Genomic DNA, 57,671 nt, shown 5'->3' on the forward strand with positions numbered 1-57,671 from the left:
GAAAGTATTCTAATATACTATCATTCCGCAGTAGCTCAGTGGTAGAGCATTCGGCTGTTAACCGAACGGTCGTAGGTTCGAATCCTACCTGCGGAGCCAATTATGGAGAGCTGTCCGAGTGGCCGAAGGAGCACGATTGGAAATCGTGTAGGCGGTTTATAGCTGTCTCAAGGGTTCAAATCCCTTGCTCTCCGCCATTTAAATTATATAATGGCCCCTTGGTCAAGCGGTTAAGACACCGCCCTTTCACGGCGGTAACACGGGTTCGAATCCCGTAGGGGTCACCATTTCGGAGGATTAGCTCAGCTGGGAGAGCATCTGCCTTACAAGCAGAGGGTCGGCGGTTCGATCCCGTCATCCTCCACCATTATAACTTTTTATTGTCGCGGGGTGGAGCAGTCCGGTAGCTCGTCGGGCTCATAACCCGAAGGTCGCAGGTTCAAATCCTGCCCCCGCAATCTGGTCCTGTGGTGTAGCGACGAGCGACACTGCAATGAATATGCTGCGAGTTGCCTCAACGGATTTGCTTCCTTGAGTCATCTGGAAGAGGAAGAGTCAGTCCTGCAGGCTTCTCGGGCATAATCAAGACCCAAATTTATAAAATGGTCCCGTGGTGTAGCGGTTAACATGCCTGCCTGTCACGCAGGAGATCGCGGGTTCGATTCCCGTCGGGACCGCCATTTAAATTTAATTAGGCTCAGTAGCTCAGTCGGTAGAGCAGATTGCTACCTTCATTGAACAGCTCCTGCGGCAATCTGTGAGGAAGTTCGTAAGAACTGACGAACAAAGGACTTAAAGTATAAAAGGTTTTGGATGAAAATTTTATTATGGCTCAGTAGCTCAGTCGGTAGAGCAAAGGACTGAAAATCCTTGTGTCGGCGGTTCGATTCCGTCCTGAGCCACCATTGTTTGTAAGCCGGTTTAGCTCAATTGGTAGAGCAACTGACTTGTAATCAGTAGGTTGGGGGTTCAAGTCCTCTAGCCGGCACCACCTTAACGTGGAGGGGTAGCGAAGTGGCTAAACGCGGCGGACTGTAAATCCGCTCCCTCAGGGTTCGGCGGTTCGAATCCGTCCCCCTCCACCATTCATACAGGGGTATAGTTTAAAGGTAGAACAGAGGTCTCCAAAACCTCCAGTGTGGGTTCGATTCCTACTACCCCTGCCAATTTTATTATGGCGATTGTGGCGAAGTGGTTAACGCATCGGATTGTGGTTCCGACATTCGTGGGTTCGATTCCCATCAGTCGCCCCATTTTTTAATCACAATATTGCATTCTATGCATATCATATTATTGGGCTATAGCCAAGCGGTAAGGCAACGGACTTTGACTCCGTCATGCGTTGGTTCGAATCCAGCTAGCCCAGCCATTTGCGGAAGTAGTTCAGTGGTAGAACATCACCTTGCCAAGGTGGGGGTCGCGGGTTCGAATCCCGTCTTCCGCTCCAAACGTTCTGGCGGCATAGCCAAGAGGTAAGGCAGAGGTCTGCAAAACCTTTATCACCGGTTCGATTCCGGTTGCCGCCTCCATTCCAATTACAGGAAATGGAGAATGAACGATAAATTAAATGATATGCCGGTGTGGCGGAATTGGCAGACGCGCACGACTCAAAATCGTGTTCCTTCTGGAGTGCCGGTTCGACCCCGGCCACCGGTATCATTTTCTTTTTATACAGGGTTTCCTGTTTTTATTTTTGAAAAGGCATCGACAAATTTCAGCAATTTTCGATGCGGGTGTAGTTTAATGGTAAAACCTCAGCCTTCCAAGCTGATGTCGTGGGTTCGATTCCCATCACCCGCTCCATACATAATTTCATCAACGCAGTGTTTCGTTTCCAGAAAACGAAGCATTGCGTTTTTTCTTTGTCTTGATCCCGATAAGGCATGACCCGTGGGTTACGGTAAGATGTCAGCCAGTCTTTCTTCTCTATGAAGAAGTCAAAATTTTCCCCCTCTTTTGGTCAATTATGTTGCCCCTTTTTATTTGATAGCCTCCTATAATAAAAGAAAGCGATTACAAAAGGCGGTGAGAGTAAAATTGGATGCAAAAACAGAGTTGGCTCCCATAAAGGCGGACGCTGTAACAAAGAGAACAAGCAAAAGAAAAGCACGTCTTCGAAGTATATTAATTTATGCGTCTTTTACCGGACCGGCCATTATATTCTTTGTCCTTATTCAGGTGATACCATTCCTTATGGGTTTATATTATTCCTTTACCTCATGGAATGGTGTAAGCTCAGCTGTCGAATGGGTCGGGCTGCAAAACTATATCAAAATTTTCAAGGATGATCCGAACTTTTTCCAATCTTTCTTGTTTACAACCAAGTTCATGCTGGCCTCAGTGGTTATCAGCAATTTAATTGGATTTGGACTTGCCCTGCTACTTAACGCGGCCTTGAAGACACGGAATATTCTCAGAACCGTCTTCTTTATACCGAATGTAATTGGAGGACTGCTGCTTGGGTTCATCTGGCAGTTTATCTTTGTCAAAGCGTTTGCTTCCATCGGAAATTTGACTGGCCTGGCGTTTTTCAAGCTTGCCTGGCTGGGGGATGAGACTACAGCATTTTGGGGAATTGTCATTGTGTTTGCATGGCAGGTGAGCGGCTATATGATGGTGATTTATATCGCAGCCCTGCAGGGAGTGGACCATTCCCTTCTTGAGGCGGCAAGGATTGACGGGGCTTCAAACTGGACGCTTCTTACCCGCATCATTATACCGCTGATCATTCCGGCTTTCACTATTTGTTTCTTTTTGACTATATCAATGGCCTTTAAGATCTTTGATTTAAATCTTTCTCTTACAAATGGGGGACCGTTTAATTCAACACAGTCTGTAGCCATCAACATTTATCAGGAGGCTTTCCAAAATAACCGCTATGGTCTCGGGACGGCCAAATCGATTCTTTTCTTTCTGATTGTCGCCGTGTTTACATCGGTTCAGGTAATTATGACGAAAAGGAAGGAGGTTGAAGCCTGATGAATCGCAAGTATACAGGAAGGACGTTTCTGCTGGAGATAATCGGCATCATTCTTGGGCTGATTTTTCTGATCCCCTTCTATTTTGTGGCGGTTAATTCAGTCAAAAGCTTTGCTGAAATCTTATTGGATGCAGCTGCTTTTCCAAAGGAAGTGTTATTTGCTAATTATTCGAAGGTTTGGGAAATCATTAATTTTCCGAGGGCATTCTGGAATTCACTGATCATTACTGTGCTCAGCAATATTGGCCTGGTAATCATCAGTTCAATGGCTGCATGGAAAATGGTGAGGACTCCCGGGCGCTTCAGCAAGATTCTGTTTATCCTTTTTGTCTCAGCAATGGTCATTCCCTTTCAGACGGTTATGATCCCGCTTATGAAGCTCGGAGGCGCCCTGAATATGACGAACAGCATTCCCGGACTGATTATGATGTATTTCGGGTTTGGCGTTCCTCTTTCCCTGTTCCTTTACCATGGATTTGTCAAAACGGTTCCAAGGGAGATAGAAGAGTCGGCGCTGATTGATGGGTGCAGCCAGTTCGGGGTTTTTTGGAGGATCGTTTTCCCGCTTTTAAAGCCGATTACAGTGACGGTTGTCATCCTTAATACCTTATGGATCTGGAACGATTTCCTTCTTCCGCTCCTGGTGCTGCAGGATGCCGAGCTGAGAACAATCCCGCTCGCCACCAGCTCCTTCTTTGCCCAATATACAAAACAGTGGGATATGGGCCTGGCAGCGCTTGTACTTGGCATTACGCCGGTCATCATCTTCTTCCTGTTCCTGCAGAAGCATATTATTAAAGGCATAGCATCAGGCTCCATCAAATAGATATCAAATTTTAGCGGCGGCTAGAATGTACCGCTAAAATGATATATAAATAGAATTCAAGGAGGTCAATGACAATGAAACGCTTATTGCTTATTTGCCTGTCCCTGCTTTTCACATTCGGGATTTTGGCCGGCTGTTCGTCAGGAAGCACTTCTGGAACTGATGATAAAGAGGGGACAAAGGATACCGGGGAAGAGACGGTTACTCTCAACCTGTTCCAATTTAAAGTTGAAATTGCCGACCAGCTTCAGGAGATGATCACTGAGTTCGAAGCCGAGCATCCCAATATCAAAGTAAAGCTGGAAACTGTTGGCGGCGGTGCCGATTACGGTGCTGCGCTGAAAGCGAAATTTGCTTCTGGCGAACAGCCGGATATTTTCAACAATGGCGGCTTTAAAGAACTGGAACTGTGGAAGGAGCATCTGGCCGACCTATCCAATGAGCCATGGGTTGAGCATCTTCTCCCGATCGGCAAAGTGCCGATGACAGATACAGACGGCAAGCTTTATGGCATGCCGGTCAACCTTGAAGGATACGGATTTGTCTATAATAAAGATTTGTTTGAGAAAGCAGGCATTAAGGAGCCTCCGGCCAATATTACAGAGCTCAAGGATGCTGCTGAGAAACTGAAGGACAGCGGCACTACACCTTTCTCAGCCGGATATGGGGAATGGTGGGTCATCGGGCAGCACTTGCTGAATATCCCTTTTGCCCAACAGGAAGATCCTATTGCCTTTATTGAAGGACTTTATGATGGTACAGAGAAGTTTACAGATAATGAGCAATTCAAGCAGTTTAAAGAAGTGCTTGATACAGAAATCAATTTTGGAAATGATAATCCATTGACCACTGACTATAACACGCAGGTCACCCAATTTGCCGCAGGCCAGACTGCCATGCTGCAGCAGGGGAACTGGACTGAAAATATGATCTATGAGGTTAATCCTGATATGAATATGGGCTTTTTGCCGATTCCGATCTCAGATGACAAAAATGCTGACCGCCTCCCTGTTGGGGTCCCGAATAACTGGGTTCTGAATAAGAATTCCGAGCACCTGGATGAAGCTAAATTGTTCCTGGAATGGATGGTATCTTCTGATACAGGTAAACGCTATTTAACCGAGGAATTTGCTTTCATCCCTGCTTTTGACAATATTGAGGCATCAGGTCTTGGCGATCTTGGCCAGTCAATCCTTGAGTACTCCAAAGAAGAGAAAACAATTCCGTGGACATGGTTCAGATGGCCGGATGGAGCGAACAAGGAATTCGCCGCTAGCATCCAGGAATATGCTGCAGGTAAAATTGATTATGATACTCTGCTAGAGAGGTTCCAGAAAACCTGGGATAACTTAAAGTAAAGCAGAGATCACTGCCAGGATAAAAAGCATGTCTGCAACAGGGCATGCTTTTTATTTTCCATAAATGAAAAAATCTTCAGCATGTCTCACCCTGTCCCATATATACTTACATTATCAGGGCCTGGGGAGGACTATTTATGATTAAGAACAGTATCCGCAATAAACTGATCGTCCTGCTGCTGCTGATCACAATCATTCCTTTCGGCACATCGATTATCATTACCTACTTCCATACGAAGGAGTTTTTGAAAAATCAGGCTGTAGAGGAAAACAGCAAGCTTCTCTATCAGGGCAAAATCAACCTGGAGAGCTATATGAATGAGCTGAATGGATTGACATTGTCTCTGTACAATAATCCCGGCTTCTTAAATTTCCTGAGGTCTTCTAAAGATGAGGACAATTATTTAACAATCGGGATCATGAAAAATGTGGTCCAAACCATCCTTTATGCCGGGGATACCATTAACAGGGTCCAAATAGCCTTTGCAGACGAAGACAGGGTCATCTCCGCTTCCAGGAGGTCTACAGTCGTCTTCATGAAAGGAAGGAGCGCCAAAAGCGCAGAGGCCTTCAATAGAGCCAGGGACAGCTCCTCGCATATGTATATTGAACCGCTGATGGAACAGACGAATTCCCGGAATATCATGGCAGTGCATCGTGCGTTTACAAATATTCCATCAGACAATGTGCTGGCCTACATTACTCTTGAGATCGCTCCGGATGACATCGTGAATCTCAGCAGGAATCTTTATACTCCGGGAAGCGAGGAATTTTATATTGTATCTCAGGATGGCCTTCTCATTTATAGCTCTGACAAGGATGCTGCAAGCGGACAGGTGCCCGAAAAATGGGTGGATGCCATTGTGAGTTCAGGAAATAAGGCGGGGACACTTGAATGGAAGAAAGATGATTTCAGCGGCATGATGATTTACGAGCAGATGGAAGAAAGTGCGGGCGGCTGGTTCCTCGTGAAGCGGGTCCCGGATACAACTTTGTATGAAAGCGCTTTTAGCGTTGCGAAAATCAACATCCTTTTCGGCATTATCGGGTTAACGCTGGTTATCCTTGCCACCTTATTCGTTTCTTTTAGAATCACCTCCCCGATCCGGGTGCTGCTGAGGAGCATCAGCCAGGTAGAGCGGGGGGACATGAATGTTGAATATGATTCATTCGGGAAGGATGAAATCGGCATCCTTGGAATGAGGTTCAATGAGATGATCGAGAAAATAAACCATCTCATCAACAGGGAATATAAGCTGGAGATTGAGAATAAAACCAATCAGCTGAAGGTGCTCCAGTCGCAGATCAACCCGCATTTCCTGTACAATGCCCTCCAGTCGATCGGAACGGTTGCCTTGAAAAACAAAGTTCCCCAGATTTATACCCTGATTACCCATCTTTCAAAAATCATGAGGTACGGGATGGACATGGAGGAGGACCGGGTGCCGCTGATAAAAGAGATTAATTATACAAAGGCCTTCCTGCTCCTGCAGAAAGAGCGGTTTGGCGAAAAGTTTATCTACAGGATTGATGCAGGTGAAGAGGTCTCATCTGTCAAAGTTCCTAAAATGCTGCTGCAGCCGGTCATTGAGAATTATTTTAAGCATGGATTTACTCCGGGTGAAGGGACAGGCGAGCTGAATATCGAATGTAATAAAGACAGCGGATTTCTATGCATAGATATAAGTGATAATGGCGGAGGCGCAGATGATGGCAGGCTGGGGGATATATGGCGCTGTATTAAAGGCGGGCCGCTTGAGGCCAAAGGGGACAGCACGAGCATCGGGCTTAGGAATGTGTATGGACGGCTGATGCTTTATTACGGAGAAGAAGCAATCCTGCAGCTTGGAAATCGTGGAGGCAAAGGCTTTATCGTTTCCATGAAGCTTCCGCTGCACCCGGGGGGCGAAGTGGATGAAGGCAATCATCATCGATGATGAAAAGCATGTCAGGGAAGGGCTTCTTATGCTTGCAGAATGGGAAAAGCATGGAATCAGCTCCATCTTTGAGGCAGAGGACGGGGAAGAGGCTATCAGACTGATCGGCGAAGTGCAGCCTGATATTATTTTTACCGATATGAATATGCCGAGGTGTGACGGCATCAGCCTTTTGAAGTGGATCCATGGTTCCCAATGCCAGGGGAAAACGATCGTTGTCAGCGGCTATGATGACTACGAGTATATGAGGAACGCCATCTATTATAAAAGCTTTGATTATATCTTAAAGCCGATTGATCCGGAACTGCTGAATGAAACGCTCGAAAGGGCAGTCAATGACCTTGCAGCTTCACGTTTGACAGGGGAGGCCTTTAGAGAGCCCAGGGAAAGCAAAGCAGCCCAGAAAGAGAACAATAACATCAAGCAAATCGAAGAGTTTCTGGTGCAGAATTATCATCTTGATATCACACTGCAGGATATCGCTGACCGTTTTTATTTGAGCAGAGAGTATATATCCAGGAAATTCAAACAGGATTTCCAGGCAACCATTACAGATTATTTGACCAATATCCGGATGGAAAAGGCAAAGGAGCTGCTTGGCAGCCCATCTTTGAAAATTTACGAGATTGCCTATCAGGTTGGATACCAGAATGAAAAATATTTCAGCAAGGTTTTTAAAAAGCTGACCGGCTATACACCGAATGAATATCGGAATCTGCCGCCGGGCAGCAGATAGGAGGAAGAACAATGGCAAAAGTGACGGTATGGAATGAAAATCAGCATGAGCAAAAAAATGCGGAAGTGAGGGCCGTTTATCCTGATGGGATACACGGAGCGATTGCCTCCTTTTTGGAAGGTGAGTCCTTTGAAGTAAGGACAGCGACGCTTGATGACGATGAATGCGGATTAACCCGGGAGGTTCTGGAAGATACAGATGTACTGATCTGGTGGGGGCATATCGCCCACGATGCGGTCCCGGATGAAATTGTTGACAGGGTGAAACAGCGGGTGCTGGACGGCATGGGGCTGATCGTCCTTCATTCAGGCCATTTTTCAAAAATATTTAAATCATTAATGGGAACTTCCTGTGATTTGAAATGGCGGGAAGCAGACGAAAAGGAACGGATCTGGGTCGTGGATCCGAGCCATCCGATTGCGGAAGGGCTGGGGGAGTATATCGAATTGGAGCGGGAGGAAATGTACGGTGAGCATTTTGATATCCCTGCTCCGGACCAGCTCGTGATGGTCAGCTGGTTCGAGGGCGGAGAAGTGTTCCGGAGCGGCTGCACCTATCAGCGCGGGAAAGGAAAAGTATTCTATTTCCGGCCTGGGCATGAAACCTATCCGACTTATTTTAACAAAGATGTTCAAAAGGTCATCATTAATGCTGTCAGGTGGGCAGAAGGATCCCGTCAGCCTGAGGTGAAGTATGGGAATGCTAAGCCGCTGGAGCATATAAAAGGGAAGAACGGGGAGGGGTAAGGATGGAACAGATTAAGATTGGGGTCATCGGGTGCGGCAGCATCGCCAAGCACAGGCATCTGCCGGAATATCACCTGAACGGCAGGGCTGAAATCATGGCTGTCTGTGATATTGTGGAGGAAAGGGCGATGGATATGGCTGCCCTGTATCATGCTGAAGCATATACCAGCTATGAGGATCTGCTGGAAAATCCGGAAATCGATGCAGTGAGCGTGTGCACACCGAATTATCTGCATGCCCCCATCTCCATAGCCGCCCTGAAGGCAGGTAAGCATGTTCTTTGTGAAAAGCCGATGGCTGTGTCGGTGGAGGAAGCGGAGAGCATGATAGAAGCGGCAAGGAAATATGGGAAAAAGCTTATGATCGGCCATAATCAGCGGTTTGTGCCTTCCCATCAGAAAGCCCGTGCGTTTATAGCGAGCGGGGAAGCGGGCAAGGTATACAGCTTCAGAACCGCTTTTGGGCATGGCGGACCAGAGGGCTGGAGTGCGGATGGGAAGGACAGCTGGTTTTTCCGGAAAAGCGAGGCGTTTATTGGGGCGATGGGAGACCTTGGAGTACATAAAGCCGACCTGATCCGCTATTTGCTGGGAGAGGAGATCACACAGGCCGGCGCTTTTGTGGAAGCAAGCTCAAAGGAAAACAGCGATGTGGACGATACAGCTGTCTGCATTTTAAAAACGGAAAGCGGTGTGATCGGAACCCTGGCAGCCAGCTGGTCCTACGTATCAAAAGAAGATAATTCAACTATCATCTATGCTGAGAATGCGATCCTCAGGCTTGAGGACGACCCTGTCAATTCTCTCGTCATCCAGTACAAGAACGGAGAAACACTGAAATATGAGCTTGGCGGCATTCAGACGAATGAAGAAGGAAAGCAGACGCAGTCCCATGTTATCAGTACATTCATTGACAGTATTGCGGAAGACAAAGAGCCTCCAGTGAGCGGGGAAGAGGGACTGAAATCCTTAAGGGTTGTCCTTGCTGCGCTGGAGTCGGGCCAGTCCGGGAAAATAGTGAGATTGCCTTAAGGGGGGATTGTATGGAAAAGCTGCGTGTTGGAATTATCGGAGCCGGCGGGATTGCGCAGAGCCGCCATATCCCCGCACTGCTGACATTATCAGAGCTGGCCTCTGTTGAAGCAATCTGTGATATCCATGAAGAGACTGCCAGGCTTACAGCAGAGAAATTCGGGGTGCCTCACGCCTTTGGGGATTATCAGGATATGCTGGAGATTGTGGACGCTGTTGTGATTTGCACACCCAACCGATATCATGCCGAAATCTCTGTGGCAGCATTGAAAGCAGGAAAGCATGTTCTCTGTGAAAAGCCCATGGCAATGACTGCAGAAGAATGCGAAGAAATGATTAAGGCCTCTAAGAAATCAGGCAAACAGCTGGCGATTGCCTATCATTATCGGTTTATGAAAGAAGCAAGGGCTGCTAAAAAGGTCATAGAGGAAAACGAAATCGGCCAGCCGATCGTTGCCCGGGCAAAGGCACTGAGAAGAAGGAAGGTTCCGGGCTGGGGCGTTTTTACCAATAAAGAGCTGCAGGGAGGAGGCGCCATGATTGACTATGGCTGCCATTTCCTTGATCTTGCTTTATGGCTGCTCGGCAGCCCGGAACCTGTTGAGGTAACGGGCACAGCCTACAATCAACTCAGCAGGATGGAAGACCAGGTGAATCTTTGGGGAGATTATGATCATCAAACCATTGAAGTCGAGGACCATGTGACAGCCTATATCCGCTTTGCGAATGGCGCCTCCCTCCTGTTCGAGACTTCCTGGATGGCCAATATCAAAAATGATGAAGAAAGCCTTGGCATTTCCGGGCTTACCGGAGGAATTGATGTATTTCCATTCCAGCTGAACCAGCTGAAAAATGGGATGCTCCTGAATAGTGAGGCAGAGTGGCTTCCCGGGGAGGAGGATCCCGGCATACCGCAGGCAAGGAATTTTCTCAATAGCTGTCTGGGAAAAGAACAGCTTATTGTTAAGCCGGAAGAGGCCCTGCGTGTATCGAAGATCATTGATGCCATCTATAAAAGCAGTGAAACAGGCAAAAGCATTGTCCTGGAATGAGGAGGATGCGGCATCATATTCTGGACATGACTGCCAGCTGATGGATGCCAAATGAGAAAAAAGCAGATGCATGTTAATGCCTCTGCTTTTTCTTATCCAACAATACAGAATTCCCCTTCTCCTCCATGAACCTGCAAAAACATCCCCATAAGGGATTCCGCCAATCTGGCACAGCTGTCTTTTTCAAGAGATGGCCTGAAATAGATGATCTGTACAGCTTCAGTTGTTTCCTCTGTAACAGGCGCACGATTGGAGTCGACAAACGGGCTGCCGAATGGACCGTTATGATCTTCGGTGATAATGAGGTTCTCAAGTGAATTCGGCCTGCCGTTCAAGCCCGTATATTCTTCTCCTTCATGCCCCAGACGAAAACGGACATTTCCTTCCAGCTTGCTTTTATCATAGATGCCGATAGGAGACTGATATTCCAGCGAGAAAAAATTATTCAGATCCGCGGCACTGTTCACGGTGGAAAGGTAATTCTGCTTCTTGATCCTCCTGAATAGGGCCTCTGCTGAGTGGCGGTAGCGGTTCGGATCTTTTCCCGCCTGCTTGAACACCTGCCTCCATTCCTGGATTCCTTCGAATTCTGTCACATTCTTATGCTCGAGCTCAAAGAAAATTGACTCCTGGAACAGCTGCAGCCGCCCTTTCAGCATCTGCGGGGAATCTCCGACGACAATATTCTCATACTGAATGATGCCGACCTTGAAACCCGGCACCTTCTGCCTTAAATCAGACGATATACTGATTTCCAAACCTTTCACCTCCAAAAATCCTTTAAAATAGTTTATCATAGAAAGGATGCGAATAAATATCTTGGCGATTTGCCTTTTTATATACAAAACACAATGGTGAAAGGAGCGGGAGGATATGAACTACTCAGAGCTTAAACAGGATATCATCGATTACAGCAAAACGATCGGCATTGATAAGATCGGATTCGCCTCTGCCAGCACTTTCGGGGAGATGAAGAGCAGGCTCATCAGACAGCAGGAGCTTGATTACCAATCAGGCTTTGAAGAGCCTGATATTGATAAAAGGACAGAACCGGCCCTATTGCTAGATGAGCCGATGTCCATCATTTCCATTGCCCTTGCTTATCCTTCAAAGATGAAGACCCGCGTTGTCAGCAAAAGGGGTGAGCGGCGCGGCATTTTCTGCCGGGCCTCCTGGGGGACGGACTATCATACTGTTTTGCGGGACCGGCTCGGGAAGCTTGAGGCATATATACGTGAAAGGCTGCCTGAGGCGAGGCTCAAATCAATGGTCGATACAGGCGAGCTTGTGGACCGGGCGGTCGCTGAAAGGGCCGGTATTGGGTGGAGCGGCAAAAATTGTTCCCTCATTACGCCAGAATTCGGCTCTTACGTATATTTGGGAGAAATGATCACAAATCTTCCACTCGAGCCGGATGAACCAATCGAAGACGGGTGCGGTTCGTGCAATCTTTGCGTCGATGTCTGCCCGACAGGCGCGCTTGTCGGCGGCGGCCAGCTGGATTCCAAGCGCTGCATCGCCTTCCTGACACAGACAAAGGGCTTTCTTGAGGAAGAATTCAGGGTGAAAATCGGCAACAGGCTTTATGGCTGTGATACATGCCAGACAGTCTGCCCGAAAAATAAGGGCATGGATTTTCATTTCCATGAAGAAATGGAGCCGGATCCTGAAATTGCCAAACCGCTGTTAAAGCCTCTGCTTCATATGAGCAACAGGGAGTTTAAGGATAAGTTCGGCCATGTATCGGGGTCATGGAGAGGCAAGAAGCCGATTCAGCGGAATGCCATCATTGCCCTGGCCCATTACAAGGATGAATCAGCTGTGGATGATCTGATCCAAGTGATGGTATCGGATCCAAGGCCGGTTATAAAGGGAACGGCTGCCTGGGCACTCGGGAAGATCGGCGGGCTGAAGGCAAGGGAAGCGGTCGAGGCTGCCCTTGTAAAGGAGACGGACGAAGAAGTGCGCAGGGAAATGGAAAACAGCTTATATATGTTCAGCTAAAGAGAGGGGAGCCTCTCTTTTTTTCATATAAGAAAATAGATACCCTCCGGCATATAGGCTGTGATCTATTTTAAGAAATGATTCGGCATTTTCTTTCATATGAATGAATGATGGGAGGAATGCATATATGAAAAAACAGCTTCAGGAGCTGCTGGAGCAGAGGGTTCAGCAGTGTGTGTCCCATTCCCGCAATGACTTTCGCACTTGCCCGAAAATTGAAAGGAAAAAGGATATTCTCTCAAGAAGAGCCGGGGAAATTGTTAAAGCGAAAGCTTCAGGGAAGATTATTGAAAAAGCAGGACAGGATGCAGATGAACTCAGCACTGTCCATTATCATGTCCACTTTCAATATTTGATAAAGGATAAGGACGGATTGTATCTGGAGGAGGAAGTCGAGCAGCGTGAGGCTGAATTTTATAAAGGGGTGCTGGTCGGCGATGGTGAAAAGAATCCGTTCCTTCATTTGGAAGAGCCGGCAGCACTTCCGGCGGAGCCTGCTGCTGATGGGGAAAGGGCGGGATTCAGATATGACCGCCTGAAGGCTGTCCAGTATGCGGAAAGATGGTGGAATGACTATAACCCTGCCTATAAGAAGTTCGAGGTTGACTGCACGAATTATATTTCGCAGTGCCTCCATGCTGGTGAAGCGCCTATGAGGGGCTATCCGAACCGTTCAAAGGGCTGGTGGATGAGGAGCGATAATTGGAGCTACAGCTGGACGGTCGCCAACTCGCTGCGCTGGTATCTGCCGGGCTCCCGTACAGGGCTGAAGGGAAAGGAGGTAGGCAGTGCAGAGCTATTGCAGCCGGGCGATGTGATCTGCTATGACTTCCAGGGCGATGGCCGCTTTGACCATACGACAATCGTGACAGCCAAGCAGAGCGATGGGACACCGCTTGTCAACGCCCATACCTTTAACAGCCGGATGCGCAACTGGGCATACGAAGATTCAACCGCCTATACACCAAATATTAAATACAAGTTCATCAGCATCGATGATGAATCCTGACCTGGTTGTATGAGAGATAAAGAGTGGTATAATAGCTGGTAGAGTTTTTTTGAGTATGGGGGATAATATACTCCGCAGATAAAGTTTCACTTGATGAGGTGATGGACGTGGCAATACATGTAGTACTATACCAGCCGGAAATCCCGGCCAATACGGGCAATATCGCCCGTACCTGTGCAGCGACAGATACAACCCTGCACCTGATCAGGCCCCTTGGATTTTCCACTGATGACAAAATGCTCAAACGGGCAGGGCTTGACTATTGGCAGCATGTAACAATCCTTTATTATGATTCATTGGATGAGTTTTATGAAAAAAATGCCGGCGGCGAATTCTTCTATTTAACCAAATTCGGGCAGAAGCCGTATACAAGCTTTGAATACAGCGACAAGGAAAAAGATTATTATTTCATTTTCGGCAAAGAAACGACAGGTCTTCCGGCAGAGGTCAAGGAAAATAACAAGGACCGCGCCCTCCGCATTCCGATGACTGGCAATGTGCGGTCATTGAATCTGTCCAACACGGCTGCCATTCTTATTTACGAAGCACTGAGGCAGCAGGATTACCGGCATTTAACATAAAGGATCGAGGCCATATCCAGGGGGATGTGGCCTTCTTTTTTTGCAGCTTAAGATGGGAAGGCGCCGAGCAGTCATTTATGATATTGTACCTGGATTAGGTTAAAATGAAGATATTCACTTGAGGAGGTACATACCATGAACGAAACGGTAGAAACAATACTGGCCCACCGGTCAATCAGAAAATTTGAGGAAAGGGAGCTTACGAGGGAACAGGTGGAAACGATTGTATCCTGTGCCCAGGCCGCTTCCAGCTCAAGCTTCATTCAGGCATACACCATCATCGGCATAACTGATCCAGAAAAGAAACAGAAGCTGTCTGAATTGGCGGGAAACCAGTCCTATGTAGCGCATAACGGGCACTTCTTCGTTTTCTGTGCGGACCTGAACCGCCATCATGTCCTTTCTGAAATGGAAGGGAAGGATTTAAGCGAGTCCCTTGAAAGCACGGAAAAATTCATGGTTGCGATGATTGACGCTGCACTCGCGGCCCAGAATGCAACAGTCGCCGCAGAATCAATGGGCCTTGGCGTCTGCTATATCGGCGGCATCCGCAATCAGCTTGAGGAAGCTGCCAAGGTGCTGGGTACACCAGAAAGGGTCATCCCCCTCTTTGGCCTGAGCGTAGGGTATCCGGCCCAGGATCCCGACAAAAAGCCAAGGCTTCCTTTAGAGCATGTCTATCACGAAAATGGCTACCAGCAGGATCATGAAAAGTATAAACAGCAGCTCGAGGATTATAATCAAACGGTGTCAGCTTATTATGCCGAACGCACGCAAAACATGAGGAAAGACACCTGGACCGGCCAGATGGCAGCTATGCTCGAAAAGCCGGTGAGGATGTATATGAAGGATTTTGTGAATAAGAATAAGCTGGATTTGAAGTGATTGCAGGGAGTGGCTGCAGGATTGGCTTATGGGATACATGTGTGTGCTCAGGAAGGGCAGTCATGTATTCGGGGAGCGTTCCGGGATACATGAGCTGTGCTCGGGAAGGGCAGTCATGTATTCGGGGAGCGTTCCGGGATACATGAGCTGTGCTCGGGAAGGGCAGTCATGTATTCGGGGAGCGTTCCGGGATACATGAGCTGTGCTCGGGAAGGGCAGTCATGTATTCGGGGAGCGTTCCGGGATACATAAGTTGTGCTCAGGAAGGGCAGTCGTGTATGGAAAGAGTTCCAATCGCTGCATGACCCAGCACTAAAAAGGCAAGTCATGCATAGAAAGAGCCCTCATCAATGCATGACACACAACCAGAAAAGAAAAGCCTCGCCCAAAATATGACCGCACTCCACCAGGCCCAACAAAATCTCCTGACAAACAAAAAAGGACCGGAATCCCCAAGATTCCGGTCCTTTTTTGTACCGTTCTTCTTACTTATTCATCCCTGGTTTGTCGTTGTAGCCGGCAGTGAAGATGGCTGACAGGAACGCGATAGTTACGCCGATGATCAAAATCAAGCCCATGATGTTGGCCTCCTTTTTATGTAGGGATTCCTTTTTGCATACCTATGTAATCTTATTATAGCCCAATTCCGGCATGGTGTGAATGAAAAACTGTGGATATTTTATGGAGAATATCCGGGGAAATGCGGCACGGCTGGCAGTTTGAGGGACCCTGAAGGCGAGGGGAATTCTGCTTTTCTTCCGGGTTATAGAATGTTTAATTGCCCAAGCGCATAGATTATATTAATCGTCTCTGATAATGCGACAGGGGGAGGTCCTTATGGATATTTTAAAAAAAATCGAGATGTACAGACACGAAGAGGAAAAGCTTAAATGGGAAGGGACATTCAGGGAGTATTTAGACATTGTCAAAGAGAAGCCATGGGTAGCCCAGTCAGCACATTCCAGGGTATACAGTATGATAAAGGATGCCGGTGTCGAAGACGATAAAGGGAAAAAGCGTTATAAATTTTTCAGCAATCAGCTGTTCGGGCTTGAAGAATCGCTTGAACGGCTTGTGGAGGAATATTTCCATCCTTCTGCTAAAAGGCTTGATGTCAGGAAAAGGATCCTGCTTCTGATGGGTCCTGTGAGCGGGGGGAAATCAACGCTCGTCACGATGCTAAAACGCGGGCTTGAAGCGTATTCCCTGACCGACAGGGGTGCAGTATTTGCAATCAAAGGCTGCCCGATGCATGAAGACCCGCTCCATTTGATTCCGCATCATCTGCGCAAGGACTTTTTCGATGAGTATGGAATCAGAATTGAAGGGAATCTGTCTCCGCTGAATATGATGCGGCTTGAGCAGGAGTATGGGGGACGGATTGAAGACGTTGTGGTTGAGAGGATCTTTTTCTCAGAGGATAAACGGACCGGGATCGGAACATTCAGCCCGTCTGATCCGAAATCCCAGGATATTGCCGATCTTACCGGCAGCATAGATTTCTCCACGATTGCCGAATATGGTTCAGAGTCTGACCCGCGGGCCTACCGGTTTGACGGGGAGCTGAATAAGGCGAACCGGGGGATGATGGAGTTCCAGGAGATGCTGAAATGCGATGAGAAATTCCTCTGGCATCTGCTCTCTCTCACACAGGAAGGCAATTTCAAGGCAGGGCGGTTTGCGCTCATTTCTGCGGATGAACTGATTGTGGCGCATACAAATGAAACAGAGTACCGTTCCTTCATTTCCAATAAGAAAAACGAGGCGCTTCATTCCCGGATCATTGTCATGCCTGTCCCTTATAATCTAAAGGTGACAGAAGAAGAAAAAATCTATGAAAAAATGATCAGTGAGAGCGATGTTTCTGATGTCCATATTGCACCGCACACGCTTAAGGTGGCAGCGATGTTTACGACCTTGACGAGGCTGAAGGAACCTAAAAAGGGTGATATTGACCTGGTGAAGAAAATGAGGCTCTATGACGGAGAAAGCGTGGAAGGCTACAACCGCGCAGACGTGGAGGAGCTGCAAAAGGAATATCCTGATGAAGGAATGAGCGGAATTGATCCGCGTTATGTCATCAACCGGATCTCATCCACAATCATCCGAAAAGAGATTACCTCAATCAATGCGCTGGATGTTTTGAGATCCCTGAAAGAAGGGCTTGATCAGCATCCGTCGATCACCGCTGAGCTGAAGGAACGCTATTTGAACTTCATTTCACTGGCCCGCAAAGAGTATGATGATATTGCCAAGAAGGAAGTCCAGAAAGCATTTGTCTACTCATATGAAGAATCCGCCAAAACACTCATGGACAATTATCTGGACAATGTGGAGGCATACTGCAATAAAGCGAAGCTCCGCGATCCTCTGACAGGAGAGGAAATCAATCCGGATGAAAAGCTGATGAGGTCGATTGAAGAGCAGATCGGCATCTCGGAAAATGCGAAAAAGGCATTCAGGGAGGAAATCCTGATCCGCATCTCTGCCTATGCAAGGAAAGGCAAGCGGTTTGACTACAATTCGCATGACCGTCTCCGCGAAGCCATCCAGAAGAAGCTGTTTGCAGACCTGAAGGATGTTGTGAAGATTACAACCTCTTCCAAGACCCCTGACGAGCAGCAGCTGAAAAAGGTGAATGAAGTTGTTGCAAGACTCATTGATGAGCACGGCTATAATTCTACTTCTGCAAATGAGCTGCTGCGGTATGTTGGAAGTTTGCTGAACAGATAAATGTGAAAAGGCTGGCAGGGTTTGCCGGCCTTTTGGCTGTTTTCTCCCAGGCAAGAGTTAGTTTTAATTTGGGCGGACAGGGGAAAAGGGTGTATAGAGGTGATTGAGATGAAGAAAAAGGAACTGGACAAGGACTTTGTGCCAAGAAACAGCTCCATGGCTGAGAATGTAGAAGAGATGCATAATCTAGGAAAGCAGATGGAGCATCTCAGGACTGGGGAAGAGCTTGAAGAGGATGGAAAGCAGCCTGACCCTATCCAGTATAAAGATAACGAAAAATGACTCCTGCGCTGAAGCTGCAGGAGTTTTTTTGACCGCATTTTTCCGGGGTTCTATTTCAACCTGACCCTTAATAGATATAGCATTAAAAAGCTATTAGTCAGGGGAGAAGCAGGGATGAGAAAATGGGTGGCTGCTATTTTAATAGCGATTGTGCTGTTTGTACTGCAGGAAGGACAGGCTTCTGCCGCACAAAGGAATGAGTATATATGTGCAGTCGGCGTGAATGACTCTGTTTTGAATTTGAAGCAGAACCCTCCGTTTGTGCTGGAGCATACAGCCTATATGCCTATTAAAGATTTGGCAGCAGCCATTGGAGCCAGCATCTCTATAGAAAATCCTGATAGCTATACGATCAAAAAGGGCAAATCATGGATCCGCTATTCAGTAAAACAACAGCAGGCCTCAACGTCCATGGGAAAAACGGCCGAATGGAAAGCGGTGGTCCGGGAAAACAGCCTATTCATACCGATCCGGTCAGCCGGCGAGTTTTTTGGCTATAGAGTTGAATACCTCTCAGCCGGCCCTGTCGTCCGTCTGGTGAACAAAGGAGCGAAAATGGCAAACGAACAATTCATGAGCGCCAATAGAGCGGCTCTAAAAGATTTTTATGTGAAAAAAAAGGCGGTGTACTTAACCTTTGATGATGGACCTGCGAAGGGAATGGAATCCATCCTTGATATTTTGAAGAATAAGAAGGCAAAAGCGACATTCTTTATGATTGAGCCGCAGGCAAGAGCCAACCCGGCTTCTGTTAAGCGGCTGGTGGAGGAAGGGCATTATCCGGCCCTGCACAGTGTTACCCATGATAAAAACAAGCTTTATGCCGGAAACCCGCAAAATCCCGCCCTGGAAATGGATAAGACCAGGAAAACAATATTGAGCCTGACAGGCATTGACTCCAGGCTGGTGAGAATGCCTTATGGAAGCAAGCCTTATATGACAGGGCCGTTCAGGGACGCCCTTGTGCAGAAGGGATATAAAATGTGGGACTGGAATGTTGATACATTAGACTGGAAATATGCAAGGAGCAGTCCGAAGACTATCTTTGAAAATGTGAAAAAAGGGCTTCAGCCGGCGGCTGCAGGCGGGAAGCCCCCAGTCATCCTGATGCATGTGAACAGCGGGACGGTTTCCATGCTGCCGCAGATCATCGATTACCTATACTCACAAGGATATGAATGCCAGGCTTATAACCCCAATGCCCACTTTTCAATGAATTTCTGGAAGGATGAGAGGCTCTAAAAAAGGCTTGTCCGACAGCATAGGCATTTGTCTTATTGTCAAAATTATTTGTGAATTATTTCGATGTCTCGCATAGTATAGAGTAATTAATATTTCACGTTCCTTTTGACACTCGGGATATTGTATGTTGCTAAAGGCAAATGTGTGCAATGAATCCATGAAATTTTTTCAAGGAGGGGTTATAATGACCGACATCAACAACCGCCAGTTTGTGATTTCCGAAGAAGATTGGTCCCTCCATCGCAAAGGCCACGATGATCAGCAGCGCCACCAGGAAAAGGTACAGGATGCGATCCGGAACAATCTACCAGATCTGATAACAGAAGAAAGCATCATTATGTCCAATGGCCGTGAAGTCGTGAAAATTCCGATTCGCTCTCTTGACGAATATAAAATTCGTTATAACTATGATAAAAACAAACATGTAGGCCAGGGAGACGGAGACAGCCAGGTAGGCGATGTGGTCGCCAGAGACGGCTCCAGCGGCCAGAAAGGCCCCGGGAAAGGCCAGGGTGCAGGCGACCAGCCGGGTGAGGATTATTTTGAAGCTGAAGTGTCCATGATGGAGCTTGAGGAAGCACTGTTCAAGCAGCTGGAGCTGCCAAACCTGAAGAGGAAGGAACAGGAAGAGCATCTGGTTGAGAATATTGAATTCAATGATATCCGCAAAACAGGATTAATGGGCAATATTGATAAAAAGCGGACAATGATGACCGCCTTTAAACGGAATGCGATGACAGGCAAGCCGGCATTCTATCCGATCTATCAGGAGGATCTGAAGTTTAAGACATGGAACGAAATTGTAAAGCCGGATTCAAAGGCAGTCGTGCTCGCAATGATGGATACGAGCGGATCGATGGGATTATGGGAGAAATATATGGCCAGAAGCTTTTTCTTTTGGATGACCCGGTTTTTACGGACAAAGTATGAGACGGTGGAAATAGAGTTCATTGCCCACCATACAGAAGCGAAGGTCGTATCAGAGGAAGATTTCTTTTCAAAAGGGGAAAGCGGGGGAACCATTTGTTCATCAGCCTACCGCAAAGCTCTGGAACTGATCAATGAAAAATATAATCCAAGAAGATTCAATATCTATCCTTTCCACTTTTCCGACGGCGACAATCTTACCTCTGATAATGCCCGCTGTGTGAAGCTTGTTGAAGAGCTGATCGCGGTATCGAGCATGTTCGGGTACGGTGAAGTCAATCAGTACAACCGCCACTCGACCCTCATGTCCGCTTATAAGAATATAAAAAATGAACACTTCCGATACTATATCCTCAAGCAGAAAGCTGATGTTTTCCATGCGATGAAGAGCTTCTTCCAAAACGAAGAAAATAAAATCTATGCATAAACAGAACCGGCGGGCGCAATGCCTGCCGGTTTTACTGTCCGCTCGCACAAAAAAAGCCGTTTAATAAAAAGCGGCTTTCGTTGGCTTTCCATGAAGGTGTTCTTTTATTTCTCCAGCGGGATTGCGATAATTTTCCCGCCGATCTGGACGTGGACTGTGTCAGTGAATACAGCTTTCACAATCCCTTTTAAGGAGATCGAAGAATTTAATGCCAATTTGGATTGTGCTGGATTTTCCGCCATGAAGATTCCCCTTTGCTTCGTATTTGAAGAGTAGCACCTAATTAAAGTAAATGAGTTAGTTACTTTCTTTTTGCCACTTTTTTGGAACTCCTAAACCTGATTTGGCGCATTATGAAGGAAATAAAGATTTGGGAAGGGGAAAAGAAAAAAGCAGCTGCTCATGAATAGCAGACTGCTTTCTCTTCTTTCAGCACTGAGCTTTTGCAGACAGGGCAATCGATATCATCACTCTGCTTAAATTGGATTTTTTTGAAATCTTTTTTGATGAATGTGGTAAAGCCTTTGTACTTATAGCCGCATTCACAGAAATTCGAGTCTTTGACCAGATGCCTCTGATTAGTCTCTTTGCATAAAAATGTCGGGTAAAACATTGATATCCCTCTCTTTAATAAATGGATTAGGCAAATTAGAAAGGGTGTATGATTTATAAAAGTTTACAAGAATGATATTCTTGGCGGCCCGGCTGCCATGACAAATAACTTGTTTTAGGCCCGTGGCTTTGCGTCTTTTACTTTCGTAAAATTTGCCCTTAGTAAGATTAGCACTAAATCAGGGGAAAAATAAAGAGTTTGTTTATTGTTAATATTCTTACTTTAGCCACTCTCCGTTGTAGAGGGGAGTGATGACCTATGGGGAATTGCAGAAAAGAAGCAGCCTGGCCGGTTGGCCAGGCTGTGAGATTAAGAAAGGAACTCTGCCGGATTGAGCCCGAGCTCCCGGCAGATGTCACTGACTGCCTGCTGCTCATTCGGATCAAAATGTCCGTCTGCAAAGCCGATTGCGATACAATAGCGGGCCACCAGCCTGGCGATTTCCGGTTTCGTCCGTATCCTGCCAAGCGCTCTGAATGCCTCTGCCCTGCCGATCGAAGGATCGCGTTCAATCTTCTGGACGTACAGGTTAAACTGCTGAATGACCTTCTGCGTATCAAATACCCGAAGTTCATCACTCTGGTTGACGAATTCAACCATTTTCTGGCGTTCTGCCGGATCCAGCCTTCCATCAGCCATAGCTACAAGTGCACATGCTGCTACAATGGCCTCAAGGACGTCCTGGCTCTTGAATCGGTTAAAGAGGTCCTGGGCTTTTCTTTTTTGCTGGTTGGCCCATTCGGCGTAATCGGTCTGGGATGGAGACCAGGCATTGCCGCAGCTGTTACAGGTAAACTTCAGCTGTTTTTTTCCAATGAAGCCGCCCAATAATCCGACAGGCCCGAGGATCAGGCCGCCAATTGCCGCTTTACCGAGGCCGAAGCCCTTTTCGCCGGTGCGTACATTTGTGGAATGGCAGCGTGGGCATACAATTTCTTCTCCCCCATATCCCTGTGAGGAAGAGTAGGAAGGCTGTCCATAGGAAGGGGACGAATAGGAAGCTTGCGGCTGTGTCTGCTGATAGCTTCCTGAGCTATAGTTCTGCTGGGAGCTGCCTGTGTTATAGCCCTGCTGGTAATTTTGCCCTGCAGGAGCCTGCTGTGAAAAGCTCTGCTGGTAAGTCTGGTTCTGCCCGAAAGGCTGATTGCCATGTGAAGGCTGGGGAGCCGGTTCATCATCCACCGTCACGCCGAAATTACGGCAGAGGGCAGCCAGGCCGCCCTGAAAGCCGCTGGCGATGGCATTAAATTTCCATTCGCCATTATGCCTGTATAGCTCTGCTGCGACGATGGCCGTTTCAACGGTAAAATCCCTGCCAAGGTTAAAGCGGATAAGCTCTTCATTATTTTGTTCATTAAAAATCCGTACATACGCATTTTCAATATGGCCGAAGTTCTGCTGTTTTGCCTGAGCATCGTGGATGGTAATTGTAAAGGCAATCCGGTGGATCGAGTCCGGCACCCTCCGCAGGTCAATTCTGATTTGTTCATCATCTTGATTGCCCGCGCCTGTGCGGTTATCGCCGCTGTACAGGATAGAGCCATTCCCGCCGTTAGGGTTATTATAGAATACGAAATCGAGGTCACTATGTACTTTTCCTGATGCGCCTAATAAGAAAGCAGATGCGTCCAGATCATAGTTGGATCCCTGACGGCTGATATCCCAGCCTAATCCAACAACAACATTTTGAAGCCCGGGGCGGTTCTTGGTCAGATCGACCTTCTGCCCTTTGCTGAGCGTCACTCCCATAATTTCACTCCTTCTTTTCCAGGACCGGCGTAAGCCGTCTCTTGATAGAATCATATATTCCCAATATAACACAGTTCTTAAAGCGGTTTACAGCTTTGGCTGTGCGGACATGCCTCTTTTTATCATACGGGTCAAGGAAGGAAAAGTTTCAGGGGGAGGAGGTTCGTTCAAAGAAAAAAGCAGCTTCCCTGATTGGGGGAGCTGCCTCATGATTGGGCAATTTATTATCTGTCGACATAAGCCGGGCCTGAATGGTCCTGGCGGGTGTTTCCTTGGTCAGAATTCAAAAATGGAAGCTTTGATTTGACTTTGCTGATATTGTCTTCACCGAATGTAGACTTTACCTTATTCATAACCTTATCCCGAGATTCCTTGTTCCTGAACATATACGCAAGCGCACCCAGTGCCACTACCCCAGTCAGGGAATTTCTTTTGCTCATGGATTAGTCCTCCTTAGGTTTGATATTATTCCTTTCCCTTTGCAGGGGGAGATAAACAGTTATATTTTGCTAACTGGGTGAGCGAAGTTAAAGTTGCGATTATATCGAAAAGGGATTTGTATTAACTGGGTTAGAATGAAAAAAAGTTTGATAAGCCTGTTGATTGGAGTGGAAGGCACGTAGACTCCTGTGGGATTGCAGCGGCAGAGCTGAGACCCCGCAGCGCGTAAGCGTGAGGAGGCTCAGCGCCGCCCCGCGGAAAGCGAAGTGCCTGGAACGGAAATCAACAGCCAACATTCAGAGGCTATTAAGACAAAAAGGGATACAGAATGAACCCATTCCATACCCCTTTTGCATATTATTAGAAATTGAAGTTATCAGGATCGGCACCGACGCGTTCGTTTTTGTTGAGGGCATCGATTTTTTCCATGTCTTCTGAGGAAAGCTCGAAGTCAAAGATATCTGCATTTTCAATGATGCGGTGTTCTTTGACTGATTTCGGAATGGTGATGACCTCATTTTGAAGGTCCCAGCGCAGGATGATCTGGGCAGGGGACTTTTTGTGCTTTTCGGCAATCTCTGTAATAACAGGCTCATCCAGGAGCTGTCCCTGCTTAAGAGGAGACCAGGCTTCAAGCTGGATTCCTTTTTGTTTGCAGAATTCGCGGAGCTCAAGCTGGGCCAGATGCGGATGGTATTCAACCTGGTTGACCATCGGCACGATTTCCGCTGTTTCAAGCAGATCCTCCAGATGGTGTACATGGAAGTTGCTGACCCCGATTGCACGGACTCTGCCATCCTTATACAGCTTTTCTAAGGCTCTCCAAGTGTCTTTATACTTGCCTTTGACAGGCCAGTGGATCAGGTACAGATCGACATACTCCAAGCCAAGCTTTGAAAGGCTTTCGTCGAATGCAGCCAGTGTAGAGTCATAGCCCTGCTCAGAGTTCCAGACCTTAGTCGTGATGAATAGCTCTTCGCGCGGGGCACCTGATTCTTTTATAGCCTGTCCCACGCCTTCTTCGTTGCCATAGATGGCTGCTGTGTCAATGCTCTTGTAGCCGTTATTGATGGCTGCTTTGACTGAATCAATGACTTCGGATCCTTCCTGGACCTTGAAAACGCCGAGTCCGAACCAGGGCATTTCCACTCCATTATGCAGCTTTGTTGTGTCCTGCAAGCTTTTTGGCATATTGTTACCTCCCGGAAATTTAATTGCCTTTTTATTTTCTCACAAATGGGGATATTTACTATATTGATATGCTCAGAAATTTAATGATTGATGCCTGCTACCTGATCGACATCAAGGATAAAGGAAATCCCATTGCCAGGAACATTCAGCTCGACAGCATCGCAGATTGCCTGGAATACTTCCTGTGTCCGTCCGCTGTGGATGATGGTCAGCACAATCTCTTTTTCAGGCTCGATCAGCATATTGAATAAAGTGGCTTTTTCGTTGATGCCGATCCCTCTGCCGGAAATGATGGTTGCCCCGTCAGCCCCGGCATCTTTTGAGGCCTTTATAATCTTTTCGGCTTCCGAGCTTTTTACAATGGTCACAATCAAATCGTATTCTTTATCGGCTGGCTTCATATTGGCCGCTCCTTCCTCTGCTTCTGCATCAGCGGGGACTTCCGGGGACTGGACGCCGATGAATCCGTTAATATTGATAAGCAATCCAAGTCCTGTACCGGGCCTTTCAAAATGGAGATGGCTGCTGACTTCCGTAATGACTTCTTCAGCGGATTCTTCCTTGATCAGCATAAGGATGACTTCTTTCTCGTGGTTGATCTCCAATCCGAGAAATGAGGTTTGCTCATTTTTTCCAATTCCCCTTGCATATACAGTTGCCGCAGCAGCAAGCCCGGATCCCCGGGCAAGCCGGACAGCTTTTTTTGCAGTGCCTTTTTTTACGATGGCGATGAAAAGCTTGTAGATCATTTAAGAAGCACCTTCCTTCCTCTTGAACAGGAGCCCCAGGATCAGGACAGCCAGTATCGGTATAAGGGCGACCAGGGCGATCAGGCCAAAGCCATCTGTCAGGGGATCCCGCCCCTCAGTTACTGCGGCAGCGCCGACAGCCATTGACAGGATAAAAGTAACGGTCATCGGCCCTGTTGCTACACCGCCCGAATCGAAGGCGATGCTTATAAAGCTGGTGTTGGAAAAATAAATCAGGATCAGCACGAGTGCATATCCCGGCGCAAGATAGTACCAGAGAGAGAAGCCGTGATGGATGCGGAGCATGGCAAGGGCAATGGACAGACCGACTCCCCCTGAAAGGGTGATGAGCATGATTTTTTCTGAGATGTATCCCGATGTTACTTTTTCAACCTGTTTGTTTAATATTTTTACAGCTGGTTCTGCCAATGTAGTGACAAATCCGAGTACAAATCCAATTGGAATGATGATCCAGGAATATGGAAGATTACCCAGCTTCTTTCCCATTTCCTCCCCGATTGGCATAAAGCCGAGATGGACCCCGTGAAGGAAGAATGCCAGTCCGGCAAAAGCAGACAGAAAACCGGCAAGGATCTGGATGACCTTCTGTTTCTTTAATTTTAGAAAAAATATCTGAAATATGATGAAGCAAAGAAGAAGGGGAGCAAGGGCCAAAGCAACCTCTGTCAGAGTGCTGCCGAAACCATGAAATAGCTTGTCCATCATTTAAAGATCCCTCCCAGCAGCAGAACGGCCAGGATCGGTCCGATGCTGGCAAGGCCGACAAGGCCAAATGAATCGCCCGAGGATTGTTGGTTCCGGAAAACCTGGGCCACACCTACTCCGAGTGCCAAGATGAAGGGTACGGCGAGGGGCCCTGTCGTTACGCCTCCCGCATCAAATGAAATTGGCACAAATGACGATGGGGAGAAGATGCTGACAATAAAGACGATGGCATAGCCGGCTATCAAAATGGCGGTAACAGGGATTTTGTAAATGGTCCTGATCATAGCAAGGCCGACAAAAAGACCGACTCCGGCAGCCACGGATAATATGAGGGAAATGGACGATATCTTTCCTCCGGATACCTGGTCAACCTGTGTGGACAGTACCCTGACGTCAGGCTCTGCCAGCGTGACGGCAATTCCAAGGATGAATCCTGTGAGGATGATGACCCACGCTTTATTCGACTTCGGCAGGATTTTCCCAATCATCTCGCCTATTGGAAGAAGGCCGATATTGACGCCGATGAGGAAGAACATCAGTCCCAGGATGACAAAGAATAGGCCAAAGAGGAATGGAAGAAAGTCCTTGAAAGGCAATTGGATCAGGACAAGCTGCAGAAGGATGACTGCAGCAGAGACGGGAAGGATGGCAAGCAATGTTTCTTTGATGGATTCTTTAATTTCTTTCACATGAAGCGCCGCCTTTATTAACAATTTTTTTGTTTTTTATTTCTGCTTTTTTACCCAGTTTTACAGTTGCAGTAACAGCCTGTGGAAAAAAACATTTTCCAATTAATTGCGGTGGCGGATAAAAAAAGCAGGCACCCCATTGGGGCGCCTGCAGCGGTTATTGAAGGGTATTCATATTAGGCTGGTTCATCATTTGCTGTCCGCCTGCCTGGGTATAGCTTCCAAGCAGCTGTTCTGTATCCTGCGGCGCAAGCTGGGGAACCTGGTAATAATGCTTTTGATTCTGGTAGAGGAACAGCTCGTAAGCCATTTCTGCATAATTGGGAACACTATCAGCAAGCACACGCCTTACGACTGGGTTTGTGCACTCCAATGCGGCCATTGACAGCTGGGAGGCTGCACCTTTCATTAAAGCAAGCAGGTAGCCTGAATAGCATTGGTCGCCAATCTCGGAAGCTGACTGTTTTGGTGCAGCAGGCTGGGATGGCTGTAGTCCGTAGATGACGTCATGTGTTTCGCCCATCATATAGGTTGTAGTCGATACAGCCGGCTTTTGGCCGGTAGTGAAGCAGTCAACCATGGTGTTGTATTGGGTGATCATAAACTGCCTCTGGCGGTTTGCAATTTCCTTAAGCTGCGGATCCTGGATTTGCCCGCTGAACATAAGGTATTGATCGATTGCCGCTACGGTGCTTGAAAGGACCTCTTTCATGTCCAGCATCTCGTGTCCGCCATGATTCATATGTGCCGGGATCTGCTCATTTGTGTTCATTCCTGACTGTCCTTGCTGGTTAAACTGCTGCATCTGACTACCCCCAGTTTGTAATTTTTTCCCTCATGAAGGGCTGTGATGGTGAAGACCATACATAACTATTGTGGTTATTCCGTAGGGCAATCATGCGGGGCAGTTGCAGCTAAAAGAGGAATAAACATCCATCATGAGGATTCTATCTGATGGCGGGAAACATATGGGCTGCCTTTTACCCAGAAGCGCCACGGATAGTCTTTTGCTTCGCCGGAATTATCAATTCCAATCCTTTTTCCTTTAGCTATCTCAGCAGGGGTATAGCCTTCAGCAAGAATGAGGGGAGGCTCCGAAAAGAGGCGTCCATAATCCTCCATGGTGACGCCAAGGGCTTTCGTAAGCTTCCCTGGCCCGTTGGTCAAATTCTTCAGATTATCCATCTTTCTCCGCTCTTTCATCAGGGAAATTCCTTCAGCAGGTTCTATGGCCCTGATGAGAACAGCCTCCGGTTTGTCCTTTTCAGCGCTGACGACATTTAACAAACAGTGGGTATGCATAAGGTATGTGTAGGCGAACCCCGGACCGGCGTACATGACTTCTGTCCGCTTGGTCCGGCGGTTATTATAGCTATGTGCAGCCATGTCTTCGGGGCCTTTATAGGCTTCTGTTTCTACAATATATCCAGCGGCTGTACCATCAGGTGTTTCCTTTATCAAAAGACAGCCAAGAAGAGCCTTGGCAAGTTCAAGGGTCGGCTGTGTGTAAAATTCGGCCGGCAGTGGTGTCCTATCCATCATGATTCAACGCTCCTTCGGTTATTGCTGCAGAAAGAATTTTCCGCACAGTTAAGCGCGGAGCATTCCCATTTTACCCTCTAACACCCTGATATAACCGGAAGTTGGAATTGAAGCAGGCGAGGAAGTATAATATAGGGAGCAATTTATGTAGGGAAGTGGAAAAATGGATAAGAAAATCGGTTTTATAGGGTGCGGAAAGATGGCCCAGGCAATCATCGGGGGAATGCTGAAATCAGGGATCGCCCGGCCGGATGATATAGTTGCAAGTGCAAGGACGGAGAGTACTCTTGCCTATGTGAAAAATACATATGATATTGAAGTGACCCTTGATAATAAGAGAGCAGCTGAACAGGCTGATTTTTTATTTCTGGCAGTAAAGCCTGATGTTCATATGGAAGTGATTGAGGAAATCAGCGGGAGCGTTTCTGAAGATGCTATCATCATCACCATAGCGGCAGGGATCAGCCTTGCCTTTCTACAGTCTGCTTTCGGCAGGGAAATAAAAGCGATCCGTTCTATGCCCAATACCCCATCGCTTGTCGGGGAGGGGATGAGCGCCCTGGCTGCCAGCAGGCAGGTGACTGAAAAGGAACGGTTGGAGGCTGCAGAATTATTCGAAAGTTTTGGGAAAGCTGAGTTTATTGAAGAAAAACTGATGGACAGCATCCCTGCCATCAGCGGATCTTCACCTGCTTATGTCTATATGTTCATTGAGGCTCTTGCTGATGGCGGCGTCCTTCAGGGGCTTCCAAGGGAAACCTCGTACCGGCTGGCAGCCCAGGCAGTGCTTGGCGCAGCCAAAATGGTGCTTGAGACAGGTAAGCATCCGGGTGAATTGAAAGATCAGGTATGCACGCCTGGGGGAGCCACTATTGAAGCGGTAGCTGAGCTGGAAAAACAAGGCTTTCGGTCTTCGGTCATTTCGGCCATGCATAGCTGCACCGACAAATCAAGGCAGCTGGCAAAAAAACAGGCGGAATAGTCATGATTATCAGGACAGAGCAGGAAGCTGATTATAGCAGATCAGAACATGTCCACAGGCTTGCTTTCAGCCGTGAAAACGAAGCCGCCCTTGTCAGAGCCATCAGAAGCTCGGGGGAGTATATTCCTGAACTATCGCTAACAGCGGAAGATGGAAAGGATATCGTGGGCCATATCATGTTCAGCAAGGCAGTGATTGATACAGGGGAAGGGGAAGTGCCTACCTTGGCGCTTGCCCCGGTTGCTGTCATGCCCCAGCGGCAAAATGAAGGGATAGGATCCCTTCTTATAAGAGAAGGTTTGAAACAGGCGGAACTCCAGGGCTTTGCTCATGCCGTTGTATTGGGACATCCCGATTATTATCCGAGGTTTGGGTTCCGGCCTTCCACAGTTTTTGGGATTTTTTCACCTTTTCCTGTACCGGAAGAGGTATTTATGGTTATGGAATTTAAGGAGGGATCATTAACTGGAATCAGCGGGACGGTAAAGTACCCGCCATCATTTGATCATGTGTAAGAACAGCTGCTAATCAGGACATTTTTCAGCAGGAAGCAGGATGGTAAAGGAGGTGCCTTTATTCAGCATGCTTTCTGCTTTTATTTTTCCGCCCATTCCCTCAATGATCCGAAAGACCACCATCATTCCAAGCCCCGTCCCTTTCCCTTCTTTTGTTGAAAAATACGGTTCCCCCAGCCTGCTGAGCTGCCCGGAGGTCATCCCCTTGCCTGTATCAGATATCAGGAGCTCCGCTTTGTCGTCCTGCAGCTTTGCCGATATAGAGAGGACTCCTCCGCCAGGCATTGCTTCGATGGCATTTTTAAGAAGGTTTAGCAGGCATTGCTGAACCTTTGCATCTTCTCCTTTGATATATAATTCTTCCTCTGTGTCGCAATGGATTTCAACAGAATGGGCATTCCCGTAGGGTGTGATCAGTTCAACCGCTTTTCTGATTTCCCCTTCTAATGAAAAACATGAATTTGTTTCACAGTGCGGCTTGGCAAATGTAAGATAATCACTGATGATCACTTCCGCTCTGTTCAGCTCTTCAAGGGCTGTGTCTAAATAATAGGAACGCTTTCCTCCGCCTGGTTCTTCTTCTTTTAATAACTGGAGAAATCCTTTCGTTACGGTCAGGGGATTTCTCACTTCATGGCTAATGCTGGCAGCCAAATGGGAAATGACCTCCATTTTTTCTGTCTTCATTACCGCCCGGTTCAGCTGCTGGTTCTGTACGATCAGCTCAATGGTGTAGGCAGTCAAAAACGCCCCCAGTGTCTGGGTGATCGTATAAATGGCCATGAAACCGAGGCATTCCTTCAGTTCGGCTTTTGAAAACAATAGCATGAACGCTGCGATGGATACAAGAAAAGACAAGAGTGATACTGTAAGCAGCTTCCGCCGGGTGTCCATGATAATGAAGGATGGGTGAAGCTTATATACAATAAAGCCGGCAAACAAACCGGTGAGAATATTATAGGCCGCCCCGATCCCTCCGAGGGGAATGCGGATAAAGATGACAAAAATGAGCAGGGCGAGGATGACTCTGGGACCTCCGTATAATCCTCCCAGCAGGAATGGAATCCATCGCAGATCAAAAATAAAGCTGCTGTTCATCTTGATTGAACTGATCAGGCAAAGGGAAGCAGTTATGATGCTGATGCCGGCAATAATATACTCGCGGTGGCGCAGAAAAAGCGATTGAAGGCGGCTGGCAAAAAGGAGCTGGAAAGAAAGCATGACGATAAGAATGATCAGCAGGTTGAACAGCAGGTCTTTAATATGCTCCATTGCTTAGTCCTCCTATATTTAGATATATATTCCTAATTTTACAAATGCATGTCCAAATCGACAATATCATCTTATTGACAAAAAACCGCTTTAAGCGACATATTCAGACAAGGGAAAATGGTAATAATATACCATTTTTTCCAGGCGGCATATTGGCGTCTGCATCTTGTTGGTTTTTTCGGTATACTCAAGGCAAATGAATAAAATATATATTGACTTAATATGACAGGAATCATATATTTTAATTGGCTTGCAATTGTCTGTTTCGACAGAAAATGCAAGGGTGTTTTAAGAATATAGAACACTGTGATGAGCGGTTTTTATTTGCACTTTAAACCGCTTGGAGTGACTAGTGCAGCCGGCCAATGATCTATGATGGCTGGTTTTTATTTTGGCCGGGGCCTCTGCTTCCTGGCTGATGCTTAGGATGAAAGAGGTGCATTTAATGAAGCTTGATAAATACAAAACTTTATTGTTTCAAAAGATTAAGAATCAAATGACTCTTTGGTTTGAACAGGAAGCGGAAACTCCTGTGAACAACGAAGATGTTTACCGTTTCCTTCACTCCATCAAGGGGACAGCAGGAACTCTGCAGCTTGTCGGACTCCATCAGGTGGCAGGCAAACTGATGGACCAGGTGGAAAAGAGCAGCGAAAAAATCTGGGGAAACCGGGAGCTGCGGGATTTTTTATATGAACTGATGGGCCTGAGCTATGAATATGAACATTTCCAAAGAGAAGAGGAGAAACAGAGTCTTCCAAGGGATGAAAATATGCCATTGATCCAGGTGATTGATGATGATGTATCCATGCTGATCCTCCTTAAAGATGCACTGGAAAGCAAGGGCTGGATGGTTATGGCAAATACCGAGCCTGAAAAAGCTGTCGACCAATTCTTTGATATGAATCCCGACTGTCTTATCATCGATGTTAATCTACCGGGCAAAAGCGGGTTCCATGTGCTTGAGGATATTCAGAAGCATACGAATAAAAAGTTTATACCAAAGCTGATGATCAGCATAATGAATGACAGAGAAACGAGAATAAAGGCTTACAGGCTGGGGGCGGATGATTTTATTTCCAAACCTATTGACCTGGAAGAATTCCTTATAAAGGTAGAGCGGCATTTGGACAGGAAACAAATATTTGACCAGTCTGTCCTGATCGATGAATTGACGCAGGTATACAACCGCAGGTTCCTGAAGGATTCTCTTAAACGGTATTTAAAAGAACTAGAACGGAGCAATCAGTATTTTTCTATTGCCGTCCTTGATCTGGATCATTTCAAGCAGGTGAATGATATGTACGGCCATCCGGCCGGAGACCGTATCCTGTCGGAGTTTGCCCAGTATCTGAAGGATCATGTCAGGATTGGAGATATAGTGTTCCGCTATGGAGGAGAGGAATTCATCCTGCTGCTTCCGCGCACCAATGACCATGACAGCAAGGAGGTCGTCTCAAGGCTACTTTCCGGCTTCTCAAGCCGAACGTTCATAGAGGGCGGGGCGGAATTGAAAATGACCTTCTCGGCCGGTGTATATATGGTCCATGATCCTTCTGCTACTGTGGCAGAAGCAATCAAGACGGCTGATCAGGCTTTATATGAAGCAAAACGGAACGGCCGGGCCAGGGTGGAAAGTGCCAATAAATTGATCGGCGGCCATTCAAGGAAGGTTCTGAATGTATCTGTCATTGATGATGATGCAATCATCAGGACCATGCTGATGAAAATCCTGCAATCCATGGAATTCGAGCATACCAGCCTGGATATCCAGGTGTATGAGGATGGACAGAAGTTCCTTCAATCCGGCCGTATGGAGCAGAAAGGGGAGCATTTCCTTATTTTGGACGGAATCATGCCTGTAATGGATGGGACGGAAGTTCTCCAGAAGGTGAAGGAAAATCGGAATGCAAGCCGCGTCCATGTTTTAATGCTGACAGGCAGAAAAACGGAATACGATATTGCCAGGGCACTGAAGCTGGGGGCAGATGATTATGTGACAAAGCCGTTCAGCATCACTGAGCTGCAGGCAAGAATTCATCGCCTGATCCAGAGGATGTCATAATGAGACTAGATCAGGAACTGTTTGTTCTCGCTGCAGCGGCCCTTTCCATTACAGGAATATTGACAGTCATACTGGTGTATCTCGTGATTAGAAAAGCTTTTGAAATAACAGCAAGGCGGAAGGTTGAAGATTGGAAGCAAAAACTGAACCTTCCGCTGTTTTCTTTTTTATATGAAGGGAAGCAGCTGGAGGAAGCTGCCCTGGCTGACCGGGCAAGCCTGCTGGCTGCTGAGGAGCTCCTCGGTCATTATGCGGATATCCTTGAAGGGGAGCAGGAAAAAGAAAATCTTTCTTTTTTTGCAGAGTCCTATCTTAGGGGCCATTATGCCAAAGGACTTCAAAGCAGAAAGTGGAGTACGCGGATAAATTCGCTTTATCATATAGAGGATTTCCATTTGAAAAGTCTGGAGGGAGAAGTACTGCGGATTGCCGAAAGCGGGGGAAGCTCAACTTCTGAAAAAGTCCAGGCCTTCAAGATCCTGGCAGATTTCCAGAGTGAGAATCTATTCATGCTGCTGGATTCCCGGAGTTTGCCGTTCTCGGAATTCGATCTCAGGAATATTCTAATCCGGCTTGATGACAAAGGTTTTGGCCGATTTGTTGAAGGCTTTAGAACTTCTCCGGAAAGACTGCAGTTTGCTGTATTGGATGTGATTGCTGTCAACAAGCAGCTTGGTTATCTTCGTTTTGTGGAAGAGGTGTTCATGTCCGAGGCGGGGGAAATGAGGCTCCGGGCATTGAAGGCATTAGCTTCAATAGGATATACAGAGGATATAGCCCCTTATGAGGAACTCGCTGAATCTTCCAGCTGGCAGGAACGGATGCTTGCCGCCAAGCTTTTCGGCAGCTTAAAAGACGAAGGGCTGCTCCCAAGGCTGGCAGAAATGCTGCACGATTCATCCTGGTATGTAAGATCACAGGCAGGCCAGTCTATCTTGGCTTTTTCAAAGGGGAAAGAAATATTGCAGAAAGTAATTGATAGTTCGCATGATCCTTATGCCAGGGATATGGCTTGGGAATGGATGCAAAAAGGGGAGCGGCACTGATGCTGGCAGTTTTATGGGAGAATGCCGCTTTGTTTTTTGGCTGGTTCATCGCTGTTTATATGGTGATTGTCATCTTTTTTTACACAGTTGTTCTTGCTATTTCGATGGTTCAGCTGCGAAGGGAATACCGTCTTAAGCGCGACCGGATCTATGAGGAATATATGAGTGAGATTTATACAAAGCCTGTTTCCATCATTGTCCCTGCCTATAATGAAGAAGCTGGGATCATCCAGAGTGTCAGGTCCCTTTTGAGCATCAGCTATCCTGAGTATGAGATTCTGGTTGTGAATGACGGATCGAAGGATGGAACACTGGCAAAGATGATAGGGCACTATGAAATGATAAAAGTGGATAAGGCTGTCAGAAAGCAGGTGGAGACAAAGGAGATTAAAGGTATTTACCAGTCCCGCCTGCTGCCTAATTTATACTTGATCGATAAGGAGAATGGAGGAAAAGCCGATGCGCTCAACGCCGGCTTGAATATCTCCCATTATCCTTATATCTGTTCCCTGGACGGGGATTCTGTCCTGGAGCATGATGCGTTCCTTAAGGTGATGAAGCCGATCATTGATTCGAATGAAGAGGTGATTGCATCCGGAGGAAGCATCAGGATTGCGAATGGCTGTGAAATCAAGGATGGAAACCTGCTGAAGGTAGGGCTTGCCAGGGAACCGCTCGTCATCATGCAGATCATTGAATACCTGCGGGCTTTTCTGATGGGCCGCATCGGGCTGAGCCGTCATAATCTGCTGCTGATCATTTCGGGTGCATTTGGCGTTTTTTCAAAACGTTGGGTGCTGGAGGCAGGCGGGTACAGAACCGATACTGTCGGCGAGGATATGGAGCTTGTGGTCAGGATGCACCGGCTTATTAAAGAAAAAGGGCTGAAGAAGCGGATCGTCTATGTCCCCGACCCGGTCTGCTGGACGGAAGTGCCGGAAAGCGCGACTTTCCTGAGGAAGCAGAGGGGCAGGTGGCACAGGGGGCTGTTCGAAAGTTTGTGGACTCACCGGAAGCTGACCTTTAATCCGAAATATGGGGCAATCGGGTTCATCTCCTTCCCGTATTTCTGGGTTGTCGAATTTTTCGGGCCGATTGTCGAGCTGCTTGGCTATGCCTATGTGGTGCTGTCACTGTTCCTTGGGGGGATTTATCTGGAGTTTGCCATTCTGATCTTCCTGCTTTCCTGCCTCTACGGTTCTATTTTTTCAATGGCAGCGGTTTTGCTTGAAGAATGGAGCCTGCGCAAGTATCCGAAGGTGTCTGATTTGCTGAAGCTGTTCTTCTACTCTCTGACAGAAACCTTATGGTATCGCCCTCTAACAGTATTTTGGAGGTGCGAGGGCATCTGGAAGCTGATCAGGGGAGATAAGAGCTGGGGAGAAATGAAACGAAAAGGTGTGTCTGAATGAAAAAAATGTTTACGAAATCACAGGCTGCCGTATTCGGTGTGGTCGTCGGCATTCTTTTGCTCCTGACAAGTCCTTTCTGGCTGTGGCAGCTTGCACCGGACAAGACGCTAGAGGCATTGATCATTGATAAAACCGTGCCTGATGAAACTTACCGGGAGCATAAAGGCCTTGTCTGGATTCTGAACAATGGCAAATGGCAGAGAAGAAATGGCGAACATTATGAGGTAAAGAGCGACTACAGCGGGTTTAAGCCGCTTGGGGAAGATGAATATAAAGTAAAGCCGCTTCCGGAAAATCTTGAAAAATATGATGTCTTTTATCTCGCTGACCAATACGGTGTGTATGAAGAGGAATTTTTCGGCAGCAACAGTCTGGGCGAAAGATCGGACAGCATCTATGGTGGCCTTCAGGCTGAAGAGGCTGACAGGCTAAGGGATGCCCTTATTCATTCAGAAGGAAAGACGCTGATTGCTGAATTCAATACATTTGCAGACCCGACAGATGATGCTGCCCGGGAGAAAATCACCTCGCTCCTGAATATCAGCTGGAGCGGCTGGATAGGCAGATATTTTCCTGACCTGTCATCTGATGAAGTCCCTGTCTGGGTGAAGGAACAGGAAAAGAGCTGGGATTATGAAGGCCCTGGCCTTGTACTGGTCAACAAAGACAATCATATTGTGGTATTCGGCGAAGAGGACCTCGAGGGAGAAGGTGCCCTTTTCAGCTACACCGAAGCAGGGGCTGAGAAGCTGGGTGCAGAGGGGGAGTCCCGCTATTCATACTGGTTTGATATTGTTGAAGCGAATAACCAGGAGGAAGTACTGGCAACCTATCAGCTTCCCCTTAAAAAGGAAGCAGAAAAAGAACTGGAGGGATACGGGATCCCATCCGTCATCCCGGCTGTCATCCAGCATGTGAATGCAAAATATTCTTCCTATTATTTTGCAGGTGACTTTGCGGATGAAGCGGAGGTTCCCGGTATTTATCAGACAAAGGGTCTCGATGTCTGGAAAGGGAATTTCAGCTCACGGGATTCTTTCTATTGGAATACGTATGTCCCGTTGATGAAAACAATCCTGGAAAGAGGCACCGGCCTGCATCATGAGCAGGAAAAGCCGGAAATTGCCGGGCAGAACGGGATCATAACGAACAGCAGGACCGGAAGCGAGTATATTCAAGTCCGTAAAGGCGGCAAGTGGGAAAATCTCCTGATTAAAGGCGTTAACATGGGCATAGCAAAGCCAGGCTCTTTTCCAGGGGAAACGGCCATTACGAAAGATGAATATCTCCGCTGGTTCAAGGCAATAGGAGCCATGAACAGTAATGCCGTACGTGTTTATACCCTCCATCCGCCAGGTTTCTATGAAGCTTTTTATGAATATAATCAAACTGCTGAACACCCGCTGTATTTATTCCATGGAGCGTGGGTGAACGAAGAGAATCTTGTCAGTGAACAAAATGCCTACAGCAGACTTGTAACAGATGATTTTAAAACTGAATTGAAGCATATGGTGGATATTATCCACGGAAACGCAAGCCTGCCGGAACGGCCGGGCCATGCTTCAGGGGAATATAAGTATGATATATCGGAGTATGTGCTGGGATTCATGATCGGGATCGAGTGGGATCCTGAAGCAGTCTTACAGACAAATGCAGGCAATGAAGGGAAGGGCTCTTTTTCCGGGAAATATTTTCAGACTGAAAATGCCTCCCCGTTCGAAGGCTGGATCGCCCGGATGATGGATTATACGGCAGAGTACGAATCAGGGCAATATGGATGGCAGCATACAATGAGCTTTACAAACTGGGTGACCACTGATCTTCTGGACCATCCGGCCGAGCCTTCGGAGGATGAAGACAAAGCAGTGGTGGATCCGAATCATATCCTGCCGGCGGAAGGATTTATAGCCGGGATGTTTGCTTCCTACCATATCTATCCTTACTATCCCGATTTCCTGAATTATGAAAAGAAGTATGTGAATTATATAGATTCACAGGGAGAAAAAAATAACTATGCCGGATATCTGAATGATTTAAAAAAGGTCCACTCTATGCCAGTCCTGGTGGCTGAGTTCGGCGTTCCTGCTTCAAGGGGAATGACTCATGAAAATGTAGACGGGATGGACCAGGGGCATCATTCGGAAGAAGAGCAGGGGGAAATAAACAAACGCCTCTTCGAATCTATTATGGATGAAGGCTACGCCGGCGGCCTTGTATTTACTTGGCAGGATGAGTGGTTCAAGCGTACTTGGAATACGATGGATTATGACAATCCTGACAGGCGGCCGTTCTGGTCCAATATGCAGACGAACGAGCAGCACTTTGGGCTGCTGGCGTTTGAGCCCGGCAAATATGAAGCTGGCATCTATCCGGATGGTCTTACAGGCGATTGGGATAAGCTTGGTGCAGAGCCCCTCTTTAAAAGCAGCCAAAAAGAAGATGCAATAAAGGCTTTATATGCGGCATCAAATGAAGAATACCTTTATCTCCGCCTCGACTACAGCAGGCCTCTGGATTGGGGAAGGGACAGCACGCATCTGCTGCTTGATACTATCAAGGATCAGGGGCAGAGAACTGTCCCGCTTGGAAACGAAGCTGAAGCTGCTGCCGATTTCGGGGTCGATTATTCTATTAATCTTACAGGGGAAGATACATCGAATATGATGGTAGACAGCTATTATGACACTTTCTATTATCAGTACGGAGAGCTGCTGAATATGCTCCCGGAAAGACCATATGCAGCTCAAAAGGATAATGGGATTTTCCATCCGATCAGATTGGCTTTGAATAAAGAACTGACGATTCCATCTACCGGAAAAACCCTTCCGTTTTCTTCTTATGAAACAGGGAAACTTATGTTCGGCAATGCCAATCCGGAAAGTGAAGATTTCAACTCCCTGACCGATATAAGTATAAGTGATGACAGGAAAACGCTGGAGCTGAGGATTCCGTGGCTGCTCCTGAATGTAAAGGATCCAAGCAGCCGGGAAATACAGGGAGACCTTTGGCAATCCGGCCTATCCGGAAGCAGCATCATCGAGTCTATCACAATAGGTGCAGCCGTCACAGAAAATGGAAAATTGGCAGGCACCGCTCCGGCAATGACTGATGGAGTAATAAAGGAAGAAGATTCTTTCAAATATTCCTGGAAAAGCTGGGAGGAGCCGCAATACCATGAAAGGCTAAAGCAGTCCTACTGGATCATGAAAGATGCATTCAGTAAAGCAGCTGCTGGAGGAGGAGCGAAATGAACAGAATTTTACTGGCAGAAGATGAAGATATATTGAGAATGCTGATTGTGGATACGCTGGAAGACGGCGATTTCGAAGTGGATGAGGCAGCAGATGGACAGGAGGCGCTGGATTTATTTCAGTCAGGAGATTACAGCCTCCTGATCATTGATTATATGATGCCTGTATACACGGGGCTTGAGGTCATCGAAAAGATAAGGGCCAATAGTGAAAAAAATCATGTCAAGATTCTCATGCTGTCAGCAAAAAGCCAGCAGGTTGAGCAGGACAGGGTGCTGGAAGCAGGGGCCGATTATTTTATGGCCAAGCCGTTCAGCCCGCTGGAGCTCCTTGAAAAGGTAGAGGAAATACTGAATGAAAATCAATGATTATTTTAAAAAGAGCCTATCGAGGCAGTTTGCCGGGTTAATGGGTGTCTTTATTTTCTTTTTCATTGCCGGAACGATTGTGCTGGTCATCCTGCAGCAGAACCTCAGCGATTCTTATAATGAAAAGCGGGCTGAACTCGTTAAAAAGGAAGCGCTCGTCCAGGAAATCGACAGTACCTTCAATCGTGTATTCTTCGATGTAAGAGGCTATTTGGCATTTGACAACGATGATATGAGGATCAGCGCACAGTCAAAGCAGCCGGAGCTGAGAAAGATGGGGAAGCAGCTGGATGAACTTGCTGCCTCCCAGGATGATAAGGCATATGCGAGAGAAGTAAGGGAGTTTATTGATTACTATTTTATTGAAAAACTGCCTGCTACGGTAAACTATTTTGAAACCGGGAGAATAGAAGAGGTCAAGAGATTGGCAAGCACCGGAGCGACTGCGAGGGTAAATACTTTCCAGGATGATTCGCTTAAATATCTGCAGGGAATAAATGACCAGCTTAATGAAGAAGCGGAAGGCCTGATGGAGAAGCAATCTTATATCCAGATGGGCTTTGTCTTATTCAGCTTTGTCATCCTTGTCCTTTTGGCACGGATTACCCGGGTAATGTTCCGTAGAGTCGGACAGCCGCTTGCTGACTTTGCAGCTGCTGCCAATGAGATTGCGGCAGGGCGCGAAGCAGTGATAACCGTCGAATCCAGCAGAGAGGATGAACTCGGCGCATTATCGGTCGCATTCCAGAAAATGGTCTGGAGTGTGCAGGACAAAGAACAGGACCTGACTGCCCAGAATGAAGAGCTGCTCGCCCAGCAGGATGAGCTCCAGGCCCAGCAGACTGAGCTGGAGGAGATGCTCGAAGCTTTGCGCGAGAACGAGCTGAAGCTGAAGCGGAGGAATGACTTGACGAATGGAATTTCCAGCTCCCTGGACCTTCAGAGCATCCTTGACAGCATTGTGGTCAATATGTGCGGAATCATCAGTGCCGATAGAGGGATGATCGGACTTCTGAACACAAAGGCAGCAGCGGCTTACGCCATTTCAGCATCAGGTGTGGAGCAGTTTATGGACCACATTGAAAACGGGCTTCACGAAAGGCTGATCCAGTCAAAAAAATCCTTTGCCATAAAAAGGGAGCTGCTGGCTGGAGAAAAGGGTTATCATGAGGAAGTGTCCTACAGCTATGATTTATATCTGCCAGTCATTTCCTCCAAGGACGAGGTTATAGCAGTGATGCTGTTCAGCCGCTTCGGATCTCCATTCTCGGAGAAGCAGATGGATGAATATGAAGCATTATCCAGGCAGGTAGGAATCAGTCTGGACAATATCAGCTTATACAGCCAGTCAGAGGAAGAACGGAAGCTTAACAAAGATATCCTGAATACAGTCCAGGAGGGCATCCAGATGGTGAGCCGCTCAGGGGCCATCCTGCAGGCGAACCGCCAGCTGGAAGAGATGTTCACCTGCCCGGGTGCTGCCGGAAGGCTGGAAAATCTCCCATGGGAAATTTGGTCGGCCGAAATGGCAAATAAGGTTGAGCAGCCTGATGAATTTTTGGCTTTCCTTCAAAATGCGGTTCATAGTGACAGCTGTGAGATGGAGAGCATCATCTATCAAATGAAGCAAACGGGGCAGGTCATCAAAATGTACTGCGAAGGCCTCGGGCAGGAAGATGAAAGGATCGGCACCGTGCTGGTGCATCGCGACATAACAAAAGAATTTGAAGTCGATCAAATGAAGTCTGAGTTTGTGAGCACTGTCAGCCATGAGCTGCGCACACCGCTCGCGAGCATCCTCGGCTTCACCGAACTGATGCTGAACAGAGAGCTGAAGCCTGATAAGCAGAAAAAATATTTGACGACCATTTATAATGAAGCCAGGAGGCTGACTTCCCTCATCAATGATTTCCTTGATGTCCAGCGGATGGAAGCCGGAAAACAGACATATGAGAAGAAATATCTCAGGCTCCTGCCAATCATTGAGCAGGTTATAGAAAAACAGCAGATCAATACAGATATCCACAAGATAAAAATTGATGACCGTTCTATAGGAAATGATGTGATCCTGGGAGATAAGAGCAAGGTGGAGCAGGTATTCACCAATCTGATCTCCAATGCTGTCAAATATTCTCCAGGCGGCGGGGATATAATCATCAGGCTCTATCAGGAAGATAAGTCTGTTCTGGCAGAAGTGGAAGATAAGGGCCTCGGTATACCGGAGGATGCGCTGGATAAACTGTTCACCAAATTCTACCGTGTGGATAATTCCGACAGGAGAAGGATCGGCGGTACAGGGCTCGGGCTCTCGATTGTCCAGGAAATCATGAAGGCGCACAGCGGCAGCATTTCCGTTGCCTCAAGTTATGGAAAAGGAAGCATCTTCACACTCTCATTTCCTCTGATTGAAACTGCTGAGGAACCAGGGGCTATATCAGTGCCGAAAGCCTCTGCAGAAGGCTACCGCGTTATGGTAGTGGAAGATGACCAAAGCCTGGCGGAGCTGATTATCCAGGAGCTGTCTGACAGCGGTTTCCAGGTAGTTCATTATAAAAGGGGACAGGAAGCCCTGGATTTTCTTGCCCTCCATACACCTGATGCGATCGTGCTTGATATCATGCTGGAGGAAGAACAGGTGGATGGCTGGAGGATCATGGAGCAGATAAAGGAAAATGACAGGCTTAAGAACATACCTATCATTGTTTCCACGGCTCTTGATGAAAAAGAAAAAGGCTTTTCGCTTGGTGCGAATGATTATTTGGTCAAGCCTTACAAGCCGAGCCAGCTGTCCAGGGCAATCATGCAGACTCTCCTCAAAATCGGCAAGGTTGGGCAGATTCTCATTCCTGAAAAATAAGAACAGACAAACAAGCACCCCGGCTGCAGGTTCTGCCTGCAGATTGAGGGTGCTTGTTTGCTGTCCCAGCCTCATTTTTATATAGTAGTCCTCTTAGATAGAAGCAATCTTAACCAAGCTGCAGTGCGCATATATTTGCGCAAGAGCTCATATATAAGAAGTGCTTTAAAATATATTGCAAGAAAGGAGGATATCCAGGCAATCCCGATTTGACAGATGGGAATATATGAAATAAAGTGTGTTTATAGAAAATATTAGGAGGGATAGTATGTCTGCGGTATATATTATAGTGAATATTGCCATTATGCTTTTATTGATTTATGGGCTATATGTGATGCAGAAAAAACATATATCGTTCTCCAAGCGTGTATTCACTGCACTTGGAGCGGGGATTATATTCGGCTTTGCCCTGCAGTTCATTTACGGATCCGGTTCGGAAGTAATCGCCGAGTCGGCTGAGTGGTTCAATCTTGCCGGGGGAGGATATGTCAGATTTCTGCAAATGATTGTCATGCCGCTCGTCTTTATTTCAATCCTGGCTGCTTTTACGAAACTGAAGCTGACCAATAATATTGGAAAAATCAGCACCCTGATCCTTGGGATCCTGGTTGGGACCACGGCAATTGCGGCTGCTGTCGGCATCACTGCCGCGCTTGGCTTTGATCTGGAGGCAGTGCAGATTACACAGGGAGAAGCGGAATCTGCAAGGGCTGAACAGCTTGAGCAGCGGTACGGGGAAATTCAGGACCGCACTTTCCCGCAGCAAATACTGGATCTTCTGCCTGCCAATCCATTTCTGGATTTCACAGGTGCGCGGCCTACGTCCACCATTTCTGTTGTTATATTTGCCGCCTTCCTGGGGATTGCCTATCTTGGCGTAAAACGGAAAACACCTGAGCATGCGGAGCTTTTTGCGAGAATAGTAGATTCTTTTTACAGCATTATCATGAGGGTCGTTACATTGATTCTCCGCCTTACGCCATACGGGGTTCTGGCCATCATGGCAAAGACCGCGGCTACCAGCGATCTTGATAGCATCCTGAATCTTGGCAAATTTGTCGTTGCTTCCTATGCAGCTCTCATTGTTATGTTCCTGATTCACCTGCTGCTGCTGATATTGGCAGGCCTGAATCCTGTCACTTACATGAAAAAAGCTTTCCCTGTCCTGGCTTTTGCCTTCACATCCAGGACGAGTGCTGGAGCACTGCCGCTGAATATTAAAACTCAGCGGTCACTCGGGGTATCTGAAGGGATAGCCAACTTCTCAGGTTCATTCGGCCTTACTATCGGCCAAAACGGATGTGCCGGAATTTATCCGGCGATGCTGGCAGTCATGATTGCGCCTACAGTAGGGATCGACCCTCTTTCACCGTCATTCCTGCTGTCTGTCATCGCCATCGTCGCCATCAGCTCTTTTGGCGTAGCAGGCGTAGGCGGCGGAGCTACCTTTGCGGCACTGCTTGTCCTTTCAGCACTCAATCTGCCGGTAGGGCTTGCAGGCCTGCTCATTTCCATCGAGCCCCTCATTGATATGGGGCGGACAGCGGTCAATGTATCCGGAAGCATGACATCCGGCATTCTCACAAGCCGTTTGACTGGGGACATTGATACTGCAGCTTATAATGATGCTGCTAATAAAATTGAAGCAGAAGCTTGATTGGAAAGGCCGGGGGGCTCCCTCGGCTTTTTCTGTATAAAAACGAAATGAGTGGCAGAAGAACGCATGTCCCATTACAATTAAGGAAAAAAAGGAGTTCGGACGTGAAAATGGATAACTTTGAAGAATATGAAGATCCTGTTTTATATGATATTGAGAACAGCTGGACAGGGGAGCTGCATCTGCTGCTGGAGCTTTTGGAAGGTAAAAGGGGGCCGGTCATCGACCTGGCATGCGGGACAGGGAGGCTCGCTATCCCGCTGGCTGAAAAGGGTTTTGAAGTGACAGGCGTCGATATACATAAAGGCATGCTCGGCAGGGCGGCTGAAAAAGCGAAAGGGCTTCCCATCAAATGGATCTGCGGGGATGTAAGATCGGTGGATCTGGATTTGAAGTCTGGGCTAGTTTACATGTCCGGCAATTCCTTTCAGCATTTTTTGACCAATCAAGACCAGAACAGACTGCTGGAAGCCGTTGTAAACCATCTGGACAAAAGCGGGCTGTTTATCTTCGATACCCGTTTTCCTTCTGCAGAAGAATTGCTTCAGCCTGAAGGAGAGGAATATTGGAAAACCATCACTGGAAAAAGCGGGGAGCAAATAAAGGTTTCTACGATAAGCAAATACGACAAGTTAACACAGATCCAGCATTACCAGACAATCCGAAGGAGCGATCTGGAAGAGACAGTAAAGAATATTTTTCTGAGATATACATATCCGCAGGAGATGGAACGGCTGCTTGAAAGCTGCCGCCTGGAGATAGTCCAGGTCTATGGAGGCTGGGACAAAAGGGCGCTGACTGCCCGGTCTGAATCCTTAGTCTATGTATGCAAACTGGCTGGGGGAGCCTGATACAGGCTCCCCCAGCCAGTTTGCCGGGGCTATGCCCCTGCTGCTGAATGCCGGCCCTGATTCATCATGATCGTCAGGATTGCCACACTGATGATGGTCAGGAACGAATAGAAAAAATGCGTCCATCCGACTGCTTTGATTCCTGATGAAATAATCAGTGCATCCATCATAAAGATGATCAGCCCCACATTGACAGAAAATGCTTTTGAGAGAAGCTGTGCAAGCAGATCAGAGCCGCATGTGCTTGTGTCATACCGGAGCATGAGTCCGATTCCGCAGCCGACCAGTATTCCTCCAATAACAGCGCTTGGCAGTATCTCCAGCGGCATGGTTCCTTTGATAGGTTCAAAGAGGTCAATAAAAATAGAGGAAGCCAGCAGACCGGACAAACTGTAAAAGAAATACTTGCGGTGATAAAACCAGGCCGCTGTATAAACAGGGATGCTGAGGCATACCAAAGACAGGCCCGGGGGGAAATCATAATAATAGTGCAGAATCAGGCCAAGCCCGATAAAACCGCCATCCAGCAGATGATGAGGAATGATGAAGCCATTGATGCCAATCCCCATTAGAAAGCTTCCCATTATGATAGCAGTCATTTTATGTACCATCTCTCACATCACCTTATCTTGTCCTGTCCTATAAAGAAAAGTATGTGCGAATTGTACATTTAGAACGTCACCTTAAGGGTCATAAATTGAAAGCTGAGACTGGAAGGCTTCTGTTCAATCCTGCTCCTGCAGCTGCTGACAAGGCAGTAATTTTCAGTAGAAGAGGGAGGAAAATAACAGGAAGATACAGCCCGTACTCCTATATTTGTCGGGCGCTGCTGCCTATGTTCCAAAAGTTGGTAATGGGTGATTGGTATCTTTTCGCGAAAATATCAGCTATAATGCCCACTATATAAGAAAATTATAGAAATAGCCCTTATCAGGAGGGCGAAAGGGGACGGATCATGAAGAAGATTAAATGGACGATGCTGGCAGTCTTGACCGCTGCCGTTTTAACTGCTTGCGGCGGGAACGAGGACAATGCTCAATCAGAAGATAAGAATGCAAGCAAGCAGGAAGAGAAGAGCCAGGAGGCCAGCATGAAGGAAATGCAGGAAAAACTGGACAAGCAAAAAGTCGATGAAAAAGAAACCGTTGCTGTTGTCAATGATGATAAAATTCTGGGCAAGGATTTTAACGGTATGCTCCAGAATGCTCAAATGAGCTACCAGATGAGCGGACAGGATCCAACTACCAAGGAAGCCTCAGAACAAATTAAGCAGCAGACAATAGACAGCCTGGTCGGACAAAGCTTAATCATGCAGGAAGCCGCTGAAAAAGGCTACAAGGCCTCAGAAGAAGAGGTGCAGGGCCAGCTGGATGAAATAAAGAAACAATACGAAGGCGATGACAAGAAATTTGCCGCTGCCCTAAAGGATGCGGGATTGACTGAAGAAGAGCTGAAGGGGCAAATCAGCGATTCTATCGTATCAAATAAGTATATCGATAAAGAAATTAAAGCAGATGCCGCTACAGAAGAAGAAGTAAAAGCATATTATGATCAAGTGAAAGCATCAACACCTGAAGGGCAATCAGTTCCGGAATACGAAGAAATAAAAACAAAAATCCAGGAACAGCTTAACGACCAAAAGAAACAGGAAGTACTGGTCAAACAGGTTGAAGATCTGAAAAAGGATGCCAAGGTTGAAGTACTGATATAAAAGAAAGAGCAGCTGCATATGCAGCTGCTCTTTTTGTCATTTCGATTGGTCCAGCTCCAAAGCCTAGCCCCTCGAGTCATAAGCCACGCCAGAATTAAAGGCAAAGAACGCCTTTTATTCTGGCGCGTCTTATGCTTGTCGGGGCTGAGCAAGGCTTTTCCGCATTTCGATTTGTCCAGCTCCGGCTCCTAGGTGCTCGAGTCATAAGCCACTTTGGAACCGAAGGCAAAGAACGCCTTCAATTCCAAAGCGTCTTATGCTTGAGGCCCACAGGATGTGGGTCATGCGGACGTTGCCACAGGACGTGGCGTTCTTAGTCCGCGTTCCTCTAATGAACAGTCGCCTCCGCATTTCTATCAATGCGGCAAAAACGCCAGCTGATAAAAGAACAATACGGCAAAAAGGTAAACAAGCGGGTGGACGTCGCGCCATTTTCCTTTTACGATTTTCATCAGCGGGTAGGAGATGAAGCCAAGTGCGATGCCTGTTGCGATGCTTGATGTCAGCGGCATGCTCAGGATGATCAGGAAGGCAGGGAATGCTTCATCCAGCTCATTCCATTTAATATGCGAAATGCTCCCCATCATCAGGCTGCCGACAATGATCAGTGCTGGTGCAGTGATGGCCGAAAGTCCGGATACCGCGCTTACGAGCGGACCGAAAAAGGCTGCAAGGACAAACAGACCAGCTACAGTCAGGGAGGTCAGGCCGGTCCGGCCGCCTGCGGCTACTCCTGAAGAAGATTCAATATATGCGGAGGTCGGGCTTGTACCGAACATTGCACCGATTGTGGTAGCGATGCTGTCAGAAAGAAGCGCCTCCCTCGCCCGCGGCATGGTATTGCCTTTCATGAGCCCGGCCTGCTGGGCCACGCCGATCATTGTTCCTGTTGTATCGAAGATCGTAACAAGCAGGAAAGAGAAGACGACTGCATACAGACTATGCTGGAAGACTTCCGCAAATGCTGACAGCGGATTGGCAATGATCAGGCCATCAGGAAGTGACGGCAGTGAAACAAATCCTTGCTCAAAGCTGAGCTGGCCGGTGAAAAAGGCAATCAGTCCGGTAGCGATCATTCCGAAAAACATTGCGCCATTTACATTCAATACCATAAGGACGAGTGTGACGGCCAGGCCGATAAGCGCAAGCACGGCAGATGGCTGATGAAGGTCCCCAAGTGCTACCAGATTGGTCGGATGGCTTGTAATGATGCCCGTAAGCCGCAGTCCGATAAAGGCAATGAACAAGCCGATCCCGGCCGTGATGCCATGCTTCAGATTTTCAGGAATCGCTTCAATCAGCTTCTTCCGGAAAGGGGTCAATGACAGGATGATAAAGATGATCCCGGCAACGAAAACGGCTGCAAATGCCGTCATATAATCAATATTTCCATGAGTGCCCACAACTGAATAGGCGAAATACGCATTCAAGCCCATTCCAGGGGCGATGGCTATCGGGTAATTGGCGAACAGGGCCATCCACAATGTCCCGGCAACAGCAGCAATGATGGTCGCTGTGAATACTTGCTCAAAAGGAACACCTGCATCTGAAAGGATGACAGGATTGACGACTACAATATAAACCATCGTCAAAAACGTTGTGATGCCTGCTAGAACCTCTGTTTTCACATTGGTTTGATAATCTTTAAGTTTAAACATAAAAAACCTCCGGAAATACGAACATTTAAAAAGCACAAATAATATAATATTCGTTTTTATAATGAAATTCAAGTGCTAATCATTATTATTCTGTAAAATGCCTGAATGCATTCGGTTTCACATAAACTTCAGCTTAAAACTGGTACCGGGAAAAAATTTAAATAATTTGAAAATGGGTTGATTATTGTATCCTGCAGACTTTACACTTATTTCAATTACTGAATGGGGGAATTTTGCATGTATGCAGAATTGCAGGGACTGACAATCTTTGAACAGGCGGAAAAGCTGACAGCAGAGCTCATCAAGCGGGATAGCTATACCAATACAGACGGTGAAAGAAAGAAGGCAGAATTTATTAAGGAGATCATCGGCACCTTTCCATATTTCAAAACCCGCCCAAGTTTTTGCTGGGAGCAGAAGATTGAAGCGGACCCTTTTTCCAGGAAAAATGTATTTGCTTTTATTAAAGGAAAGGGAAAGCAGACAATCCTCTATCATGCCCATTTTGATACGGTAGGGATTGAAGACTATGGCACATTAAAGCCCATTGCCCATGATCCGGACGGGCTGCAGGCTTTCTTTGCGCAATATGAAGCAGATATGGAGCTTTGTAGTGATGCAAGATCAGGTGAATGGCTTTTTGGCCGAGGGGCGCTTGATATGCAAAGCGGAATTGCTGTCCACCTGGCAAATCTCCTTTATTTTTCAGAGCATCCAGAGGAGCTTGACGGGAATTTGCTGGTCCTCTTCAATGCGGATGAAGAAGGCCAGCACACAGGCATTCGGGCTGCACTGGGGGAACTGCTCCGGCTCAAAGCAGAGCACGGGCTTCAATACCGGGCCAGCATCAATAATGACTTCATCTCCCCTCTGTTCGACGGAGACAGCAGAAAGTATATCTATGCAGGAACTGCCGGCAAGCTGCTGCCGTGTTTTTATATTGCAGGGAGAGAAGCGCATGCAGGCGAAAGCCTTGCAGGGCTTGACCCGACGATTGTAGCATCAGAGCTCAATCTAAGGATCAGCCAGAACTTCAATCTTGCGGAAAAGGTAGAAGATGAATTAATCCTGCCGCCGAGCTGCTTATATATGAAAGATGACAAAAAAAGCTATGATGTCCAGACAGCCGTAAGCTGCAAGCTGTATTTTAATTATTTTATCTATAATAAATCGCCTGTAGAGCTGATGAAGGAATTGAAGATGATTGCAATGGAAGCGTGCACTGACGCTGAGAGGAGGCTGTCGGAGAGCTATGAGCTTTATCGGCGCACCAATAGCCTTCCCAGGGGAGGTCATGACTGGGGAATGGAGGTCATCACCTTTTCGGAAATGGTCCATTATCTTGATGGACTAGGGCTCGATCCTGTGAAAGCTGTGAGGGATAGCATTAAAGAAGCGGGAGAGTATGAAAATGATGAGCGGATGCTTGCATTCGCAGCTGTCGAGGCACTTCACCGGCTTGATCCCGAGAAAAAGCCGAGAGCAATCCTGTTCTTTGCACCTCCATTCCTTCCTGCGAATCACATTGAGGGTGGAATCATCCTGAGCTGTCTAGAAGAAGTGCTTAGAGAGGAGGAGATGCTGACAGGCGAGGAATTTAAACTGAGAAAGTATTTCCCTTACCTGTCTGATGCCAGCTTTCTTTCATACAGCGGGTCAGATAATGAAATTGGCTTGTTAAAGCAGAATTTCCCGGCAATGGACAAGCTCTTTCCCGTCCCGCTGGGAGAAATGAAAACACTGAATATTCCTTCCCTGAATATCGGAGTCTATGGAAAGGGAGGACATAAATGGACAGAAAGAGTCTACAAGCCATATACCTTTAGCATTCTGCCTGACCTGATCAGAAAGCTGACTGTCAGGCTGCTTCAAAGCGGCTGATCATAAGTCCCGTTCTTTAAAAGGCTGCCTCAGTCAGCAGCCTGATCCAGGAAAAATCTGCGTGTAAGCACAAGCCCTGCTATATAAAGCCCAAAAGCAAAATAGGCAGGGAGGAGATGATAAAAGGTGGTATAGCCGATATAAAAATGGGTAAGAATGCCTGCCGCAAAGGCAGGAATCCCGCCGATGAGGAGCATCCTCCACACCCACTTCTCACCTTGCCGGAAGCCCCATAGGGCGGTCATCAGCACCAGCAGGCCAACACTGAACAAAGCGCTGCCAAAACCGGCACGGTCATGGGCAATCAGCGGGATGAGCTTTTCATTGAGATTGTTCATCTGTTCAGGGGTCATGCAGATATATCCGATATCAGTCTGAACGAAAACACCGGTTGCACCTATGGCGGAAATGGATATCCCCCCAATAACAAAAGAAAAACCAAGGATGACAAAACACAGCTGCCCCCAGAGGCTTTTGCGCCAGGCTGCTGTGTTTTTTTTATTAATAGAACGAGGCCTTTGATTGGCTTCCTTTGAGTTCCGGAGCCCCAATAAAAAGAAGGGAAGCAGAATAAGCCAAAAAAGTCCGTGAAGCCAATCAAAGTAGCCGTATCCGATAAACAGCAGGATTCCGAGAAAACCAGTCACCGCGCCAGCATTGATGGCCTTCCGTGCCCAGTGGAGACCGTTCCTGGCACCGTGGCGGGCAAGCTCCATATAGAGGATTCCGCCGGAGATCATGGTCCCGGCGAGTGTCATCCGGTCGTGCAGCATAAATTTGATGAGCAGCGGGTTCATCAGTATAAGGTCTTCCCGGCTGATGCCAAGGAAATGTTCATCATAGGGAAGAATGACAGATGTCAGGCTGAAAAAAAGGGCGATCAGCCCGCCAATCAGGATGAAAAGACCAAACAGCCAATACAGCATCCAGCCTCCAAAATCCCCCCTTCCTGCATGAACCTCGGGGTCTGCAGCCGCTTCATTGATCCTCTTTGGAAGCCCGGGCCCTGAGGAAACATATCCTCCCGACAGCATAATCAAGTCTGCTCCTGCTGTAAATAATGAAATGGCATCCTCCGGCTCAAGGACTCCCCCGGAGATAATTGCAGGAAAGCCAGCTGGATATGCGTTTCTTATAGTCGATAAACAATCCGTGAAAGCTTCTGGAGCGCTCAATGGGAAGGTCTGCCTGCCGCCTGAAAAAGACGCTTCTTCATCTAATACAATCCCCTGAATCAGGTCTTCATCTGCCAAAGCGGCAATAACGGTTTGCTGCTTCCGGAAGGCAGCGGGGGAAGTGCCCAGGAGGACAGGTTTGCCTTTAAGAATACCGGCAATCCTTCTATAGTGATCCTGCTTAAACCTCCAACCGTTTTCAATGATCATTGCCGAAGCATATGGGCAAAGGCGTCCAGCCAGCTCGATAATTTCAGCTGCTGCCAAATCCATGCTGGAAGCAGGTGAATCTATTCTGATGAACAGCGGCTGATGGGCAGCTTTCATTTTTTCAAGCTGGGAGATCGTCCTATCCACTCCAATGGACTCCAGCGGGACAGGATAGGAAATCGATCCATCTTGATGCTTGACAGCGGTCCCGCTGGAAAGCTGCACTTCCATAGAAACAGGGCCGGCTTCCAGAAAACCGAAGCCGAGCCCGGTAAAAGCCTTTGTACCGGAAAGAAGGGGGTCCACTTTCCCGCTTAAGCCGACAGGCGATTGAAAGCTGTATCCAAGCATCGTCTTTTGAAGTTCAGGTGCCGGAGACATATGGCCAAGAAATTCAATGATGTGCCTGCCGCCCGGCAGCGATGAGAGAGTGTTCATCCCTTTATGGATAAATTCCCGTCCCGCTCCGCCCGGGAGCCTTTCCAGAATCGGTTTGAATATCGGATGATATGACCAGTCAGGCATCGTGTGCACCTCCCTGATGATTTTCTAATCCTAGTGTACTGGAAAACTTCCATTCTAACCAGAAGGCAGCGAGGGGGCAGGACGGCATTTTTTTCTGAAAATACAAATGAAAATATTTTCCAAAATCAGTACCCGTTGTAAAATAAAATTATGAAATCAATTTGAATGTGCGAGGTCACTAGAATGATAGAAGGAAAAATCTTGGTTGTCGAGGATGAATTGCCGATCCGGAAGCTTATTCTATTTAATCTTGAAAGATCCAACTTCGAGGTGCTTGAAGCGGGAGATGGGAAAACGGCGTTGCAACTTGCGGAGGATAAAAACCCTTCACTCGTGGTGCTGGATGTGATGCTTCCTGATATGGATGGTTTTGAAATATGTGCAAGGCTCAGGGAGCGGCACCCGGATCTGCCCATCATTATCCTATCTGCAAGAGGGCAGGATATGGACAAAATCATGGGTCTTGAAATCGGGGCAGATGACTATATTGTCAAGCCCTTCAACCCGCTTGAGCTTGCCGCAAGGATCCGCTCTGTTCTGAGGCGGACATCAAGGAATACTTCCCCGGTCCGTCCTGCAGCCTTAGAGCTGGGCCCTTACCTGCTTGAAGTCAAAACCCAGCGCCTGTATAAGTCGGGCAGGCTTGTAAAATTGACGGCAAGAGAATTCCAGCTGATGAAGTTTTTCCTGCAAAAGCGGAATGAGCCAGTCACTAGGGATGAGCTTCTTGACGAAGTGTGGGGATTGAATTATTTCGGTGATCCGAAAACAGTGGATGTCCATATCAGGAGGCTGCGGGAAAAAATAGAAGATGAACCATCAAGCCCTTTGTTTCTTAAAACGGTTTGGGGGTATGGCTATTGCTTTCAGGAAAGCGGGCATAAGTCATGAAAAATGGGATCGGAAAACGTCTTGCAGGAAGCTACCTTGTGATGATCATCATCACAGTGGCCCTTTTCGAGGCCGTCATCCTGTCAGCCCTGCGGCTTTATTATATGGGGGGTGTCAAGCAGGCGCTCAGGGATCAGGGGAGCATGTTCTCCGTTTATTATGAGCAATATTTCCAGACTAGGCCGCTCAAGGATTCTGCAGATCAGCTCCTGCAGCAGTACAATTTCCTCCTTGATGCTAAGGTGCAGATCGTCGGCAAGGATGGAGCACTGCTGTCAGGGAGCAGCCTGTCGGAAGGAAAAAGCCTGAAGGGTTTTCAGGATATAGAATCTGCCCTTTCCGGTACTACAGGCTATTGGACGGGGACCGAAGCTGGAGAAAAGCTTCTCTCTGTAGCAAGGCCAATCCTCGTTTCCGGAGAGCCGGTAGGTGCCATCAGGCTGACAACTTCACTCGAACAGCTTAATGAAGTTTTCCTGCAAAATGCATCAGCATTAATTATGATCGGACTCGCCGTCATCCTGATTGCCGGGATTATAAGCTATTTTCTGGCGAATACGATTATTAAGCCTGTAAGCCGTATAACAGAGGCTGCAGAACTGATGGCATCCGGAAAGTTTTCAGTGAGGATCAAGAAGGAGCGGGATGATGAAGTTGGCCTGCTTGCCGATACATTAAATTATATGGCCGAGGAAGCCGAAAAGCATGAGAAGCTGAAGAATGAATTTATTGCCTCTGTTTCCCATGAGCTGAGGACACCTTTGACCTCTGTCAAAGGATGGGCCCTTACACTCCGGAGCATGACGGATGAAAAGGTGTTCACCGAAGGATTGGATATCATTACAGACGAAAGTGAAAGGCTTAGCCATCTGCTCGGTGAACTGCTTGATCTATCAAGCCTTTCATCAGGGAAGGCGGGCTTTGTTTTTGAGCGTATCCTGCTGCAGAAAATGGTCCAGCAGACAGTCAATCAGCTTAGACCGCGGGCGAATCGCCAGAATATCCTTTTATCCAGTGAAATAACGGAAGAACCCCTTTTTTTAAATGCAGACAGAGATCGGCTGAAGCAGGTGCTGCTGAATGTTCTTGATAACAGCTTGAAGTTCACGCCTGCAGAGGGCACCATATCTGTCGCTCTGAAGCGGAAGGAAAAGGAAGCAGTCATTATCGTCAGTGATACAGGGGCAGGGATACCTTCCGATGAGCTGGAAGCAGTAAAGGAAAAGTTTTATAAAGGAAAAATCCATGGAGCAGGAACCGGACTTGGACTTGCAATCTGCCAGGAGATCATAGCGGCACACCAAGGCCAGTTTGAGCTGGCCAGTGAGAGAGGAAAGGGAACTGCCGCATATATCAGGCTGCCTTTGTAAGGATGGAAGAATGTATTTCCTTCTAGCCCTTGAGGGAGAGTGGAGGGGAAAATGAGAAAACTCAAACTTATAACCATACTGCTGGGCTTTTTGCTGCTTGGAGGGTGCACGTTTCTTCCTGAGCCGGTCAGCCTTATACAGGCGCCAAGGCCCCCGGCAGAAAAGATTCAGGAAAAAGAAAATCTTGAGCCTGTCGCCAAGCGGTTCCTCCCTGCAGATGCAATTTTAGCGGTTCCTGACAGGCCGGTTGGAGGAAGCAGCATACTGGAAGCGGATTTTGATGGAGATGGGTCACCGGAAGCGGCAGTTTTCTACAAGCTCAAAGGAGACCCCGGCAAACCAGGGACTCTTGTTCTCAAAAAAGTGCAAAAAGAATGGACTTTGCAGGAAGATATAAAAGGGATTGGATTTGATGTTGGCTGGGGTGCGGCCGCCGACGTGACAGGGGATGGAGCGGATGAACTATTGCTGGGCTGGAGCATCGGCGCTTCAGCAGGAAGCACGCTCAATATTTTTTCCTTTGCTGAAGGCTCCCTGAAAAAGATTGGCCAGGAAAACTATCACGAGCTGGAAATGGTCCGCCCTGAAGAAGGATCTTTCTATTCATTGGCCGTCTGGGCACGCGATCTTGCTGACGTGTATCAGGTTGATATGCTGTCATGGGACGGCAGCCGCTTTGCTTCTGATAAAGAGCTGTATCCAGCTTACTTCCCTAAAGTTTCACAATATTATAAAGCAAGGACAGCTGAAGTCCCTGATGCAGCAATATACTGGTATTTCCTGGCTGAAGCGCAGGTGAAGGAAGGAAAGCCCGAAGAAGCAATCCAATCAATAGAAAAGGGCATGAACCTAAACATGATTATGCCGGGTTACAGCAAGTTTTCAGAGCTGAAAGACGAAATTATAGCAATGCTTGAAGACAGGAAGGGACAGGATACTGCTTTATATATTCCCGAACCTGACCTGACGCTCGCTATCCCGCTTGATTTGTTTCCTTATTTGGCTGTGGAGGGATCTCCCGGACCAAGCAATGAATACCGTTTATCTGCTAGCATCAAGCCCGAGGGGGAGGAAAAAGGGCAGCTGTTTGATATTGTGATTTATCCTAAAGATGCGGGAGAACCCATTGATGAAAAAGATATGCTGAAGCTTTTTGAGGATGACCGTTTTATATATATGGTCAGGAAAGGTTGGAAAAACCCCTATCCCCCGGGCAGTCCTGCTTTTGATCTTTACAGCTTGGCAGTATCCAAAAAGGATGAAATAATCTCCAGCCTGAAGAGGGGCTCTCCTGTACAGAAGCTCGAAAACCTGGAGGAAGAAATGCTGGCTGCTGCCATCAATGAAGCGGCACAAAAGCGCTGGCATGTTCAAAGCGGAGGCAATATAGAAGAAATGGAATCCATAACGATCAATGAATTGGACTATCGCTTTATGGGCAGGGATCTTGATTCAGAATCAAAGCTGATCCAGTATTTTTCATCTTCTTTTACAAACGAAGCCATTTCAGCTTATATCACTCATTCAGGCATCAAGGTCCACAATGGAAGACTCGTGCAGCCTAATGCAGACGGCGGGTCCATCATGGGCTATCAGCATGCAGAAATCCTTCAGATGAAGGATGCCGGTGACGTGAAAGAGTTTGATTTAAAGGCCCCGCTCGGTGATACACTTTTATACGAAACCTTTCATATTGAATTTGAAAAAACAAAAGCCGGCTGGAAAATTTCTTCTATGCCGGGAAGCTTTTAGTGCTTGAACCATCCCCTGCGGCCAGGGATGGTTCATTTCTGTTATGCTGCTCATGTTATTTTTCATGATCCTTGCTGCTGCCTTTTCTCAGGCTTAAGCTATAGGCAGCAGCTGATATTATTGAAGCGCATAGGAACAGCAGGCATAAAATCCCTAGCATCCGGCATCCTCCTTCCTGAATTTCTCAAACCCTAAGAGGAGCATAAAGTATGAAATGCGTTCCAGCGCAAGTGAAAATGCAGCATGCTATAATGCTGATAAGCAAGGAGGTCAGGGGATGGCGAATATCAGAGAAATTGCCAAACTGGCAAACGTGTCTGTGTCAACAGTTTCCAGGGTGCTTAATAAGCATCCTTATGTGGCTGAAGAAAAGCGGCTGGCCGTCATGCAGGCCATTGAAAAACTTGATTATATCCAGAATATCAATGCAGTCCATCTGTCAAGAGGGAAGACCAAGACGGTAGGGGTTATGCTGCCATATGTGAATCATCCTTATTTTTCTTCCCTTCTGGAAGGAATTGGAGAGGAAGCGTTAAAGCATGAGTATGGGCTTCATCTTTTTCAGACTGCCTATGATCCTGATAAAGAAATAGAGGCACTAGCAAAGATGAAAATGAGGATGGTTGATGGGATGATCATTCTTTCCCGGAAAAGCAGCTGGAGCAAAATGGAGGAGTACTGCCTCAGCATGCCTGCAGTCATTTGTGAAAAGCTGGACCATCCTTCTGTCAGTGCTGTCTTTATCGACCATTATAAAGCGTTTCGCCAGGGGCTCGATCATCTGCTGTCTAAAGGGTATAGGAGAATCGGCTATTGCATTGCCAGGAGAACCGGCACAAACAGCAACCTCCGTTATCAGGCATTCTCTGAAGGACTGGCAGAACAGAATATCGCCGTTACAGAAGATTGGATTTTTGACAGATGCCTGGGCATTGAGGATGGCGAAAGGGTGGCCAGGCAGCTTTATGGGATGGCAGAGAGGCCGGACGCGCTGCTCGTCAGCAGCGATCAGGTGGCAGCCGGCATCATTGCGGAATGGAGCAAGCTGGGACTCAGGATACCAGGTGATCTTGCTGTTTTAAGCTTTGATAATCATCCGATTTCCAGGGCTTTGCAGATTACAACGATGGATCTGCCTGTAAACGAAATGGGCAAAACAGCTTTCAGGCTGTTCCTCGAAAGGCTCACGAGCGGACAGGTAAAACAGATGGAGGCAGAAGCAGCCCTGATTGAAAGGAAAACTGTCTGAAGGGACATGCTGCCGGGGAGTGAGTGTATGGAATTAAACAGTGAAGAAGATATAGTAAAGGCCATTCAGGAGGACGGCTGGATGATGGACATCCTGAAAGCGGCTGAAGCTGCCGGGCTGCCGGACTGGTGGATTTGTGCCGGGTTTGTCCGCTCTAAGATATGGGATGTTTTGCATGATATCCGGGAGAGGACGCCTCTCCCGGATATCGATGTCATATTTTTCGATAAAGAAAATACTGGTGAAGCTTCTGAAAAGGAGGCTGAACAGCTGCTGGGGAGGCTGCTGCCCGGTGTTCCATGGTCCGTGAAAAATCAGGCAAGGATGGCTGTCCGGAACGGGATGCCTCCTTACGCTTCTTCTATTGATGCTGTTTCCAAATTTCCTGAAACAGCAACTGCGCTTGCTGTTACCCTGGATCAGGGCCGCCTTAAATTGGGTGCCCCCTGGGGAGTGGAAGATGCCGTCAGCGGAGTGGTCAGGCCGACCAGTTTTTTCCTGGAGAATGAAGAGAAAA

The 57,671-nt window shown here is 47.4% G+C and carries 48 protein-coding genes, 16 tRNA genes and 2 riboswitches (1 of these 66 running past the window's edge); of the genes, 49 read left to right on the forward strand and 15 right to left on the reverse strand.

Annotation, left to right across the window (positions count from 1 at the left end; all coding sequences use genetic code 11):
- Positions 1–24 precede the first annotated feature (24 nt).
- From Q9R36_RS21150 to Q9R36_RS21265, 24 genes are all read left to right on the forward strand, one after another.
- Positions 25–99, forward strand: a tRNA-Asn gene (locus tag Q9R36_RS21150).
- A 5-nt stretch (positions 100–104) separates the two neighbouring features.
- A tRNA-Ser gene (locus tag Q9R36_RS21155) sits at positions 105–197 on the forward strand.
- A 15-nt stretch (positions 198–212) separates the two neighbouring features.
- Positions 213–287 (forward strand) — tRNA-Glu (locus Q9R36_RS21160).
- A gap of 4 nt (positions 288–291) precedes the next feature.
- A tRNA-Val gene (locus Q9R36_RS21165) sits at positions 292–367 on the forward strand.
- A 17-nt stretch (positions 368–384) separates the two neighbouring features.
- Positions 385–458, forward strand: a tRNA-Met gene (locus Q9R36_RS21170).
- Positions 459–604: 146 nt separating this feature from the next.
- Positions 605–680 (forward strand) — tRNA-Asp (locus Q9R36_RS21175).
- Between the two features lie 149 nt (positions 681–829).
- Positions 830–905, forward strand: a tRNA-Phe gene (locus Q9R36_RS21180).
- A gap of 10 nt (positions 906–915) precedes the next feature.
- Positions 916–991, forward strand: a tRNA-Thr gene (locus Q9R36_RS21185).
- 9 nt (positions 992–1,000) lie between these two features.
- Positions 1,001–1,085 (forward strand) — tRNA-Tyr (locus Q9R36_RS21190).
- Positions 1,086–1,092: 7 nt separating this feature from the next.
- Positions 1,093–1,166: transfer RNA gene (locus Q9R36_RS21195), tRNA-Trp, on the forward strand.
- An 11-nt stretch (positions 1,167–1,177) separates the two neighbouring features.
- A tRNA-His gene (locus tag Q9R36_RS21200) sits at positions 1,178–1,253 on the forward strand.
- Positions 1,254–1,294: 41 nt separating this feature from the next.
- Positions 1,295–1,369 (forward strand) — tRNA-Gln (locus Q9R36_RS21205).
- A gap of 3 nt (positions 1,370–1,372) precedes the next feature.
- Positions 1,373–1,447 (forward strand) — tRNA-Gly (locus tag Q9R36_RS21210).
- An 8-nt stretch (positions 1,448–1,455) separates the two neighbouring features.
- Positions 1,456–1,529, forward strand: a tRNA-Cys gene (locus Q9R36_RS21215).
- Between the two features lie 45 nt (positions 1,530–1,574).
- Positions 1,575–1,656, forward strand: a tRNA-Leu gene (locus tag Q9R36_RS21220).
- 73 nt (positions 1,657–1,729) lie between these two features.
- A tRNA-Gly gene (locus Q9R36_RS21225) sits at positions 1,730–1,803 on the forward strand.
- Positions 1,804–2,037: 234 nt separating this feature from the next.
- A complete protein-coding gene (locus Q9R36_RS21230; RefSeq protein WP_396137131.1) occupies positions 2,038–2,979 on the forward strand; it encodes a carbohydrate ABC transporter permease in 942 nt (313 codons plus the stop codon).
- Positions 2,979–3,806: a carbohydrate ABC transporter permease gene (locus Q9R36_RS21235; RefSeq protein ID WP_009794994.1), complete on the forward strand. Its 828-nt coding sequence runs from the start codon at positions 2,979–2,981 to the stop codon at positions 3,804–3,806. Before Q9R36_RS21230 ends, Q9R36_RS21235 begins: the two co-directional genes overlap by 1 nt.
- Before the next feature lie 74 nt (positions 3,807–3,880).
- Complete coding sequence (locus Q9R36_RS21240) at positions 3,881–5,164, forward strand: ABC transporter substrate-binding protein (RefSeq protein ID WP_022543519.1); 1,284 nt, start codon at positions 3,881–3,883, stop codon at positions 5,162–5,164.
- A gap of 137 nt (positions 5,165–5,301) precedes the next feature.
- Entirely contained in the window at positions 5,302–7,101 is a 1,800-nt protein-coding gene (locus Q9R36_RS21245) for a cache domain-containing sensor histidine kinase (protein ID WP_009794996.1), read from the forward strand.
- Positions 7,079–7,837, forward strand: a complete 759-nt coding sequence (locus Q9R36_RS21250; protein WP_009794997.1) for a response regulator transcription factor — start codon at positions 7,079–7,081, stop codon at positions 7,835–7,837. Before Q9R36_RS21245 ends, Q9R36_RS21250 begins: the two co-directional genes overlap by 23 nt.
- A gap of 11 nt (positions 7,838–7,848) precedes the next feature.
- The gene (locus Q9R36_RS21255; protein ID WP_009794998.1) at positions 7,849–8,583 is read left to right on the forward strand and encodes a ThuA domain-containing protein; all 735 of its coding nucleotides are present in this window, start codon (positions 7,849–7,851) and stop codon (positions 8,581–8,583) included.
- A 2-nt stretch (positions 8,584–8,585) separates the two neighbouring features.
- Entirely contained in the window at positions 8,586–9,614 is a 1,029-nt protein-coding gene (locus Q9R36_RS21260; protein WP_009794999.1) for a Gfo/Idh/MocA family protein, read from the forward strand.
- A gap of 11 nt (positions 9,615–9,625) precedes the next feature.
- Positions 9,626–10,666 (forward strand): Gfo/Idh/MocA family protein, encoded by a 1,041-nt coding sequence (locus Q9R36_RS21265; RefSeq protein ID WP_094770016.1) that lies wholly within the window; start codon positions 9,626–9,628, stop codon positions 10,664–10,666.
- 92 nt (positions 10,667–10,758) lie between these two features.
- On the opposite strand, the gene Q9R36_RS21270 is transcribed toward Q9R36_RS21265, so the two are convergent.
- Positions 10,759–11,424, reverse strand: coding sequence for a B3/B4 domain-containing protein (locus Q9R36_RS21270; RefSeq protein ID WP_311225851.1), 666 nt, complete (start codon positions 11,422–11,424; stop codon positions 10,759–10,761).
- A 115-nt stretch (positions 11,425–11,539) separates the two neighbouring features.
- Here Q9R36_RS21270 and queG point away from each other — a divergent pair, with 115 nt between their 5' ends.
- From queG to yhbH, 8 genes are all read left to right on the forward strand, one after another.
- Complete coding sequence (gene queG / locus Q9R36_RS21275) at positions 11,540–12,670, forward strand: tRNA epoxyqueuosine(34) reductase QueG (protein ID WP_311225852.1); 1,131 nt, start codon at positions 11,540–11,542, stop codon at positions 12,668–12,670.
- A 127-nt stretch (positions 12,671–12,797) separates the two neighbouring features.
- Entirely contained in the window at positions 12,798–13,679 is an 882-nt protein-coding gene (locus Q9R36_RS21280; RefSeq protein ID WP_022543521.1) for an amidase domain-containing protein, read from the forward strand.
- Between the two features lie 107 nt (positions 13,680–13,786).
- Positions 13,787–14,260: a tRNA (uridine(34)/cytosine(34)/5-carboxymethylaminomethyluridine(34)-2'-O)-methyltransferase TrmL gene (gene trmL / locus Q9R36_RS21285; protein WP_022543522.1), complete on the forward strand. Its 474-nt coding sequence runs from the start codon at positions 13,787–13,789 to the stop codon at positions 14,258–14,260.
- Positions 14,261–14,395: 135 nt separating this feature from the next.
- Positions 14,396–15,145, forward strand: coding sequence for an oxygen-insensitive NADPH nitroreductase (gene nfsA, locus Q9R36_RS21290; protein WP_094770014.1), 750 nt, complete (start codon positions 14,396–14,398; stop codon positions 15,143–15,145).
- 837 nt (positions 15,146–15,982) lie between these two features.
- Complete coding sequence (locus Q9R36_RS21295) at positions 15,983–17,878, forward strand: PrkA family serine protein kinase (RefSeq protein WP_009795007.1); 1,896 nt, start codon at positions 15,983–15,985, stop codon at positions 17,876–17,878.
- A 108-nt stretch (positions 17,879–17,986) separates the two neighbouring features.
- Complete coding sequence (locus Q9R36_RS21300) at positions 17,987–18,160, forward strand: hypothetical protein (protein WP_009795008.1); 174 nt, start codon at positions 17,987–17,989, stop codon at positions 18,158–18,160.
- Positions 18,161–18,274: 114 nt separating this feature from the next.
- The gene (locus tag Q9R36_RS21305) at positions 18,275–19,402 is read left to right on the forward strand and encodes a polysaccharide deacetylase family protein (RefSeq protein ID WP_101551108.1); all 1,128 of its coding nucleotides are present in this window, start codon (positions 18,275–18,277) and stop codon (positions 19,400–19,402) included.
- A gap of 184 nt (positions 19,403–19,586) precedes the next feature.
- Positions 19,587–20,756, forward strand: a complete 1,170-nt coding sequence (yhbH, locus tag Q9R36_RS21310) for a sporulation protein YhbH (protein WP_009795010.1) — start codon at positions 19,587–19,589, stop codon at positions 20,754–20,756.
- A gap of 104 nt (positions 20,757–20,860) precedes the next feature.
- On the opposite strand, the gene Q9R36_RS21315 is transcribed toward yhbH, so the two are convergent.
- The 10 genes from Q9R36_RS21315 to Q9R36_RS21360 form a co-directional block, all read right to left on the reverse strand.
- Positions 20,861–20,998, reverse strand: a complete 138-nt coding sequence (locus tag Q9R36_RS21315) for a hypothetical protein (protein WP_022543523.1) — start codon at positions 20,996–20,998, stop codon at positions 20,861–20,863.
- A gap of 158 nt (positions 20,999–21,156) precedes the next feature.
- Positions 21,157–21,369, reverse strand: coding sequence for a hypothetical protein (locus Q9R36_RS21320; RefSeq protein WP_094768381.1), 213 nt, complete (start codon positions 21,367–21,369; stop codon positions 21,157–21,159).
- 79 nt (positions 21,370–21,448) lie between these two features.
- A riboswitch (cyclic di-GMP riboswitch) is annotated at positions 21,449–21,536 on the reverse strand.
- A 142-nt stretch (positions 21,537–21,678) separates the two neighbouring features.
- Positions 21,679–23,118, reverse strand: coding sequence for a TerD family protein (locus Q9R36_RS21325; RefSeq protein ID WP_311225853.1), 1,440 nt, complete (start codon positions 23,116–23,118; stop codon positions 21,679–21,681).
- A gap of 224 nt (positions 23,119–23,342) precedes the next feature.
- On the reverse strand, positions 23,343–23,558 hold the full coding sequence (locus tag Q9R36_RS21330; RefSeq protein ID WP_094768379.1) for a hypothetical protein: 216 nt from the start codon (positions 23,556–23,558) through the stop codon (positions 23,343–23,345).
- A gap of 361 nt (positions 23,559–23,919) precedes the next feature.
- Positions 23,920–24,750 (reverse strand): aldo/keto reductase, encoded by an 831-nt coding sequence (locus Q9R36_RS21335; RefSeq protein ID WP_009795016.1) that lies wholly within the window; start codon positions 24,748–24,750, stop codon positions 23,920–23,922.
- Between the two features lie 80 nt (positions 24,751–24,830).
- Entirely contained in the window at positions 24,831–25,499 is a 669-nt protein-coding gene (locus Q9R36_RS21340; protein WP_009795017.1) for a P-II family nitrogen regulator, read from the reverse strand.
- Positions 25,500–26,225, reverse strand: a complete 726-nt coding sequence (locus Q9R36_RS21345; protein ID WP_009795018.1) for a DUF1538 domain-containing protein — start codon at positions 26,223–26,225, stop codon at positions 25,500–25,502.
- Positions 26,222–26,914: a DUF1538 domain-containing protein gene (locus Q9R36_RS21350; RefSeq protein WP_022543524.1), complete on the reverse strand. Its 693-nt coding sequence runs from the start codon at positions 26,912–26,914 to the stop codon at positions 26,222–26,224. The genes Q9R36_RS21345 and Q9R36_RS21350 overlap by 4 nt, the downstream gene beginning before the upstream one ends.
- Before the next feature lie 157 nt (positions 26,915–27,071).
- Positions 27,072–27,719 (reverse strand): spore coat protein, encoded by a 648-nt coding sequence (locus Q9R36_RS21355; RefSeq protein WP_009795020.1) that lies wholly within the window; start codon positions 27,717–27,719, stop codon positions 27,072–27,074.
- A gap of 131 nt (positions 27,720–27,850) precedes the next feature.
- Entirely contained in the window at positions 27,851–28,456 is a 606-nt protein-coding gene (locus Q9R36_RS21360) for a DNA-3-methyladenine glycosylase (protein WP_009795021.1), read from the reverse strand.
- A gap of 163 nt (positions 28,457–28,619) precedes the next feature.
- Between Q9R36_RS21360 and proC the strand changes: the two genes are divergently transcribed.
- Together proC and Q9R36_RS21370 are read left to right on the forward strand one after the other, a co-directional pair.
- Positions 28,620–29,438, forward strand: a complete 819-nt coding sequence (gene proC / locus Q9R36_RS21365) for a pyrroline-5-carboxylate reductase (RefSeq protein WP_009795022.1) — start codon at positions 28,620–28,622, stop codon at positions 29,436–29,438.
- Between the two features lie 2 nt (positions 29,439–29,440).
- Positions 29,441–29,953: a GNAT family N-acetyltransferase gene (locus Q9R36_RS21370; protein WP_009795023.1), complete on the forward strand. Its 513-nt coding sequence runs from the start codon at positions 29,441–29,443 to the stop codon at positions 29,951–29,953.
- Between the two features lie 9 nt (positions 29,954–29,962).
- On the opposite strand, the gene Q9R36_RS21375 is transcribed toward Q9R36_RS21370, so the two are convergent.
- Entirely contained in the window at positions 29,963–31,225 is a 1,263-nt protein-coding gene (locus Q9R36_RS21375) for an ATP-binding protein (protein ID WP_009795024.1), read from the reverse strand.
- 290 nt (positions 31,226–31,515) lie between these two features.
- Positions 31,516–31,598: riboswitch (cyclic di-GMP riboswitch) on the forward strand.
- 72 nt (positions 31,599–31,670) lie between these two features.
- Here Q9R36_RS21375 and Q9R36_RS21380 point away from each other — a divergent pair.
- The 8 genes from Q9R36_RS21380 to Q9R36_RS21415 all read left to right on the forward strand — a co-directional run bounded on the left by Q9R36_RS21380 (position 31,671) and on the right by Q9R36_RS21415 (position 44,732).
- Complete coding sequence (locus tag Q9R36_RS21380) at positions 31,671–33,290, forward strand: diguanylate cyclase (RefSeq protein ID WP_248137760.1); 1,620 nt, start codon at positions 31,671–31,673, stop codon at positions 33,288–33,290.
- Entirely contained in the window at positions 33,290–34,336 is a 1,047-nt protein-coding gene (locus Q9R36_RS21385; RefSeq protein WP_009795026.1) for a HEAT repeat domain-containing protein, read from the forward strand. Before Q9R36_RS21380 ends, Q9R36_RS21385 begins: the two co-directional genes overlap by 1 nt.
- Positions 34,336–35,748, forward strand: coding sequence for a glycosyltransferase family 2 protein (locus tag Q9R36_RS21390; protein WP_022543525.1), 1,413 nt, complete (start codon positions 34,336–34,338; stop codon positions 35,746–35,748). The genes Q9R36_RS21385 and Q9R36_RS21390 overlap by 1 nt, the downstream gene beginning before the upstream one ends.
- Entirely contained in the window at positions 35,745–38,999 is a 3,255-nt protein-coding gene (locus tag Q9R36_RS21395) for a hypothetical protein (protein WP_253616488.1), read from the forward strand. The genes Q9R36_RS21390 and Q9R36_RS21395 overlap by 4 nt, the downstream gene beginning before the upstream one ends.
- On the forward strand, positions 38,996–39,367 hold the full coding sequence (locus tag Q9R36_RS21400; RefSeq protein WP_311225854.1) for a response regulator transcription factor: 372 nt from the start codon (positions 38,996–38,998) through the stop codon (positions 39,365–39,367). The genes Q9R36_RS21395 and Q9R36_RS21400 overlap by 4 nt, the downstream gene beginning before the upstream one ends.
- Entirely contained in the window at positions 39,354–42,224 is a 2,871-nt protein-coding gene (locus Q9R36_RS21405; protein WP_009795030.1) for a hybrid sensor histidine kinase/response regulator, read from the forward strand. The genes Q9R36_RS21400 and Q9R36_RS21405 overlap by 14 nt, the downstream gene beginning before the upstream one ends.
- 268 nt (positions 42,225–42,492) lie before the next feature.
- Positions 42,493–43,881 carry an L-cystine transporter gene (locus tag Q9R36_RS21410; protein WP_094768364.1) on the forward strand — a complete coding sequence of 463 codons (1,389 nt, stop codon included), beginning with the start codon at positions 42,493–42,495 and terminating at the stop codon, positions 43,879–43,881.
- A gap of 110 nt (positions 43,882–43,991) precedes the next feature.
- Positions 43,992–44,732, forward strand: a complete 741-nt coding sequence (locus Q9R36_RS21415; protein ID WP_165352674.1) for a class I SAM-dependent methyltransferase — start codon at positions 43,992–43,994, stop codon at positions 44,730–44,732.
- A 29-nt stretch (positions 44,733–44,761) separates the two neighbouring features.
- On the opposite strand, the gene Q9R36_RS21420 is transcribed toward Q9R36_RS21415, so the two are convergent.
- On the reverse strand, positions 44,762–45,343 hold the full coding sequence (locus Q9R36_RS21420; RefSeq protein WP_396137132.1) for a YitT family protein: 582 nt from the start codon (positions 45,341–45,343) through the stop codon (positions 44,762–44,764).
- A 344-nt stretch (positions 45,344–45,687) separates the two neighbouring features.
- On the opposite strand from Q9R36_RS21420, the gene Q9R36_RS21425 reads away from it, so the two are divergent.
- Positions 45,688–46,443 carry a SurA N-terminal domain-containing protein gene (locus Q9R36_RS21425; protein WP_009795034.1) on the forward strand — a complete coding sequence of 252 codons (756 nt, stop codon included), beginning with the start codon at positions 45,688–45,690 and terminating at the stop codon, positions 46,441–46,443.
- Between the two features lie 356 nt (positions 46,444–46,799).
- On the opposite strand, the gene Q9R36_RS21430 is transcribed toward Q9R36_RS21425, so the two are convergent.
- The gene (locus Q9R36_RS21430; protein ID WP_009795035.1) at positions 46,800–48,101 is read right to left on the reverse strand and encodes an NCS2 family permease; all 1,302 of its coding nucleotides are present in this window, start codon (positions 48,099–48,101) and stop codon (positions 46,800–46,802) included.
- 237 nt (positions 48,102–48,338) lie between these two features.
- On the opposite strand from Q9R36_RS21430, the gene Q9R36_RS21435 reads away from it, so the two are divergent.
- Positions 48,339–49,982 carry a M20/M25/M40 family metallo-hydrolase gene (locus Q9R36_RS21435; RefSeq protein ID WP_311225856.1) on the forward strand — a complete coding sequence of 548 codons (1,644 nt, stop codon included), beginning with the start codon at positions 48,339–48,341 and terminating at the stop codon, positions 49,980–49,982.
- A gap of 29 nt (positions 49,983–50,011) precedes the next feature.
- On the opposite strand, the gene Q9R36_RS21440 is transcribed toward Q9R36_RS21435, so the two are convergent.
- Positions 50,012–51,892 (reverse strand): beta/alpha barrel domain-containing protein, encoded by a 1,881-nt coding sequence (locus Q9R36_RS21440; protein ID WP_311225857.1) that lies wholly within the window; start codon positions 51,890–51,892, stop codon positions 50,012–50,014.
- A gap of 183 nt (positions 51,893–52,075) precedes the next feature.
- Between Q9R36_RS21440 and Q9R36_RS21445 the strand changes: the two genes are divergently transcribed.
- The 5 genes from Q9R36_RS21445 to Q9R36_RS21465 form a co-directional block, all read left to right on the forward strand.
- Positions 52,076–52,783: a response regulator transcription factor gene (locus Q9R36_RS21445; protein ID WP_009795038.1), complete on the forward strand. Its 708-nt coding sequence runs from the start codon at positions 52,076–52,078 to the stop codon at positions 52,781–52,783.
- A complete protein-coding gene (locus Q9R36_RS21450; protein ID WP_311225858.1) occupies positions 52,780–54,153 on the forward strand; it encodes a sensor histidine kinase in 1,374 nt (457 codons plus the stop codon). The genes Q9R36_RS21445 and Q9R36_RS21450 overlap by 4 nt, the downstream gene beginning before the upstream one ends.
- A 51-nt stretch (positions 54,154–54,204) precedes the next feature.
- Positions 54,205–55,905, forward strand: coding sequence for an IseA DL-endopeptidase inhibitor family protein (locus Q9R36_RS21455; RefSeq protein ID WP_311225859.1), 1,701 nt, complete (start codon positions 54,205–54,207; stop codon positions 55,903–55,905).
- Between the two features lie 277 nt (positions 55,906–56,182).
- On the forward strand, positions 56,183–57,154 hold the full coding sequence (locus Q9R36_RS21460; protein ID WP_022543530.1) for a LacI family DNA-binding transcriptional regulator: 972 nt from the start codon (positions 56,183–56,185) through the stop codon (positions 57,152–57,154).
- A gap of 27 nt (positions 57,155–57,181) precedes the next feature.
- Positions 57,182–57,671, forward strand: partial view of a nucleotidyltransferase family protein gene (locus Q9R36_RS21465; protein WP_009795043.1) — the 5' portion only. 77 nt of this gene lie beyond the right edge of the window; only the first 490 of its 567 coding nucleotides appear in the window; the start codon lies at positions 57,182–57,184; its stop codon lies off the right edge, out of view.

It is taken from the genome of Bacillus sp. AG4(2022) (assembly GCF_031844465.1).
GTDB classification, from domain to species: domain Bacteria; phylum Bacillota; class Bacilli; order Bacillales; family Cytobacillaceae; genus Bacillus_AB; species Bacillus_AB infantis.

Bases quoted from the DNA above. Each gene is read 5' to 3' on its own strand.
- Q9R36_RS21315 (WP_022543523.1), bottom strand. From the start codon at position 20,998: ATGGCGGAAAATCCAGCACAATCCAAATTGGCATTAAATTCTTCGATC.
- Q9R36_RS21300 (WP_009795008.1), top strand. From the start codon at position 17,987: ATGAAGAAAAAGGAACTGGACAAGGACTTTGTGCCAAGAAACAGCTCC.
- Q9R36_RS21305 (WP_101551108.1), top strand. From the start codon at position 18,275: ATGAGAAAATGGGTGGCTGCTATTTTAATAGCGATTGTGCTGTTTGTA.
- Q9R36_RS21455 (WP_311225859.1), top strand. From the start codon at position 54,205: ATGAGAAAACTCAAACTTATAACCATACTGCTGGGCTTTTTGCTGCTT.
- yhbH (WP_009795010.1), top strand. From the start codon at position 19,587: ATGACCGACATCAACAACCGCCAGTTTGTGATTTCCGAAGAAGATTGG.
- nfsA (WP_094770014.1), top strand. From the start codon at position 14,396: ATGAACGAAACGGTAGAAACAATACTGGCCCACCGGTCAATCAGAAAA.
- queG (WP_311225852.1), top strand. From the start codon at position 11,540: ATGAACTACTCAGAGCTTAAACAGGATATCATCGATTACAGCAAAACG.
- Q9R36_RS21260 (WP_009794999.1), top strand. From the start codon at position 8,586: ATGGAACAGATTAAGATTGGGGTCATCGGGTGCGGCAGCATCGCCAAG.
- Q9R36_RS21295 (WP_009795007.1), top strand. From the start codon at position 15,983: ATGGATATTTTAAAAAAAATCGAGATGTACAGACACGAAGAGGAAAAG.
- Q9R36_RS21400 (WP_311225854.1), top strand. From the start codon at position 38,996: ATGAACAGAATTTTACTGGCAGAAGATGAAGATATATTGAGAATGCTG.
- Q9R36_RS21265 (WP_094770016.1), top strand. From the start codon at position 9,626: ATGGAAAAGCTGCGTGTTGGAATTATCGGAGCCGGCGGGATTGCGCAG.
- Q9R36_RS21405 (WP_009795030.1), top strand. From the start codon at position 39,354: ATGAAAATCAATGATTATTTTAAAAAGAGCCTATCGAGGCAGTTTGCC.
- Q9R36_RS21395 (WP_253616488.1), top strand. From the start codon at position 35,745: ATGAAAAAAATGTTTACGAAATCACAGGCTGCCGTATTCGGTGTGGTC.
- Q9R36_RS21250 (WP_009794997.1), top strand. From the start codon at position 7,079: ATGAAGGCAATCATCATCGATGATGAAAAGCATGTCAGGGAAGGGCTT.
- Q9R36_RS21325 (WP_311225853.1), bottom strand. From the start codon at position 23,118: ATGGGAGTGACGCTCAGCAAAGGGCAGAAGGTCGATCTGACCAAGAAC.
- Q9R36_RS21370 (WP_009795023.1), top strand. From the start codon at position 29,441: ATGATTATCAGGACAGAGCAGGAAGCTGATTATAGCAGATCAGAACAT.
- Q9R36_RS21430 (WP_009795035.1), bottom strand. From the start codon at position 48,101: ATGTTTAAACTTAAAGATTATCAAACCAATGTGAAAACAGAGGTTCTA.
- Q9R36_RS21235 (WP_009794994.1), top strand. From the start codon at position 2,979: ATGAATCGCAAGTATACAGGAAGGACGTTTCTGCTGGAGATAATCGGC.
- Q9R36_RS21410 (WP_094768364.1), top strand. From the start codon at position 42,493: ATGTCTGCGGTATATATTATAGTGAATATTGCCATTATGCTTTTATTG.
- Q9R36_RS21445 (WP_009795038.1), top strand. From the start codon at position 52,076: ATGATAGAAGGAAAAATCTTGGTTGTCGAGGATGAATTGCCGATCCGG.
- Q9R36_RS21460 (WP_022543530.1), top strand. From the start codon at position 56,183: ATGGCGAATATCAGAGAAATTGCCAAACTGGCAAACGTGTCTGTGTCA.
- Q9R36_RS21425 (WP_009795034.1), top strand. From the start codon at position 45,688: ATGAAGAAGATTAAATGGACGATGCTGGCAGTCTTGACCGCTGCCGTT.
- Q9R36_RS21340 (WP_009795017.1), bottom strand. From the start codon at position 25,499: ATGATCTACAAGCTTTTCATCGCCATCGTAAAAAAAGGCACTGCAAAA.
- Q9R36_RS21330 (WP_094768379.1), bottom strand. From the start codon at position 23,558: ATGAGCAAAAGAAATTCCCTGACTGGGGTAGTGGCACTGGGTGCGCTT.
- Q9R36_RS21355 (WP_009795020.1), bottom strand. From the start codon at position 27,719: ATGCAGCAGTTTAACCAGCAAGGACAGTCAGGAATGAACACAAATGAG.
- Q9R36_RS21335 (WP_009795016.1), bottom strand. From the start codon at position 24,750: ATGCCAAAAAGCTTGCAGGACACAACAAAGCTGCATAATGGAGTGGAA.
- Q9R36_RS21345 (WP_009795018.1), bottom strand. From the start codon at position 26,225: ATGATGGACAAGCTATTTCATGGTTTCGGCAGCACTCTGACAGAGGTT.
- Q9R36_RS21255 (WP_009794998.1), top strand. From the start codon at position 7,849: ATGGCAAAAGTGACGGTATGGAATGAAAATCAGCATGAGCAAAAAAAT.
- Q9R36_RS21240 (WP_022543519.1), top strand. From the start codon at position 3,881: ATGAAACGCTTATTGCTTATTTGCCTGTCCCTGCTTTTCACATTCGGG.
- Q9R36_RS21435 (WP_311225856.1), top strand. From the start codon at position 48,339: ATGTATGCAGAATTGCAGGGACTGACAATCTTTGAACAGGCGGAAAAG.
- Q9R36_RS21375 (WP_009795024.1), bottom strand. From the start codon at position 31,225: ATGGAGCATATTAAAGACCTGCTGTTCAACCTGCTGATCATTCTTATC.
- Q9R36_RS21360 (WP_009795021.1), bottom strand. From the start codon at position 28,456: ATGATGGATAGGACACCACTGCCGGCCGAATTTTACACACAGCCGACC.
- Q9R36_RS21450 (WP_311225858.1), top strand. From the start codon at position 52,780: ATGAAAAATGGGATCGGAAAACGTCTTGCAGGAAGCTACCTTGTGATG.
- Q9R36_RS21320 (WP_094768381.1), bottom strand. From the start codon at position 21,369: ATGTTTTACCCGACATTTTTATGCAAAGAGACTAATCAGAGGCATCTG.
- Q9R36_RS21440 (WP_311225857.1), bottom strand. From the start codon at position 51,892: ATGCCTGACTGGTCATATCATCCGATATTCAAACCGATTCTGGAAAGG.
- Q9R36_RS21420 (WP_396137132.1), bottom strand. From the start codon at position 45,343: ATGGTACATAAAATGACTGCTATCATAATGGGAAGCTTTCTAATGGGG.
- Q9R36_RS21385 (WP_009795026.1), top strand. From the start codon at position 33,290: ATGAGACTAGATCAGGAACTGTTTGTTCTCGCTGCAGCGGCCCTTTCC.
- Q9R36_RS21245 (WP_009794996.1), top strand. From the start codon at position 5,302: ATGATTAAGAACAGTATCCGCAATAAACTGATCGTCCTGCTGCTGCTG.
- proC (WP_009795022.1), top strand. From the start codon at position 28,620: ATGGATAAGAAAATCGGTTTTATAGGGTGCGGAAAGATGGCCCAGGCA.
- Q9R36_RS21390 (WP_022543525.1), top strand. From the start codon at position 34,336: ATGCTGGCAGTTTTATGGGAGAATGCCGCTTTGTTTTTTGGCTGGTTC.
- Q9R36_RS21280 (WP_022543521.1), top strand. From the start codon at position 12,798: ATGAAAAAACAGCTTCAGGAGCTGCTGGAGCAGAGGGTTCAGCAGTGT.
- Q9R36_RS21380 (WP_248137760.1), top strand. From the start codon at position 31,671: ATGAAGCTTGATAAATACAAAACTTTATTGTTTCAAAAGATTAAGAAT.
- Q9R36_RS21415 (WP_165352674.1), top strand. From the start codon at position 43,992: ATGGATAACTTTGAAGAATATGAAGATCCTGTTTTATATGATATTGAG.